The sequence below is a fragment of the Rhizobium sp. BK196 genome (assembly GCF_014193255.1).
GTDB lineage: Bacteria > Pseudomonadota > Alphaproteobacteria > Rhizobiales > Rhizobiaceae > Rhizobium.
The window spans coordinates 226,350-282,346 of the sequence record NZ_JACHZB010000008.1; the positions used below are offsets into that span (position 1 = coordinate 226,350).

Below are 55,997 nucleotides of genomic sequence, written 5' to 3' on the forward strand. Positions count from 1 at the left end.
GCCCCATCCGGGCCGTCGAGCCGCCAGACATCATTGTTATGAGCCGGCAGACAGCGATGCTGTTTCAACTCCTCGATATGCTTGGGCATGCCATGGGCGGCGACATAATCAGGCGAGGCACAGAGCACGCGACGCACGGGCGCCAGCCGGCGCGCGACAAGGCTGGAATCGGTCAGCTCTGCGATCCGGATGGCAAGATCGAAGCCGCCGCCGACGATATCGCTGAATTCGTCGGTCAGTACCAAGTTAATGGTGAGCTCCGGATGTGCTTCCATGAAGACCTTCAGATGCGGCGCGATATGCATGCGGCCGAAAGAGGTGGGAGCGGAGATTTTCAGCGTGCCATGCATCTGCGTCGAACGCCCGGAAATGTAGAACTCTGCCTCCTCCAGCCCCGCCAGAATACCGAGGACGCGATCGTAGAAACCCTGGCCGGCTTCAGTCAGCGAAATCTGTCGCGTCGTGCGCTGCAGAAGCCGCGTGCCGAGCCGGTCCTCCAGTCGCTTGATGCGCTTGGAAACGACAGCAGGGGAAAAGCCGAGCGCGCGGCCGGCGAGCGACATGCTGCCGGTCGAAACGACCTTGGCAAAAATTTCCAAATCACCCAGATTGGTCATAAGGTTTTGTAACTTTTTCCCTTTTGGCATAAGTGCTTAACATTTGCGCCGGTTTCGGGAAAGTGCTAAGCCCGAAGAACCGGTGACAGGGAGGAAGTGCCATCGGTCTCCGTCATGTTGGCCGAGGGAGAACGCTATGTCCGACGCTATTTCGTTTCTCGCTCCACGCCCCGACGTTCTGGCGCGCCGCAAGGAAATTGTTGCCGATCTCGTCGATCTCCTGCCGCCGGAATGCCTGATTCACGAAGCGCGCGAACTCGTGCCCTTCGAGACGGATGCCTTCGTTTCCTACCGCCGCCTGCCGCTCGCCGTCGCCCTGCCGCGCTCGACGGCGGAAGTGGCGGCTGTCATGAAATACTGTCATCGCTATGGCATTCCGGTCGTTCCTCGCGGTGCCGGCACTTCGCTTTCGGGCGGTGCGATCCCGCAGGAAGACGCCGTCGTGCTCGGCTTGTCGAAGATGAACCGTCTTCTCGACATCGACTTTGCCAATCGCTGCGCGGTCGTTCAGGCCGGCGTGACCAATCTCAACATTTCGGAAGCCGTCTCCGCGGACGGTTTCTTCTATGCACCCGATCCGAGCTCGCAGCTTGCCTGCACCATCGGCGGCAATATCGGCATGAATTCCGGTGGTGCGCATTGTCTGAAATATGGTGTCACGACCAACAACCTGCTCGGCGTCAAGATGGTGCTGACCGACGGCACGGTGATCGAGCTCGGCGGCAAGGCTCTGGATGCGGCGGGTTACGATCTGCTGGGCCTTGTCTGCGGTCATGAGGGCCAGCTCGGCATCGTCACCGAAGCGACGGTACGTCTCATCGCAAAACCGGAGGGTGCCCGGCCGGTGCTTTTCGGTTTCGAAAGCTCCGAAGAGGCCGGCCGCTGTGTGGCCGACGTCATCGCAGCCGGCATCATTCCCGTCGCCATCGAATTCATGGACAAGCCGGCGATCGAAATTTGCGAAGCCTTCGCTCATGCCGGCTACCCGCTCGATGTCGGCGCGCTCTTGATCGTCGAGGTCGAGGGATCGGAGGCGGAAATGGACGACATGCTGAAAAGTATCGTCGAGATCGCCCGCACCCATGGCGTCAAGACGGTGCGCGAATGCCAGTCGGCAACCGAGGCGGCGCTGATCTGGAAAGGGCGCAAGTCCGCCTTCGGTGCCACCGGCCGTATTGCCGATTACATCTGCATGGATGGTACCGTGCCGCTGAGCCAGCTTTCGTATGTGCTGCAGCGGACGTCCGAGATCGTCGCCGGTTACGGGCTGCGCGTCGCCAATGTCTTCCATGCCGGCGACGGCAACATGCATCCGCTGATCCTCTTCAATGCCAATGACCCCGAGGATGCTGCCAAGGCCGAAGCGGCCGGCAACGATATCCTGAAGCTCTGCGTTGATGCCGGCGGCTGCCTGACCGGCGAGCACGGCGTCGGCATCGAGAAACGCGATCTGATGCGCCATCAATATTCCGAGGCCGATCTTGCCCAGCAGATGGCAGCGCGCGCCGCCTTCGATCCGCAATGGCTGCTGAATCCTTCCAAGGTCTTCCCGCTCAAGGGGCGTCCTGCCGCATGATCGATCTGGTGCCTGCAAGCGAAGAAGAAGCCGCGGCGATCGTCCGCGCACATGCGCAAGAGGGTCGTGCGCTCGCCATCAGTGGCGGCGATACGCGCTCGGGTTTCGGCAATGCGGTTGAAGCGGAGGATCGCCTGCGCTCGACTGGCCTGTCCGGTATCGTCGCCTATAATCCCGGTGAGATGGTCATGACCGCGAAAGCGGGTACACCGCTTGCCGAGGTCGAGGCGGCCCTTGCCGAAAATGGTCAGATGCTGGCCTTCGAGCCGATGGACCATCGCGCTCTGATGGGCACATCGGGCGAGCCCACGATCGGCGGCGTGTTTGCCGCCAATGTCTCCGGTCCGCGCCGTTTCGTGGCGGGCGCGGCGCGCGACAGTCTGCTCGGCATCCGTTTCATCAATGGCCACGGCGAAATCATCAAGGCCGGCGGCCGGGTGATGAAGAATGTCACCGGTCTCGACCTGGTGAAGCTGCTTTCCGGCTCGCATGGCACACTAGGTTTCCTGAGCGAGGTGACCTTCCGGGTGCCGCCGCGCGCCAAGACCGAAGAGACCGTCATTATCTCTGGTCTCAATGACGCCGAGGCGGCAAATGCGATGGCGGCAGCCATGGCGCTGCCGGTGGAGGTTTCGGGCGCCGCGCATCTGCCCTTGACCGTGACCTGGAAATTCCTCGGCGGCAAGCTGCCGGAGGGAGAGGCGACCGTGCTGCGCGTCGAAGGTCTGCCCGGTTCGGTGAACTCGCGCGCCGCAAAGCTTATGTCGGCGATGGCGCCTTTCGGCCAGGCTACGAGGCTTGATCAGGCTGCGAGCCGGCAGCTTTGGCAAGAGATTCGCGACGTGGCGCCCTATGCCGACGGAACCGCGCGACCAGTTTGGCGTGTCTCCGTGGCACCGGCCATCGGCCATCAACTCGTTGCGGCCTTGCGGCTCGAAGCCGGTGTCGATGCTTCCTATGATTGGCAGGGCGGTCTTGTCTGGATGCGTATGGAAGCCGATCCGGAAGCCAGTCTCGTCCGGCGCTTCGTCAAGGCTCTCGGCGGTGGTCATGCGACGCTGATCCGCGCACCCTCCAAGGCCAGAGCGGCAATATCAGCCTTCCATCCAGAGGAGGAAGCGGTGGCGATGCTCTCGCGCCGCGTGAAGGAAAAGTTCGATCCGGCAGGGATATTCAATCCGGGCAAGATGGCGAGACATTGAAATGCAGACCAACTTCACGCTCGCCCAGCTTGCCGACCCGCATGTAGCAGAATCCGAGCAGATCCTGCGCAAATGCGTTCACTGTGGCTTCTGCACCGCCACCTGTCCGACTTATGTGACCCTAGGCAACGAACTCGACAGCCCGCGCGGGCGCATCTATCTCATCAAGGACATGCTGGAAAACGGCCGCGCGGCGGATACGCAAGTCGTCACTCATATCGATCGCTGTCTCTCCTGCCTTGCCTGCACGACGACATGCCCTTCGGGTGTCGACTACATGCATCTCGTCGACCATGCCCGGGTCCATATCGAAAGAACCTACAAGCGGCCGTTCGTGAACCGGACGACGCGCGCCATCCTGGCCGCGGTGCTGCCCTATCCCGGCCGTTTTCGCGCAGCACTTGCGCTTGCCCGCATCGGCCGTCCCTTTGCCGGCCTGATGCGCGGGCCGGCGTTGAAGCCGTTCGCGGCTATGCTGGCGCTCGCGCCGCGCAATATTCCGACGCCGTCGTCTTTTGCCCGCCCTGGCCGGCATGAACCGCAGGGCGAGCGCCGCGGCCGTGTTGCGATCCTCACCGGCTGCGCGCAGCCGGTCCTTGATCCCGCCATCAACGCCGCGACCATCAGGTTGCTGACACGATTGGGTGTGGAGGTGGTCGTTCCCGAGGGCGAGGCCTGCTGCGGCGCTCTCGTCCACCATATGGGGCGCGAAGAGCAGGCTCTCGCCTCGGCCCGAGCCAATGTCGATGTCTGGACCCGCGAGATCGAGGCTGGCGGCCTCGACGCGATCATCATCACCGCCTCCGGCTGCGGCACGACGATCAAGGACTACGGCCACATGCTGCGCCTTGACCCGGCCTATGCCGGCAAGGCGGCACGTGTGTCGGCTCTTGCCAAGGACATCACCGAATATCTTGTCGGACTCGATCTGCCCGCTCACACGCCGAAAGGTATCACGGTTGCTTATCATTCAGCCTGTTCCATGCAGCATGGCCAGAAGATCACCACGGCGCCGAAGCACCTGCTCAAGGTGGCAGGTTTTACCGTTCGCGATCCGGTCGAGGGCCATCTTTGCTGCGGCTCGGCTGGCACCTACAACATCATGCAGCCGGATATTTCTGCAACCTTGAAGGCCCGCAAGGTAAAGAACATCGAGGCGACCAAGGCCGATATCATCGCCACCGGCAATATCGGCTGTATTACCCAGATCGGGTCTGGTACCGCCACGCCGATCCTGCATACCGTCGAACTTCTGGATTGGGCCTATGGCGGTGCTGTGCCTGAAAAATTAAGGGATTTGCCGCTAGCTTGAGACCACCGATTCATTGACTGGTCTCGGGGTCGACCTCAGGAGTTTTGGCTATGTGGCGTGGATTGATGGTGCTTGCCGTATTGCTCGGCGCGGCTGGTGCGGCGCGCGCCGATGCCAGGTATTTCTGTTCTGCAGACGACAAGGACGTGCGGTTCACGCTCGAAAGCGCTTTTCAAGACGGCGGTGGCCACCAGCTGATCCATTTCCGTGGCGCGCTGATGCTCAAGGACGCCAATAAATCCAAGAGCTTCAGCAAGCGCATTCTCGAATCGAAGGATCTGACGAACCGCTGGTCGCGCAATGGCGATCTGCGCCTGGAAGTGTTCACGATCGAAGGCGCTGATGCCGAACACGAGTCCCTGGATCTTGCGGTGATCGCCGGCAAGCACGATGAGACTGCGGCGAATTTCGGCGGCACTTATGCCTTGCGCATCGAAGGCAGCACAAGCTTCTTCGTCGTCGAAGGCAAAGTGAGCTGCGGCACCAAATAGTCCCGCAGCCTGCACCCAAAATCACCAGTGGTAGGAAATACCGACGTTGACGGCGTTGGTGACGATGTTTGTCTTCAGGCGATCGCCGCTGTCGATCGGAACGTCGACGCGCGAATAGGTGCCCTTGTATTCCACGAAGGTCGACCAATTGTCGGTGACGCGGAAGTCGACGCCCGCCTGTGCCTGGAAGGTTACGCCGCCGAATTCGTAGTCGAAGGTCGTGCCCTGGGGACGGGTGACTTCGACATGCGGAATATTCACGCCGACACCGGCGCCGAGATAGGGGGTCCAGCGGCGAGCCGGGTCCTTGAATCGGTAGAGGCCGTTGACCGTCACCAGATTCAGGCCGTCGGTGAATTCGAAATGCGTCCATCCCGGCGAACGCGCCATGGTATCGTCGTCGGCATAGACCTTGTCATGGGTATAGTCGAGAGACACGCCCCAGTTCGGAAGGTTGAAGTCGCCCAGCCACCAGGTGACTCGGCCGCCGTAATAGGGCGGGCTGCCGAAGGATTTGCCTTCCCAGCCGGCGCTGAAGGACGTGCCGTCGGAAACATCGACGTGGCTATGCGGCGCCGTCTGGTAGCCGCCGTAAATAGAAAATTCCAGATCTTCAGCCGAAGCCGTGCCAGCCACCGACGCAAGTGCGGAAAACGCAATGCTCGCCAGAAGCACGGTGGAAAGACGCGATGCATATGCCATTGAATGTCCTCGATGTACCGAAAGGCTATCAGTTCAATTCTTGGCAGAGTTCTGTGTCACAGTCTTAAAAAAGAAAAAGGCGCACCTGCTGCGCCTTTATTTTTCATGGGTAGTGTTGCCTAACCGCCAAACATAGTGCGCAGGATATCAATTCCCTTGTCCTGGAAGGCGACATTGCCTTGCTTATTGCCGGGACCGACGACGACGACCTTGGTGCCGACAGAGACTCGGTTGTAAAGATGCGATACGTCGTCATTCATCATTCGGATGCAACCGGAGGACATGTTGAGGCCGATTGTCCAGGGCTGGTTCGTGCCGTGAATGCGGAAGATGGTGTCGCGGCCGCCCTTGTAGAGATACATGGCGCGCGCACCGAGCGGATTGTCCGGGCCGCCGGGCTGAACGGCGGGAAGGTTGTGACCCTCGCGGGCCTCGCGGGCGCGCATCTCGGCCGGCGGCGTCCAGCTCGGCCATTCGGCCATGCGGCCGACCGTCACCACACCCGACCAGCCGAAACCGTCACGACCGACGCCGATGCCGTAGCGCGTGGCGCGGTTATTGCCTTCGACGAGGTAGAGAAACTTGTTGTTGGTGTCGACGATAACAGTGCCGGGCTTTTCGCTGGTGGCAAGACGGACGACACGCTTGCGGAACTGTGGCTTGATCTCGCGGGTCTGCTTGACGCCGCGCACTGCGTCCGTTGCGGTCATCACCGGTTCCGCGCTGACGGCCACAACCGTACAGGACAGCGCAACGGCAGCCGCCGCTGCGAGCCTAAAAAACTGCTTCATTTTCGATACCCTCTCCTTCAGGACCGCGTAGAGGCTAGTCAAATCGGTTTGAATTTCAAGTCGGAGAGGTGAGGGAGACGGTTTTTCTAGGCAGCGGACGGCTGTCCTCGCTGTCCGCTGGCCGTTATTCGGCTTTTACATCACGATCACGCGGGTGCCGACATTGACGCGATCGTAAAGGTCGACCACGTCCTCGTTGCGCATGCGGATACAGCCGGAGGAGACGGCGCTGCCGATCGTCCAGGGCGCATTCGTGCCGTGAATGCGATAAAGGGTGGAACCGAGATACATGGCGCGGGCGCCGAGCGGATTTTCCGGGCCGCCATCCATGCGGGCGGGAAGATAATGGCCCTTGGCGGCTTCGCGGCTCACCATTTCCGAGGGTGGGGTCCAGTCCGGCCACTCCGACTTGCGGGTAATCTTGTGGGCGCCCGCCCATTCGAAGCCGGGCTTGCCGACACCCACGCCATAGCGGCGGGCCTTGCCGCCATCCATCACGAGATAGAGGAAGCGATTATTGGTATCGATGACGATCGTGCCGGGCCTTTCCTTGCTATCGTAATCGACGAGCTGCGGCAGGAACTGTGGCTCGACCTGCCCGCGTACCACGGGAATGCCGGGGCGGACGGCTGAGACCGTCTGCAGTGCCCGCTGCGGCGCGCTCTGAATATACGTCCGGCGCTGCTGGAAAAGGCCGCGCTGCTGGTAGACGACCGGCCGCTGGTAGACGACGGGACGAACCCTGCCGCCGCCGAGCTGGTTGATCCAGGGGGCGGTGAGGTCGGGGCTCAGCACCACGGGTGGACGGGAAGCGTAGCGGTCGTCTGCAATGGCGGCCGTGGAAAGAATACCGAGCATGGCTGCGGCAAGAACAAGGGGTTTCATCATCGGACGAACTCTCTACAAATGACCGAAAATGGGCTGGCGGAATTATCCGCCTCCGGTCATGCTGCCACTGCGTCCGCCAGCGAATGGTAAATGTCGATTCATTAAAAGACGAACGGCCGGATAAACTTTTCGTCAGGGTTACCGTTCGGTTTGGAAAGAAGGTTTGCAAATGGTAAAGCCGGATTCGCAGCCGCAAAACGAGATAAAAACATGAGCGAAACCGGCATCATCATCGGCGAGGACGGCAGAAGCCGCTGCCACTGGCATGCGAATCTCCCTGACTATCTGCGCTACCACGACGAGGAATGGGGCAGGCCTGTGACTGACGACATCAGGCTCTTCGAGAAGATCTGCCTCGAAGGGTTTCAGTCCGGCCTTTCCTGGTTGACGATCCTGCGCAAGCGCGAGAATTTCCGCGCCGCCTTCGCCGGGTTCGATTTCGAAAAAGTGGCGCGCTTCGGCGACGAGGATATCGCTCGCTGCCTTGCCGATGCCGGGATCATCCGACATCGCGGCAAGATCGTCTCGACGATCAACAATGCCCGGCGCGCGATCGATCTGCGCAGCGAATTCGGCTCGCTAGCGCGCTATTTCTGGAGCTATGAACCTCGCCCCGAGGATCGGCCGGATATCGTCGACCGGGAGCATATCGTCGCCAACCCGACGACCGCTACGTCAGTCACGATTTCCAAGGATTTGAAGAAGCGCGGCTGGACCTTTGTCGGACCGACCACAGTTTATGCCTTCATGCAGGCTATGGGTCTCGTCAACGATCATCTCGAAGGCTGCTTCTGCCGCGCCGAAGTGGAGGCGATGCGCGCAACATTGGTGCGTCCATGAAATCGGCTCTCACAGTTGCCGCAGCTCTTTTGCTCTCCGCCCCCGCTGCCCTTGCGCAGACGCCGCAGCTTGATCCCGGCGAGAAGCTCGAAAAGCTGCAATTTCCGGCCGTGACCATGCAGCTGAAAGGCTGGACCAAGTTCGGCAACAGCCATGTCTATATGCTGCCGGTGCGACCCGGCCAGCACGTGAAGATCAGTTTCGAAACGAAGAGCAAATTCGCTTTTCTCGCGATCTTCGACCTGTCGAAGCCCGATGATGAGGCTTTTTTCGGCACCGACGAGGACGGCACGAGCTACGAGACGACGGTCAAGGAAAACGCCACCTGGCTGCTGCGTCCCTATTATTCCAAGGTCTCTCCCCGTCGCGGGCTGGGTGCCCCCTATAGTATCCTGATCGAACCGCTTGCCGCAGCACCCCAGCCGACGCAACCGACACCTCCCCAGCAGGAGCAGCCGTCGCTCTTTCCGAAGCGGAAATAAGCCAGCAACTCCAGCAAAGGTGGTGCAGCCGTTTTGCGTTCGGAATTGCGCGAGAACAATGAGCTTAATGTAACCCGTCGATCAGCCCGCGAAGCTCGCCGAGATGGACGATCTTGCGGAAGCGCGGCGCATCCTTCGGCTCCTCGACGCGCTCCAGGACCCAGGTCAGTTCATGCGGCACGAAGACGCCGTAGCTGCCGGCGGCAATGGCCGGCACGATATCGGACTTCAGCGAATTGCCGACCATCATCGCCCGCTCCGGCCCGTCCCCAACCTTGGAGAAGATGCGCCGATAGGTGACCGCCGTCTTGTCCGAAACGATCTCGACAGCATCGAAGAAGTCGCCAAGCCCGGATTGGGCGAGCTTGCGCTCCTGATCGAAAAGGTCACCCTTGGTGATCAGCACCAGCAGATATTTTCCGGCGAGCGTTTCCAGGGTATCGCGCACATGCGGCAGGGTCTCGACCGGATGGGTTAGGAGGTCGCGTCCGGTGTCGAGGATCTTGGCAATCACGCTCGACGGCACCTTTCCTTCGGTGATTTCGATCGCCGTCTCGATCATCGACAGCGTGAAGCCTTTGATGCCGAAACCGTAATGGGCAAGGTTGCGTTTCTCCGCCTCGAGAAGCCGTTCGGAAATCTTTGCTCCATCGGCGAAATCGGCAAGAAGCCTGGTAAAATGCTCTTCCGTCAGCCGATAATAATGTTCGTTCTGCCAGAGCGTGTCGTCGGCATCGAAGCCGATCGTCGTCAATGGTCGGGCGGTCATATGCGCACCTCTTAAAATGTGGCGGGCAATCTATTCCTGGCCTGTGTCGAGACAAGGGCGTTGCCGCTGCTCTGCACGGAATCGGGTTCCGTTGAAAAACGCTGCTCGCGACCTACATGAAATTTGCCTCACCTTGCAGCCAGCTCCGGCTGTGCCTGTTACGCGCAGGCCAATAATCAAAAATAGAGTTCAGCAGTCCGCAAGCCCCTATTGCGGCAGACACAAGGGAATTTCTTGACATGCGTTACAATCAACTCGGAAATACCGGACTTTTCGTCTCTGAAATCTGCCTTGGCACCATGACTTTCGGTGAAGCCAAGGAAGGTACCCCCTGGGGCGCCATCGCCGATGTCGACCAGAAGGCGGCCGATGAAATCGTCCAGCGCTCGCTGGATGCCGGCGTCAACTTCATCGATACCGCGGACGTGTATTCCTTCGGTGAATCCGAGCGGCTGCTCGGCCAGGCACTGAAGAACCTCGGTGTTCCGCGCAAGGATGTCGTCATCGCCACCAAGGTCTATGGCGTCATGGGCGACAAGCCGAACGATCGTGGCGCCTCGCGCGGCCACATCATGGATTCCGTCGAAGCGAGCCTGAAGCGCCTTCAGACGGATCATATCGATCTCTACCAGATCCATGCCACCGATCCGGTTACCCCGATCGACGAGACGTTGCGCGCGCTGGACGATCTCGTGTCCCGCGGGCTGGTGCGTTACGTCGGCGTATCCAACTGGCAGGCATGGCGCATCGCCAAGGCGCTCGGCATTTCCGAACGCAAGGATTACGGGCGTTTTGAGACCGTCCAGGCCTATTATTCGATAGCGGGCCGCGACCTCGAACGGGATATCGTTCCGTTGCTGCAGGAAGAAAAGCTTGGTCTCATGGTCTGGTCGCCGCTTGCCGGCGGCCTGCTCTCGGGCAAATATGGTCCGGGCGCACCCGGCAATGGCGAGGGACGCCGCGCCAATTTCGATTTCCCGCCTGTCGACAAGGACCGGGCCTGGGCCTGTGTCGCCGTCATGCGCGAAATCGCTGAAAGGCATGGCGTGAGCGTCGCTACCGTTGCGCTTGCCTATATCCTTGCCAAGCCCTTCGTGACGACCGTGATCATCGGCGCCAAGCGTGTCGACCAGCTCGACCAGAACCTCGCGGCCGTCAAGCTGAAGCTCGATGCCGAGGAGATCAAGAAACTTGATGAGGTCAGCGCTCTCGCTCCGGAATACCCGGGCTGGATGCTTGCCCGTCAGGCTGCCGGCCGCCGCCCGGTCGATTTCGAGCCCAAGGCTTAACAAAACAGGTTGGAACAAAAGGGCCGCCGTTTCCGATGGCGGCCCTGCATTCCTCACCGCTTATTTGGCGTGCTTCTTCAGCCAGGCATTCATTTCGGCGATTTCTGCCTCCTGTGCCTTGATGACGCTTTCGGCAAGCTTGCGGATCTTGGGATCCTTTCCGTATTCCAGCTCGATCTTCGCCATGTCGATCGCGCCCTGATGGTGCGGGATCATGCTGCGGACGAAATCCACATCGGTATCGCCGCTCAGTTTGATCATCATATCCTTGTGCATCCTGTCATTGGCCTCTGTGAAGGCCTGGCTGGACGGATGGCCGCCCATGTGCTTGGACATGTCCATCGTCGACATATCCTCGGCAAAGGCCGGCGCTGCAAAGGCGACGAGTGCCGAAAGGGTGATAATTTTCAGAGACATGAGTATCCTTCCTCTGTCTGAAATCGGTTCCGATGGCAGCGAGCAGCTGCCGTTCTGCGAAGTGCTGATCAGATGAAGCGGGGAGGCGGCGCCTGCGGTGTGGGCCTGTTGTCCCTCAATGCCCGGTCGGGCGCCGGAGCCGGATATGCGAAAACCGCCTTGCCGCCATCGGCAATGAAATAGGCCGGCGGTACCACCATGCAGGCGGCGCAGAGCGGCATATGGGCGGCACCCATGGCGCAGGGATCTTTGGCGGAATTGTTTTTGGCAGCCGTGCCGCTATTCGCCACCACGTGGAGATGCGCCGCGCTGGCTTCAGCCTGAACTGCCATATTCATCGACGCGCAGGTCGGACAGCCGGCCCATGCGGACATCGTGCTGTAGACCAGCCAGCCGAAGAACATCGTCATGAGGGCGAAAGCGCGCATGGGAAAAACATAGGTGGGTGCAGGCCAAAAGCCAAGGACCTCACCAGGAGGCAATAACCTTGTGCAGGATTTGGTAGTCACGGCTCTCCTCACCGAATGGCGCGACGGGCCAGTCCCAGCGGGCTTTCACCTCACGTGGCTTAACGCCGTGCAGCAGGTCGGCTTCCTCATGTACCTTGCCGGTACGATCAATGACGGTGTAGGAGATATCGGTTACGAGACAGGTCCGGCAGGGCAGGTCTGCCAGCCCCTGAATATGCGCCGCGATCAGGCGCTCCACTGTATCCGCCGGCATTCCGGCAGAGGCTTCGGCTTCGTATCGCCGTTTAACGCCCCGGCCGATCTGCGAGAGCAGGTTGGCGGACACGACGAAGTCGAGGTAGGGAACGCTTCTCAGGAAGCCGAGCGGCTCCGGCTCTCGCCTTGCCGCCAGGTCGTCATAGCCGGACAGATCGCGTTCGATCAGCCGCACGTTCCGATAGCGCTTGCCCTTCAGCCTCACGCGCACGGACGCCAGATGCACGAGGTCGACGAGAACCACCGTATCGAAGCTCTCGGCCAGTTGCTCGATCGGCACGTCCCGGAGCAATCCGGAGCCGAGCACGACAGCGGTCCGCCGCTGCGTGAGTCCTGATATCGCGGTGGAAATGGCCTCCTTGCTGTTGGCCTCATGGGCTGCCCAATCCCGGCTGCAGCGGCCAGCGCGCGACCAGAGATTGACTGAAGAGCGCGCGAAGCGGCGGTGGGCGCTGCCCGTAAGCGCTGCTGTGGCGAGATATTGAAGCGCTTCCGCGATCATGACGATATCCTGATGACAGGTTCTTTCCGCATCGTTCAATCGATTCTGGTCGCCATATCAAGACCCTTGCCCTTGCCGCTAACCGCCCAATCCGCTAGGAAACCGCCACTGTCACATATGTGGAAATCCCCCGAAATGAACGACAAGCAGAAGAAACCGCAAAAGCTCAAGGCCCGCCTTCCGCGCGGCTTTGTTGACCGCTCCGCAGCCGATCTCCGCGCCGTCAATGAAATGACTGCGAAGATCCGCGAGGTCTATGAGCATTATGGTTTCGATCCGGTCGAAACGCCGCTGCTTGAATATACTGACGCGCTCGGCAAGTTCCTGCCGGACAGCGACCGCCCAAACGAGGGCGTCTTTTCGCTGCAGGATGACGACGAGCAGTGGATGTCGCTGCGTTACGACCTGACGGCGCCGCTCGCCCGCCATGTCGCGGAAAGTTTCAACGAGATCCAGCTTCCCTACCGCACCTATCGCGCCGGCTATGTTTTCCGCAACGAGAAGCCGGGTCCAGGCCGTTTCCGCCAGTTCATGCAGTTCGATGCCGATACGGTCGGCGCACCGGGCGTTCAGGCTGATGCCGAAATGTGCATGATGATGTCGGATACGCTGGAAGCCCTCGGCATCAAGCGCGGCGACTATGTCATCCGCGTCAACAATCGCAAGGTTCTGGATGGCGTGCTGGAAGCGATCGGCCTCGGCGGTGATGACAAGGCCGGCCAGCGTCTCAACGTGCTGCGCGCAATCGACAAGCTCGACAAGTTCGGCCCGGAAGGTGTGGCCCTGCTGCTTGGCCCTGGCCGCAAGGATGAATCAGGCGATTTCACCAAGGGCGCCGGTCTCGACCAGAGCCAGATCGAGAAAGTTCTCTTCTTCGTCGGCATCAAGGACTATGCAGAAAGTGCTGCCCAGCTCGCCGAACTGGTCGCCGGAACCGAGAAGGGCGTCGAAGGCGTCGAGGAGCTGAATTTCATCGGCGCGCTCGTCACCAGCGCCGGCTATCAGGCCGATCGCATCAAGATCGATCCCTCCGTCGTCCGCGGCCTCGAATATTATACCGGCCCGGTCTACGAGGCCGAGCTGTTATTCGATGTCACCAACGAAAAGGGCGAGAAGGTCGTCTTCGGCTCTGTCGGTGGCGGCGGCCGTTATGACGGTCTCGTTTCCCGCTTCATGGGCCAGCCGGTTCCGGCGACCGGTTTCTCCATCGGCGTCTCGCGCCTGATGACGGCGCTGAAGAACCTCGGCAAGCTTGGCCAGCAGGACATTATCGAGCCGGTGCTGGTCACCGTCATGGACGGCGATGTCGGGGCCATGGGCCGCTACCAGCGTTTCACGCAGGAGCTTCGCGCAGCCGGCATCCGCGCCGAAATGTTTCAGGGCAACTGGAAGAAGTTCGGCAACCAGCTGAAATATGCCGATCGCCGCGGCTGCCCGATCGCCATCATCCAGGGCGGCGACGAGCGCGCCCAGGGTGTCGTGCAGATCAAGGATCTCATCGAGGGCAAGCGCCTGTCGGGCGAGATCGAGGACAACACGACCTGGCGCGAGGCGCGTGTCGCCCAGGAAACCGTCGCGGAAGCCGATCTCGTCGCCAAGGTGAAGAAAATCCTCGTCGCCCAGGCGGAGGATCGGAAGAGGGCTGCCAGCGGCTTCGTTGTTCCATATGATCCCGCTCAAACCGGTGACATCGATGACGAAGTTTGAGAGGAATCTCCCCTTCTCCCCCCGGGGAGAAGGTGGCCCGAAGGGTTGGATGAGGGGGCCGCTCGGTAAAAGCTGTCCTTCGCTCGCCGCTCAAGACATTCGTCGGTTACACTCCTCATCCCCCTCATCTGCCCTGTCGGGCATCTTCTCCCCGCTGGGGAGAAGCGGGAAGTCAAGCCCATGCCTCTGATCAACCTCCCTGATTTCTCCGGCGAACTGCTCGACGAATTCTCCGCCCGCAAGGCGGAGCGCATCGACACGCCGGTCATCCAGCCGGCCGAACCCTTTCTGGATATTGCCGGTGAAGATCTTCGCCGGCGCATCTTCATGACGGAAAACGAAACCGGCGCCAGCCTCTGCCTGCGGCCGGAATTCACTATTCCCGTGTGTCTCCGCCATATCGAGAGCGCGACGGGCACGCCGAAGCGTTACTCCTACCTCGGCGAAGTTTTCCGCCAGCGGCGCGATGGCAGCAACGAATTCTATCAGGCCGGCATCGAAGATCTCGGCGATATCAATATCGCGAGCGCCGATGCCCGCGCGATCGGCGATGCGGTCGGCATACTCTCACGCCTGCTGCCCGGTCGGCATCTGTCGGTCACGATCGGCGATCAGGCGGTGTTCGAAGCCGTTGTGCAGGCGCTCGGCCTGCCGCTCGGCTGGCAGAAGCGGTTGATCCACGCCTTCGGCAACATGATCCAGCTGGAGAGCCTGCTGGCGAGCCTCGTCAGCCCGCAATTCGTCACCGGCCTCGACGACAAGGTCGCTGGTCTTGTTGGCCAGGACGACGAGGCGGCGCTGATTGCCTATATCCACGAGACGATGCAGGCGACCGGCTATTCCACCAATGCCAGCCGCTCGCCGCAGGAGATTGCCCGTCGCCTCAAGGAGAAGCTCGTCCTCTCCGAGACCCGCTTGGATGACGCCGCTTTCCACGTGCTGGAGCAGTTCCTGTCGCTCAACGTGCCGCTCGTCAATGCTTCCGCGGCACTGTCGCATTTTGCCGACGCAGCCGGTCTGAAGCTCGGCAATGCGCTGGCGCGCTTTGACGGCCGCGTGGCGGCGCTCTCCAATGCCGGTGTTGATCTCTCGCTTATCGAGTACCGGGCTGCCTTCGGTCGCCCGCTCGATTATTACACCGGTCTCGTTTTCGAGGCGATGGTGGAAGGCTCCTCGGCGGTTCTCGCCGGCGGCGGCCGTTTCGACAAGCTGATGACCTTCCTCGGAGCGAAGGACCGAATTCCCGCCGTCGGCTTCTCCCTCTGGCTCGACCGGATCGAAACCGAAAGGGCCGCGGCATGACGATCACTATTGCGCTTCCCTCCAAGGGCCGCATGAAGGACGATTGCTCAGCCATCTTCGAGCGCGCCGGTCTGAAGATTTACGCCGTCGGCAATGACCGCTCCTATCGCGGCCGCGTCGAGGGCTGGGACGATGTGGAGATCGCCTTCCTCTCGGCCTCGGAGATTTCCCGCGAGCTCGGCAACGGTTCTATCGATTTCGGCGTTACCGGCGAGGACCTCGTGCGCGAGGGACTGGCGGAAGCCGACAAGCGCGTCGAATTCTGCGCCCGGCTCGGTTTCGGACATGCGGACGTCGTCGTTGCGGTGCCGGAAATCTGGCTGGATGTCGATACGATGGCCGATCTGGTGGATGTCGCTGCCGATTTCCGCGCCCGTCACGGCCGTCGCCTGGCTATCGCCACGAAATACTGGCGCTTGACCCAGCAGTTCTTCTCCAGTCAGCACGGCATCCAGCTTTACCGCATCGTCGAGAGCCTCGGCGCTACCGAAGGCGCGCCGGCATCCGGCTCAGCCGACATCATCGTCGATATAACCTCGACAGGATCGACGCTGCGGGCCAATCATCTCAAGGTGCTCTCGGATGGCGTCATCCTGCGCTCGGAAGCTTGCCTCGTGCGTGCCCGCAAGGATGCCCACGCCGATACGCCCACGGTGAGGGCGATCGTCGAGGCTGTCCGCTCGGTTCTCTGAATCCTATTACTGAACATGCAAAACCCGCCGTCGGAAGACGGCGGGTTTTGCATGTTTGGGAGGAAATGGAATTAACGGGCAGCGACGGCCTGCAGACCGCGGCGTGCGTCGATCGAATAGGCACCGGCACCGACGGTGGCGAGCAGGATATAAGCGCCGGCCAGTGTGATGTTCTTCATGACCATGATCTGGTTGAGGATATTCACGAGTTCCGTGCCACTTGCGTAGGGCAGATGGAAGACAACGCCCGTGAAGACACAGAAGCCGGCGAGCAGCCAGCCGACAATGCGGACCTGGAAGCCCGTGAGAACAGCAAGGCCGGCCAGCAGTTCGAAGAGGCCTGCGACATAGGCCAGAAGGGTTGCTGCCGGCAGGCCGGCACCGGCGATCATGCCTGCAGTACCGGCAGCGTCGGTTATCTTGCCGAAGCCGGCAAGGATGAACATGAAGGACAGAAGAATGCGGGCGAGAAGGATGAGGGCGTTATTCGTATTCGACATGGACGTTGCTCCGTTGAATAGCTTTTGAGGTCTTGATGCCCCGGCACCGTGTTGGACCTCGGATACCCTCTATTTCGCCTTTTTCTGACGTTGGGGAAAGATAAACGTCAGCGGACAGTTTGTTCACTAATATGAAACGATGGGGTGGGTTGCCTTGCAGGGCAGGCGTCTTCTATGGTCGCCGCCTCACCCAAGGAGAACTTTGATGGCCGACCTTTCCGCATTTCCGATCACCAGCCGCTGGCCGGCGAAAAATCCTGATATAATCCAGCTTTATTCCCTGCAGACGCCGAATGGCGTGAAGATATCGGTGGCGCTGGAGGAGCTCGCTCTGCCGTATGAAGCCCATTATGTCTCCTTCGCGAACACAGATCAGAAGACCGCTGAATTCGTCTCGCTGAACCCGAACGGGAGAATCCCGGCAATTATCGATCCCACCGGTCCTGACGGAAAACCGATCGGCCTTTTTGAGTCAGGCGCCATTCTGCTCTATCTGGCGGAAAAGACCGGTAAGCTGATCCCGGCTGATGCCGCCGGCCGCTACGAAACCATCCAGTGGGTCTTTTTCCAGATGGCCGGCATCGGCCCGATGTTCGGCCAGTTCGGCCACTTCCATAAATTTGCCGCCGACAAGGTCGCCAACAATTCCTATCCGGTGGAGCGCTACCGCGACGAGGCCAAGCGTCTATTGAGCGTGCTGGAAAGCCGGCTGCAGGGCCGCCAATGGATCATGGGCGACGAATACACGATCGCCGACATCACCACCTTTCCGTGGATCCGCGGCGCCGATATCTTCTATGGTGGCCGCGAAGTGCTTGATTATGCGAAGTTCCCCGCCGTCATGGACTGGCTGCAGCGCTGCATCGCCCGTCCGGCGAGCGAGAAGGGCCTTAACATCCCGGTCAAACCGGCCTGAGCTTTGGATTGAAATGGAAAGGCCGGTCGCGAGACCGGCCTTTTTCTTATGCCCGCGCGCAAGTTACTGCCGGCTGGCGATCTGGCTGGCGCCTTCCAGCTTGAAGCGCGGGAAGACGAAAACGCCGACCATGCTGCCGCTGTACTTTTCTTCGAGCCCGTTGGATTCGCCCATGCAGAAGAGCGGCTGGCGAAAGCCGTTCGGCATGATGATGGTCGTCGAGAAACAGAAAGATGAAGAAAGCGTCGCAGCCTGCTCGAAGAGCTGCAGAACGTGGTTGCGGTCCTTGGCGTCGTAACAGCGCACCAGGCTCAACAGGCCGCATTCCTGCGCCGCGAGACCGTGCAGCATTGCGCTCCACTCTCTGAGCTTTATCATGCCCGTGGAAAAGTCTCCGATCCAGCTTTCAGAGACCGAGAACTGCGCCAACATGTCGTGATTGTGATTGTTGTAGTCCAGCGAACCGGGCAGCAAGGGTGCGGCAGCATTGGCTTTGGCGATCTTAAACAAGGCGTTCCCCAGTTCGGGTGCGGCTCCCCTGCCGCACACTCGGCAAACACAAAGAAACAGGATCACGCAGCACCAGGCGTCATGCCCGTGCCTTCATCTTGCGGAAACAGTTGCTCGGCTGCGCCTTTGACGGCCGCCGCTCCAATATTTCCCCGCAAGATTTCATCTCGTATGTTCGCGGAGACCTTCGAAAGCCCGAATGGTCACGCGTGGCCTTTGGCGTATCCGGTCTCGTCTGAGGCGAAAATTCTTCCGGGGCGAACGTCAATTGCAGCGCGGATTTATAGGAGCTTTTGCGCAAACGGCAACGGCTTTTTCCGCGTCGTTAGGCTGACGTTATGATTGGATTTTGTACCGATTGCGCGTCATCCGCTAATTTGGTGGTCAAATGTCACATTTATGCATTGTGGAAACGGTTTCACACATACCATAGCATGTGGTTTTCGTAGCTTAGGTAGATCTGAGACCGAATTTCCTTGGTGGGGAAAATGCGCGGCGCGCAAGCCTCGCGAAAGCTTCGGGCTAAGAACGACGACTTCCGTGGCCAGCTTAAGGGTTTAAGCCATAGGTATTTTCGAATCGACTGAATAAAAAAGGGCGGCCCGAAGACCGCCCTTTTCATTCCGGAGACCGGAATGGATATCAGTGATGGCTTACGCCTATCACATCATGTCCATACCGCCCATGCCGCCCATGCCACCAGGCATTGCCGGAGCGTCCTTCTTCGGCAGCTCGGCGATCATGGCTTCCGTGGTGATCAGCAGCGAAGCCACCGAAGCCGCGTTCTGCAGAGCCGTACGGACGACCTTGACCGGGTCGACGATGCCGAGCTGGATCAGGTCGCCATATTCGCCGGTCTGGGCGTTGTAGCCGTAGTTGTCTTCGTTCTTGTCGAGGATCTTGCCGACAACGATCGAAGCTTCGTCACCTGCGTTTTCAGCGATCTGGCGAACCAGAGCCTGGAGAGCGCGGCGAACGATGTTGATACCAGCTTCCTGATCGTCGTTTTCGCCCTTGGCCTTGATCTTCGTGGAAGAACGCAGCAGAGCGACGCCGCCGCCCGGTACGATACCTTCCTGAACAGCAGCGCGCGTCGCGTTGAGGGCGTCGTCGATGCGGTCCTTCTTTTCCTTCACTTCGACTTCCGTCGAACCGCCGACGCGGATGACGGCAACGCCGCCAGCGAGCTTGGCAAGACGTTCCTGCAGCTTTTCGCGATCGTAGTCGGAGGTGGTTTCTTCGATCTGGGCCTTGATCTGGGCAACACGGCCTTCGATGTCGGACTTAGCGCCGGCGCCGTCGACGATCGTGGTGTTTTCCTTGGAGATCGAGACCTTCTTGGTGCGGCCGAGCATGTCGAGCGTGACGCTCTCAAGCTTGATGCCGAGGTCTTCGGAGATGACAGTGCCGCCCGTCAGGATAGCGATGTCTTCCAGCATGGCCTTGCGACGATCGCCGAAGCCCGGAGCCTTGACAGCAGCAATCTTCAGGCCGCCGCGCAGCTTGTTGACGACGAGCGTAGCAAGAGCTTCGCCTTCGACGTCTTCAGCGATGATGAGGAGCGGCTTGCCGGTCTGAACGACAGCTTCGAGAACCGGGAGCATGGACTGCAGGTTCGAGAGCTTCTTTTCGTGCAGGAGGATGAAGGCGTCTTCGAGGTCAGCAACCATCTTTTCCGGGTTGGTGACGAAGTACGGGCTCAGGTAGCCGCGGTCGAACTGCATGCCTTCGACGACTTCGAGTTCGGTTTCAGCGGTCTTGGCTTCTTCGACGGTGATGACGCCTTCGTTGCCGACCTTCTGCATAGCTTCAGCAATGTCGAGACCGATCTGCTTTTCGCCGTTTGCGGAGATCGTGCCGACCTGGGCAACTTCTTCCGACGTGTTGATCTTCTTGGCCTTGGCCTGGAGATCCTTGACGACTTCGGCAACAGCGAGGTCGATACCGCGCTTCAGGTCCATCGGGTTCATGCCGGCAGCAACTGCCTTTGCGCCTTCGCGAACGATGGCCTGTGCGAGAACCGTGGCGGTCGTGGTGCCGTCACCGGCGACGTCGTTGGTCTTCGAAGCAACTTCGCGGACCATCTGGGCGCCCATGTTTTCGAACTTGTCTTCGAGTTCGATTTCCTTGGCGACCGAAACACCGTCCTTGGTGATGCGCGGCGCGCCGAAGGACTTGTCGATAACGACGTTACGGCCCTTCGGACCGAGCGTGACCTTCACTGCATCGGCGAGGATGTCGACGCCGCGCAGCATCTTTTCGCGCGCGCCGCGGCCGAACTTTACTTCTTTAGCTGCCATTTTGAGAACTCCTGAAAAGGGGTGTCAACGATATCAAATGAAAGACAACCGGCTGATTAGCCGATGATGCCCATGATGTCGGCTTCCTTCATGATGAGAAGGTCTTCGCCGTTGATCTTGACTTCGGTGCCAGACCACTTGCCGAACAGGACGCGGTCGCCAGCCTTGACGTCGAGTGCTACGACCTTGCCGGACTCGTCACGAGCGCCGGAGCCGACAGCGACGATTTCGCCTTCCTGCGGCTTTTCCTTAGCGGTATCCGGGATGATGATGCCGCCCTTGGTCTTCTCTTCGGATTCAACGCGGCGAACGACGACGCGATCGTGAAGCGGGCGGAAATTGGTGCTTGCCATTGTCTAATCCCTCGATCAAATGACATTCGCGAGCCGGGGTGGCCCACAAGGATGATGTTAGCACTCAACTCCTGTGAGTGCTAGCGCCGTGCATTTAGGGATGGCTCCGAAAGGAGTCAAGAAGAGCCTTCACGGATTTTTGCGCCGGAATTGTGGAAGCGGGCGGGATTCCTCAATATGGTTACCGAGCCGGGGCCACGTCCGGCTTTTCCCACAAGCCTTGGCGGGACCGCGCAGGTTTAATCCCGCCATGTTTGCATCCTCCGTCATCCTCTCCGGACTGAGAAAATGCCTTGCCATTGAAGTCCGCCTTTGCAATGTCACCGGTGACCGAAAGCGAAGCAGGAAAGCGGAATGGCAAAGCGGATTGCAAACTTCTCCGAGATCACCGATCGATATGATGTGCTGCTCTGCGATGTCTGGGGCGTCGTGCATAACGGCATTGATCCCTTTCCGAAAGCCGGCGAGGCGCTGCAGGCCGCCCGTGCCGCCGGCCTGACCGTCGTTCTCATCACCAATTCACCGCGCGTGTCCTGGCAGGTCGTTGAGCAGTTGCGCCAGATCGGCGTGCCCGACGGCGCCTATGACCGCATCGTCACCTCCGGCGATGTCACCCGGGCGCTGATTGCCCAAGGTCCGCGCGAGGTTTTCCTGCTCGGCCCGGAGCGCGACAATCCGATCCTTGAAGGCCTTGATATCGAGCGCGCCGCCGCCGGCGAGGCGACCTCCGTCGTCTGCACCGGCTTCTTCGACGACGAGACGCAGACGCCGGAGGATTACACCGACATGCTGCTGGACTTCAAAGCCCGCAACGTGCCGATGATCTGCGCCAATCCCGATCTCGTCGTCGAGCGCGGCCACCGCATCATTCCGTGCGCCGGCGCCATGGCCGCCTATTATGAGCAGCTCGGCGGCTCCACCCGCATCGCCGGCAAGCCGCACCGGCCAATCTATGAGGCGACACTTGCGTCGGCCCGTGAGGTTCGCGGCGACTTCCCGATTGACCGTGTGCTGGCGATTGGGGACGGCATGCCGACGGATGTCCGCGGCGCCTTGAATTATGGCCTCGACCTTCTCTACATCAGCGGTGGTATCCACGCGAAGGAATATACGTTGAACGGCGAGACCGACGAGGCGATCCTCCACGCCTATCTCGAACGGGAAAGAGCCGCACCCAAGTGGTGGATGCCGCGCCTCGCATAAGAGAAAACCGATGACCGTGTTCCACCGCAATGAAACCCGCGATCCGTTGCCCAAACATCTGAAGGGCGGCGTCGTCGCCATCGGCAATTTCGACGGCGTCCATCGCGGCCACCAGTCGGTGTTGAACCGGGCGCTCGATATTGCAAGAGAGCGCGGCATTCCCGCCCTTGTGCTGACTTTCGAGCCGCATCCGCGCACCGTCTTCAAGCCGGATACGCCGGTCTTCCGCCTGACGCCAGCGCCCTTCAAGGCGCAGATACTGGAAGCAATGGGCTTTAATGCGGTCATTGAATATCCCTTCGACTACGATTTTTCGCAGCGTTCAGCGGAGGATTTCATCCATTCCATCCTGAAGGACTGGCTCGCGGCATCAGAGGTTGTGACCGGCTTCGACTTTCATTTCGGCCGCGGCCGTGAGGGCGGACCTGCCTTTCTGATGGATGCTGGCAACAGATACGGCTTCGGCGTCACGCTGATCGATGCTTTCCGCGACGAAAACACGGACGTTGTTTCTTCAAGCCATATCCGGGCGCTTTTGAAGGAAGGCGATGTCTCCTTGGTCGCTGCCATGCTCGGCTATCATTATACGGTGCAGTCGAAGGTCATCGATGGCGAGAAGCTTGGCCGCCAGCTCGGCTTTCCGACCGCCAATATGCAGTTGCCGCCGGAGGCGGAACTTGCAGCCGGCATTTACGCCGTTCGTTTCCGCCTCGAAAACGGCAGGCTCTATGATGCGGTGGCAAGCTATGGCCGGCGCCCGACCGTGACTGAAAACGGCGTGCCCTTGCTCGAAACTTATCTTTTCGATTTCAGCGGCGATCTCTACGGCCAGACCTGCTCGGTCTCCTTCTTCGGTTATCTTCGCCCCGAACTGAAATTCGATGGGCTCGATCCGCTCGTCGCGCAGATCAAGCGCGACGAGGAGGAGGCGAGGGCGCTTCTGTCAGGTGTGAGACCGCTCGGCGAGCTCGACCGGAAGCTCTGTTTCGACTGAGCAATTCCAGCAAAAGCGCTTGAGCGTTTTGCGTCCGGAATGCGTAAAAACGAAGACCCGCTCAGGCAGCGCCAAGTACGGGCTGTGCCTTCTGCCGCGGCAGCGGCGGGAAGGCGAGCGCGATCGCCGCCGCACCGAGCCCGACCAGAGCGGAGCCGATGAACAGCCACGAATAATTGGCATAGGTATCGTAGATCCAGCCGCCGATCAGCGGACCGAACGCCATGCCGATGCTCGACAGCATCGTTGCCGCCCCGAACACCGTGCCGATGATGCGCGGGCCGAAATATTCACGTGCCAGCACGGCATAGAGTGGCATCACGCCGCCATAGGCGCTGCCGAAGATGACGGCGAGCGCATAGAACTCCCCGAGTTTGCTGACAGCAAGGTAGGTGGCAAGGGCCGCAGCCTGCACCAGCAGAGCTGCGATGATGACCGGTTTCACGCCGATCCGGTCCGCCAGCGTGCCATAGAGCAGGCGCCCGCCGAGACCGGCGAGACCCTCGACACTGTAGATACTGACGGCAGCCATAGGTGCAACGCCGCAAAGTGTTGCGTAGCTCACCATATGGAAGATCGGTCCGGAATGGGCGGCACAGCAGGCGAAGAAGGTCAGCCCGAGCACGATGAACTGCGGCGAGCGGAAAACCTTCCACAAATTGGGGGCACTGCCATCGCCCGACACGACGGCCTCATGCGTATCCTGCGGTGGCGACGGCCGGCGGCGCACGAGAAGGGCGGCCGGGATCATCAGGACGAGCGCACCGATGCCGATGATCATCATTGCGGGGCGCCATTCATAAGCGGTGATCAGCCAGCGCGCGAAGGGCGAAATCGTCATCGGAGCAACACCCATGCCCGCCGAAACCAAGGAGACGGCAAGGCCGCGGTTCTCGTCGAACCACTCCGTCGTCGCGGCGATCATCGGCGCGAAAAAGGCACTGGCTGAAAGCCCGACGAGCACGCCGTAGGTCAGCTGGAACTGCAGAAGCGTTTCCGCGCGGCTGGCAAGCATCAGCGCCAGCCCGAGGATGACGGAGCCGATCAGCACCACCGGGCGCGGCCCGTATCGGTCGCTGGCAGCACCCCAGAAAAAGCCGCCTATGCCCATGACGATGAAATTCAGCGTCATGGCGCTGGCGATGCCGGCATGCGACCAGCCGGTCGCGGTTGCTATCGGTTGCTGGAAAATGGCGAGGGAAAACATGGCGCCGAGAGCGACGCACGTCATCAGTGCGCCGGCCGCGACGATTACCCAACGATAGGAACTGCTCATATCCTTATCACTCCTTGCGGACGGATTTAACCGGGCATGATGATTTCTCATGCCTGCGAGTAAAGACGTTCGGGTAATCCGCATTTCGACAGGAGCTTTGACTTTTGTATCGAGAGCAACAAAATCGCCACCACGCATAGTTCCTGCACTTTGCAGATCCGTTGCGACCTGAAACTGTTGCAGCCAGTCAGCTTCGGAGTGACCTCCGTCACCGTCAATCTGATGGCGCCGGCAGCCGCCAGAGCCTGACGGTCGCAGGTGACGAGCCGCAGATGCCCGTCTGCGGCTTTGCGTGAAGCCGGGAGGCTGAAATCCCTCTTCCTTTTCCGCTGAAAAACGCCTATGAACCGGCCCGATGAGTAAATTCCGGCTGGCGCATTCGATACGAATTATCGGCCCGGTCTTCCGCGCGCGCTGAGCGGCCGGAAGGTCCGGGTTTTTGCGCTTGAACTGAGCAAGCGCTTTCCGTCACCATAGATTTGATGTCCGCGCGCCCCGTCCGGGCCGCCAGAAACGATTGTCACACATGACCGACACAGCCGAAAAGATCGATTACTCGAAGACCCTCTATCTGCCCGAGACGGACTTCCCCATGCGCGCCGGCCTGCCGCAGAAGGAGCCGGAACTCGTCGCCCGTTGGCAGAAGATGGACCTCTACAAGAAGCTGCGTGCATCCGCCGCCGGCCGCGAAAAATTTGTCCTGCACGACGGCCCGCCCTATGCCAACGGCAACATCCACATCGGCCACGCGCTGAACAAGATCCTCAAGGACGTCATCACTCGCTCCTTCCAGATGCGCGGTTATGACGCCAACTATGTTCCCGGGTGGGACTGCCACGGCCTGCCGATCGAATGGAAGATCGAGGAAGAGAACTATCGTGCCAAGGGCAAGGCCAAGCCTGACCTGACCGAGCCGTCGGCGATGATCGAGTTTCGCCGCGAGTGCCGCGCCTATGCCGAAAAGTGGATCGCGATCCAGGGCGGCGAGTTCCAGCGCCTCGGCATTGTCGGCGATTTCGAAAACCCATATCTGACGATGAACTTCCATGCTGAAAGCCGCATCGCCGGCGAACTCTTGAAGATCGCCAGGAGCGGCCAGCTCTACCGCGGCTCCAAGCCGATCATGTGGTCGGTCGTTGAGCGCACGGCGCTGGCGGAAGCCGAAGTCGAGTATCATGACTATGAAAGCGACACGATCTGGGTGAAATTCCCGGTCGCTTCAGGTTCGGCTGCCCTCAAGGATGCATTTGTCGTCATCTGGACCACCACGCCCTGGACGATCCCTGGTAACCGGGCGATCGCCTATTCCTCGCGTGTTGCGTACGGCCTCTATGAAGTCACGGCTGCCGAGAACGATTTTGGTCCGCGCCCGGGCGAAAAGCTGATCTTTGCCGATAAGCTTGCCGAGGAATCCTTCGCCAAGGCTAAGCTGCAGTACAAGCGCCTCACCAACGTCACGGCTGCCGATCTCGCTGGCGTCACCTGCGCCCATCCGCTCAAGGGTGTCGGCGGCGGCTACGAATTTGCCGTACCGCTGCTGGATGGCGACCATGTCACCGATGATGCCGGCACCGGTTTTGTGCACACTGCGCCGAGCCACGGCCGCGAAGACTTTGATGTATGGATGGCGCATGGCCGCGAGATCGAGGCACGCCACATCGAGACCAAGATCCCGTTCCCGGTTGATGACGGCGGCTTCTATACCGCCGACGCCCCCGGCTTCGAAGGTGCCCGCGTCATAGACGACAACGGCAAGAAGGGCGATGCCAACGACCGCGTCATCAAAGCGCTGATCGAGGCCAACGCACTCTTCGCCCGCGGCCGCCTGAAGCACCAGTATCCGCATTCCTGGCGTTCCAAGAAGCCGGTCATCTTCCGCAACACCCCCCAGTGGTTCGTCTATATGGATAAGACCCTGGCGGACGGAACCACACTGCGCACCCGTGCCTTGAACGCGATCGACGACACTCGCTTCGTGCCCGCCGCCGGCCAGAACCGCCTGCGCGCCATGATCGAGCAGCGCCCGGATTGGGTGCTGTCCCGGCAGCGCGCCTGGGGCGTGCCGATCTGCGTCTTCGTCGACGAGCATGGCGAGGTGCTGCAGGACGATGCTGTCAACCAGCGCATCCTCGACGCGTTCGATGCCGAAGGCGCCGATGCCTGGTTTGCCGAAGGCGCCAAGGAACGGTTCCTCGGCAACGAGCATGACCCGGCCAAGTGGTCGCAGGTCATGGATATCCTCGACGTCTGGTTCGACTCGGGCTCCACGCACACCTTCACGCTGGAAGACCGCCCCGACCTGAAATGGCCGGCCGATCTCTACCTCGAAGGCTCCGACCAGCATCGCGGCTGGTTCCATTCCTCGCTCTTGGAGTCGGCGGCGACGCGCGGCCGTGCGCCCTACAACGCCGTCCTCACCCATGGCTTCACCATGGATGAGAAAGGCGAGAAGATGTCGAAGTCGAAGGGCAACGTCACTTCGCCGCAGGAAGTGATGAAGGATGCGGGCGCCGACATCTTGCGTCTCTGGGTCATGACCTCTGACTATGCGGACGATCTGCGCGTCGGCAAGACGATCATCCAGACCAATGTCGATGCCTATCGCAAGCTCCGCAACACCATCCGCTGGATGCTCGGCACGCTGGCGCATGACAAGGGCGAAGTCATCGCGCTCTCGGATCTGCCGGAGCTGGAGCAGCTGATGCTGCACCGTCTCTCCGAACTCGACCAACTCGTGCGTGAGAACTATGACGCTTTCGACTTCAAGAAGATCGCCCGCGCGCTCATCGATTTCGCCAATGTAGAACTCTCGGCCTTCTACTTCGACGTCCGCAAGGATGCGCTCTACTGCGATGCGCCCTCAAGCCTTCGCCGTCGTTCGGCGCTTTATGTCATCCGCATGATCTTCGATTGCATGGTGACCTGGCTTGCACCGATGCTGCCCTTCACGACCGAAGAGGCATGGCTGTCGCGCAACCCGTCGGCGGTGTCCGTGCATCTGGAGCAGTTCGCCCCGGTCGCCAAGGAATGGCGCAACGAGGCGCTTGCCGAAAAGTGGAAGAAGATCCGCGCGATCCGCAGTGTCGTGACAGGTGCCCTCGAAATTGAGCGTAAGGACAAGCGCATCGGTTCGTCGCTGGAAGCAGCTCCCGTTGTCCATGTCGCCGATGCGGAACTGCGCAAGGCGCTTGAAGGACAGGATTTCAGCGAAGTCTGCATCACCTCCGGCATCACCATCGAGGCGGACGCCGGCCCGGCTGATGCTTTCCGTCTGCCGGAAGTCGCTGACGTCGCTGTCGTTCCAAAGCTTGCCGAAGGCGTAAAATGTGCCCGTTCCTGGCGCATCACCACCGATGTCGGGTCGGATCCGGAATATCCCGATGTTTCGGCGCGTGACGCTGCCGCTCTGCGCGAACTCGGCATCCGTACCTGAAGATATTTGCCGGGTGAATTGCCTTTATGGCGTTCATCCGGTAAAAGCTGCCTGAAAATGGCCGGATTTTTGCTTCAGGGGGACGATTGTCCGGTGGACGATACTAATACCGGCGTGCGGGAAGGGTTTTCATGTTAGCGACGCATTGGTTCCGTTTGGGCGCCTGCCTGTCTCTTGTCATGGCGGGAAGCTCCATGATGTCAGGCTGCGCCAGCAGTCCGACTTACGGCACCGACAAGACCGCCATGGAACAGCTTGCCGACGACCTCGGCCAGTCCGTTTCGCTGACCGGTCCCGGTCCCAAGAACACCGGTGTAAAGTACACGCCGCGCCCGACGCTTGTCATGCCCGCTAAGGACCAGAAGGAAACCCTAGTCCCGCCGCAGGAGAATGTTGCCAACAAGGACAATCCGCAGTGGGTTGAATCGCCGGAAGAGGCTCGCGCCCGTCTCGTCAAGGAAGCTGACGAGAACTCGGACAATCCGAGCTATCGCTCGCCGCTCGCCAGCTCTGCCATCGAAGGCGGTCGCCAGACGAGCGAAGCCCAGACCAAGGCCTATCGCGAAGCCCGTGCGCTGCAGAAGGGCGCCTATATCGACCAGCGTCGCTATATTTCCGATCCGCCGACCGAATATCGCGCCGTGGACGATCCGGCAAAGCTCGATGACCTCGGCACGCCGGAGCAGAAGAAGGCCAAGCAGCGCAAGAAGGATGCTGCGGTCGCCAATAGCGGCACCAAGTGGTGGCAGATCCTTCAGTAAGAGCAATTCAGCAAAACTGAACAGCGGTTTTGCGTCCGGAATTGCGTGAAAGCAAAACGGAAATGCTCTAGCGGCGCGACGCGTTAAACCAGCGGTGCGTCAGCGTGATGTGCAGAAGCTGGCACGCGAGAAAGACGCCGCCCATCCAGGCAATATCGGTATTGCGCACTTGGTTGCTCTGCACGAGCGCGGCCAAAACGCCGGCAGCCAGCACCGGAATTAAGGCGAAAGCGATCGCCCGCGGTGCTGTCCAGCTCACCTCTCGCTTCAGCGACCATTGCATCGGCAGCTTCGCCACGCCCGGCGCAACCGTGCGGTTGGCGTAAACGGCAAGCACACCCATAACGGTGACGATTCCGATGGCAAGGATCATGGCGCGTCTCTTCTTTCGGAAAAGAATGCCCGCAACATATCCGCCGCTTCGGTCTCGTTGAAGCCAGAATAAACCTCCGGCGCATGGTGACAGGTCGGCTGGGCATAGAAGCGGACTCCATTGTCGACTGCTCCGCCTTTCGGGTCCTCCGCACCATAATAGAGCCTGCGGATACGGGCGAAGGAAATGGCAGCCGCGCACATGGTGCAAGGCTCCAGCGTGACATAGAGATCGGCGCCGACAAGACGTTCCTGGCCAAGCTTCTCGCAGGCCATGCGGATGGCGGCGATCTCGGCATGGGCGGTGACGTCGTTGAGTTCCCGCGTGCGATTTCCGGAGGCGGCGACTGCCGCGCCATCGACGACGACGACGGCGCCGATCGGCACTTCACCGCGTTTCGCAGCAGCGCGCGCTTCCTCGATCGCCATCTCCATAAATCGATTTGTCTTCACGTTCGCAAGAATTTCCACTTAACCGCAGGTGCATGACCTGATAGACAGGCCGAAAAGGCAGGCAAACAACAAATGACATCCAAAGACAAGCCAAAACGCCCAGGCGAAAGGCCCTCCGCGCGCGACGCACGGCCCAGAAGCGGTTCCAAGGCCGGTATCGACAAGCCATCGAAGGGCGCTGCTGCTGAAGTGGCAGCCAGCGAAGCGGATGGCGACGCCAAGGCCGAGCGCATTTCCAAGGTAATGGCGCGCGCCGGCGTCGCCTCGCGTCGCGATATCGAACGCATGATTATGGACGGCCGCGTCACGCTGAACGGCAAGCTCCTGGACACGCCCGTGGTCAACGTCACGCTCGAAGACAAGATCGAGGTCGACGGCGTGCCGATCCGCGGCATCGAGCGCACGCGTCTCTGGCTCTACCACAAGCCGCCGGGCCTGGTGACGACGAATTCAGATCCCGAAGGACGCCCGACCGTCTTCGACAATCTGCCGGAAGAGCTGCCCCGCGTCATGTCGATCGGCCGTCTCGACATCAATACAGAAGGCCTGCTGCTGCTCACCAATGACGGCGGTCTGGCTCGTGCGCTCGAGCTTCCGACAACCGGCTGGCTGCGCCGCTATCGCGTGCGCGCCCATGGTGACATAGATCAAGACGCGCTCGACAAGCTGAAGGATGGAATTGCCGTCGACGGCGTTCTCTACGGCTCGATCGACGCGACGCTCGACCGCACGCAGGGATCCAACGTCTGGATCACCATGGGTTTGCGCGAAGGCAAGAACCGCGAAATCAAGAACGTTCTCGGTGCGCTAGGTCTTGAGGTCAACCGCCTGATCCGCATCTCCTACGGTCCTTTCCAGCTCGGCGAACTGCCCGAGGGCGAGGTGATCGAGGTTCGCGGCCGCACGCTGCGCGACCAGCTCGGCCCCCGTCTCATCGAGGATGCCAAGGCGAATTTCGATGCGCCGATCTATAACGCTCCGGCCGTTGCCGCCGATGAGCCCGAAGAGCCGGCGCCTGTGCGGCGTGAACGTCCGCGTCGCGACGAGGACAAGCGCGAACGGGCGCTGAGCCGCCTCGATACCAAGCGCGGCGACCGTCGGGATGATCGCCGAGACGATCGAAAGGACGACCGTCGTAGCGAAGACGACAGGCCGAAGCGCCCGACGCTCGGCAGCCGCCGCAATGCCAATGTCTGGATGGCACCCGGTGCTCGTCCGCTTGGTGAGAAGGCAGCGGCCAAGGCTGCCAAGAATGCCCAGACTGCGCGCCGTCGCGGCGAAACCACCCCGGTGAAGGAACAGCGCTTCGAGCCTGCAGCCAATCGGTTGCGCCCGCAGATCAATCGCGTCCATGAAGAGGACGGCGAATGGATCCGCTCGAGTGAGACGCCTGCCAAGCGCGATGAGGATGAAGGTTTCGGCCGTAAGCGCTCCTTTGGTGATAAGTCGCGTGGCGAACGTCGCCCGCGTACGGGTGGAGAGGAGCGCCCGCGTTCCTTTCGCGACCGGCCACGAGAAGAGGGTGGCGAACGTTCTTCGCGTCCAGCCAGAAGCTTTGGCGGCGAAGGCCGGTCCGAGCGTCCTCGTGGCGACAAGCCCTTTAGCGGCAAGCCGCGTGGCGAGCACCGTCCACGCACGGAGGGTGGAGAGGAGCGTCCGCGTTCCTTCCGCGACCGGCCACGAGAAGAAGGTGGCGAACGTTCTCTGCGTACGGCCAGAAGCTTCGGGGGCGAGGGCCGATCGGAGCGTCCGCGCGGCGACAAGCCTTTCGCCGACAAATCCCGTGCGGCAAAGAATTTTTCCGGCAAGCCGAAGGGTGATCGGCCGGGTGGTGGTGGCAAGCCTTCCGGCGGGCCGTCCAGAGGTGGTGCGAAAGGCAAGGGAATGACACGCGGTGCGGATCGTCGGCGGTGAGTTTCGCGGACGGCCGCTTGCCGTACCAAAATCCAACGACATCCGGCCGACTGCCGACCGGACGCGTGAGAGCCTTTTCAACATTCTGAGCCATGCCTATCCGGAATGCGTCGATGGCACCCGGATACTCGATCTTTTCGCCGGTACAGGCGCCGTCGGCCTCGAGGCCGTCTCGCGCGGCTGTCGCCATGCGCTGTTCGTTGAAAACAGCGTGGAGGGCAGGGCGCTCCTCTGGGAAAACATCGATGCGCTCGGCCTGCATGGCAGGACGCGTATCCTGCGCCGTGATGCAACCGATCTCGGCAGCGTCGGCAATCTCGAGCCTTTCGACATGCTCTTTGCCGATCCGCCCTATGGCAGAGGATTGGGAGAGAAGGCGCTTGCGGCGGCTGCTGACGGCGGCTGGCTCAAGCCTGGCGCGATTACCGTTCTGGAAGAACGCGCCGATGTTGCCGTTTCGGTTCATCCTTCCTATGTTTTCCTCGAAAGTCGAATATTCGGCGACACCAGAGTACATTTTTTCCGGTATCAGCCGCAGTAGCCGGCACGTAGGAGCAGATCGTGCCGCAGGCGGAAATCATCAGTCCGAAATCGCCTGCCATCAGCGACCTTCCGACGGTCGCCGTCGCCTTCGGCGGCGGCGGTGCTCGCGGCCTCTCGCATATCCACATCATCGAAACGCTGGATGAACTCGGCATCCGCCCGATCGCGGTATCGGGTTCCTCCATCGGTGCCATCATGGGCTCCGGCATGGCCGCCGGCATGTCGGGGGCGGAAATCCGTGAACATGCGCTGGCGACAGTGGGCAACAAGGCCGCCGTCGTCAGCCGTATCTGGGGTCTGCGGCCGACAACGGTGCGTGACGCCGTGGCCAAGGGTATCCGCATCGGCCAATTCAATCTCGAACGCATCCTGAAAGCTTTCCTGCCATCGGAGCTTCCCCAGCGTTTCGAGGATCTGCTTGTGCCGATGAAGGTGATCACGACGGATTATTACGGCCAGAGTGAAGTCATCGTCGAACACGGCCAGCTTTTTCCGGCACTCGCCGCATCATCTGCCATTCCTGCAGTCTTCATGCCGGTGAGACTGCATGGGCGGGTCATGATTGACGGCGGCATCGCCAATCCCGTGCCTTACGAATGTTTAATGGATCTTGCTGATATCGTCATCGGCATCGATGTCGTCGGTGCACCTGAGGGCGACGGAACCCACATCCCGAACCGCATGGAAAGCATCTTCGGCTCGGGCCAGCTGATGATGCAGGCGGCGATTTCCCTGAAGCTGAAGCTCCTGCGTCCGCATATCTTCCTGCGCCCAATCGTCGGCCGCACCGGTGTCATGGATTTCCTAAAGGCTCGTGACGTGCTTGCCATGTCCGTCGGCGTCAAGGACGAGCTGAAATATGCGCTCGACCGGGAAATTGAGGCGCGGCTGAAGCGTTAATTTTTGAGAAGCTGGTGGACGTTTAGGCATCTGCCGTCGCGTCAGACCTGCTGACCAGCGGATCGTCGTCGAAGGGATCCGGCACCCGCTTGGGCTTGACCAGCGGCTCCGGATGGATCGGTTTCGAAAACAGCAAGTCCTGTCCCGCCTGCAGGCCCTCCGAAACCTGCAGCACCAGCCGCGCTTCGTCGCGCTTGCGAATGTCCTCGCCGATCTCGTAGGCATCGACTTCGGCGACACCGAGAGCCTCCAGGGTGCGCCGGCCGAAGAGCAGACCGGATTCCAGAGTTTCGCGCAGCTCGTAATCGACGCCCTTGTTGCGCAGTTCGATAGAGTGAATGCGGTCATAGGAGCGCACGAAGAGCGTCGTCTGCGGATAGTCGGCCTGGATCAACTCGACCACCTTGTCGGTGATCTCTTTCTTCTGGGTGCAGACGAGCACGATCTTGGCCCGGTCGATGCCGGCTGAACGCAGCACGTCCTTGCGGGTGCCGTCGCCGAAATAGATGCGGAAGCCGAAAGAGGATGCCTGCCGGATGCGGTCTGCGGAAAAATCGATGACGGTCACGCTCCGGCCGCCGGCGAGCAGGATCTGCGCGGCGATCTGGCCAAAACGCGAGAAACCAACCATGAGCACATCCGCACCCGCACCCTCGAAATCCTCGTTGAGTTCTTCATGCTCCTCTCCCGTCAGCATCCGTTTGGAAAGGGCGGCACCCAGAGGCGTCAGCGCCATGGAAAGGGTGACGATCGCAACGAGCAGCGAAGCTGTACTGCTGGGCATCAGCCCCGCGACGGCAGCCGTGGTGAAGAGGACGAAGCCGAATTCACCCCCTTGCGGCAGCAGGAAGGCGATGCGTACGGCATCATTATGTGAGGAGCGCGCCGCGCGGCAGAGTACATAGATGATGAGCGCTTTCACGGCCATGATGATAGGCACGGCGATGATGATGAAGAGCACGTTGTCGAGCAGCACCTGAAGCTGCAGGGACAGCCCTACAGCAATGAAGAAGATAGCGAGAAGCACGCCGCGGAAAGGTTCGATATCGGCTTCAAGCTCATGCCTGTAGGAGGATTCCGCCAGCATGACACCGGACAGGAAAGCGCCCATCGCCATCGAGAGCCCGGCAAACTGCATCAGGCTTGCTGATCCCATCACGACGAAGAGTGCGGCCGCGATCATCGCCTCGCGTGCGCCTGTGCGCGCAATGATCTGGAAGAGTGGGGTCAGCAGGTATCGGCCCATGATGATCATCGCACCAACCGCCGCGACGGAGACGCCGAAATCAACAAGCGGATTGCCGCTGCCCTTGTCGCCGTCGAGGATGGTGACGACAGCCAGAAGCGGGACAATCGCCAGATCCTGAAACAGCAGCACGGAGAAGGAGCGCTGCCCGTAGCGGGTATTGACGTCGCCGTCGCCTTCGAGGATCTGCATGGCGAACGCCGTCGAAGAAAGCGCCAGCCCGAAGCCGGCGACGATGCTGCCGCGCCATTCGAGCACGCCGGAAAACCAGGCAAGTGCTGTCAGCGCCAGGCCCGTCACCACCACCTGTGCCGTACCGAGACCGAAGATATCGCGCCGCATCTGCCAGAGGCGGGTGGGCTTCAATTCAAGCCCGATGATGAAAAGCAGGAAGACCACACCGAGTTCGGCAACATCGAGGATCTGCTCGCCATCGGTAATGCCGTGGAAGATCGGCCCGATGACGATGCCGGCAGCCAGATAGCCGAGAACCGTGCCGAGCCCGAGCTTCTTGAAGATCGGCGCGGCGACGACCGCGCCGCCGAGCAGCAGGATCGTTTCGGTGAAAAGCGCGTTTGGTGCGGACATGCTTCATTTCTTTCGGGTGGCGGGGCAAGCGGGCAGCCAGGAAAAGAATCGGCATCCACGGCCTTGATGCTTTCAGGAGTGCACAATAAATGGAACGGGAAGGAAAGGCCAAATCATGTCCTCTGAAATCGATTCCTCGACACTTCTTTCCCGTGCAAGTCAACTGATCGATCTGGCGAAAAAGGCAGGCGCCGATGCCGCCGATGCCGTCGTCGTCCGTTCGCGCTCTCAATCGGTCAGCGTTCGCCTGGGCAAGGTCGAAGGCACCGAGTCCTCGGAGAGCGACGACTTTTCACTCCGTGTCTTTGTCGGCAAGCGGGTGGCAACCGTTTCCGCCAATCCGGGTTTTGACCTCACGGCGCTGGCTGAACGCGCCGTCGCCATGGCCAAGGTCTCGCCGGAAGATCCCTTCGCCTGCCTCGCCGATGAGAACAGGCTCGCAAAGACCTATCCCGATCTGCAGTTGCTCGATACGACCGAAGTCAGCGCCGACCAGCTGCGGGAAGCAGCCCTTGCTGCAGAAGCTGCAGCCCTTGCCGTGAAAGGGGTCACCAATTCCTCAGGCGCGGGCGCCTCTGCCGGACTGGGCGGGTTGGTGCTTGCCACCTCGCATGGTTTCGAAGGCAGCTACATGGCGTCGCGCTTCGGCAACTCCGTCAGCGTCATTGCCGGCGAAGGCACCGGCATGGAACGCGACTATGATTTCGACAGCCGTCTCTACTATGCCGAGCTCGACAATCCCGCCGAAATCGGCCGCCGGGCCGGCGAGCGCGCCATCAAGCGCGTCAATCCCCGTCAGGTGCCGACCGGCAAGGGTATCACCGTCATATTCGATCCGCGTGTTGCTCGCGGTTTTGTCGGCCATATTGCCGGTGCCATCAATGGTGCGTCGGTTGCCCGCAAGACGAGCTTCCTGCGTGACAAGATGGGTCAGCAGGTACTGAAAACGGGCCTGTCAATCACCGACGATCCCCTGATCGTGCGCGGCCCGTCCTCCCGTCCCTTCGATGGTGAGGGCGTCTCCGGCGAGCGGCTGGTCATGATCGAGGATGGCGTGCTCAAACACTGGTTCCTGTCGACTTCCACCGCAAACGAGATCGGCGGTCTGGAAACCAATGGCCGAGGCGTGCGCGGCGGCACCTCGGTCACACCCGCCTCGACCAACCTGGCGCTGGAGCCGGGCGACATCTCGCCGGAAGAGCTGATCCGCAGCGTCGGCAACGGCTTCTACGTGACCGAGTTGATCGGCCAGGGGGTCAACATGATAACAGGCGAATACAGCCGAGGCGCGACTGGTTTCTGGATCGAAAACGGCGAACTGACCTTCCCAGTGTCTGAGGTGACGATCGCCTCGAACCTCAAGGACATGTTCATGCGGCTGACGCTCGCCAACGACATAGACCGCAAATTCGGTGTGGCGGCTCCGACCTTCGCCATTGAAGGTATGACACTTGCCGGCCGCTGACGAACGGATGACGCGATGAGCGACACGGACAAGCGCTGGCAGAGCGATCTCGCGCTGATCGCCGATGCTGCGAAACAGGCGGGCGCCGTCGCACTTGGTTTCTTCAACAACTCGCCGGAAGTCTGGTGGAAGAACGAGGAGCGCTCGCCTGTCAGTGCCGCCGATTTCGCCGCCAATGAAAAGCTTGAAACCATCCTGCGCAGGGCACGACCGAACTACGGCTGGCTGTCCGAAGAGACCGACGACGATGCCGGTCGCCTGGAACACGAGACGCTGTTCATCGTCGATCCGATCGATGGCACACGGGCATTCTTGGCCGGCAAGGATCTCTGGTGCGTCAGTGTCGGCATCGTCCATCGTGGCCGCCCGGTTGCCGGCGTACTTTATGCACCGGCGCTCGATGAACTCTACGAAGCGGTCGAAGGCGGCTCCGCGCTGAAAAACGGCGAGCCGATTTCCGTCTCCACGCGCGGCGAAGCCGATCTCAGCCAGCTTGCGGTCAGCGAGGAACTGTTCAAGCTTCTGCCTGCGGAGGTTCGCGAACGCAGCGAGCGTGTCAAATATATCCCCTCACTCGCCTACCGTATCGCCATGGTAGCCGATGGCCGGCTGGACACGACGTTTGTCGGACGGAATGCCCACGACTGGGATATTGCGGCAGCCGATCTTATTCTCGAGCGCGCCGGTGGCGGTCTTGTCGATCTTTCGGGGCATCCGACAACCTATAATAGAGAGAAAGTCAGCCACGAGGCGCTCTGCGCGTCGCCGGTTCCGCGTCTCCGCGAATATCTGGACTTGTTCACTCAGCTAAGAGATGGTTGACGTTTCCGTCAAAATCCCTCAGATGAGGGGCCGGAGGAGAATAGGCAGAAAGAGAATAAAAATGACGGACTCCGGCGGTAAAAAGCAGCTCCTGCACCTCGTCTTCGGTGGCGAACTCGAAAACCTCGATGGCATCCAGTTTCGTGATCTGAAGGATCTCGATATTGTCGGTATTTTCCCCGACTATGCCACGGCACTGACGGCCTGGAAAGCCAAGGCGCAGCAGACGGTCGACAATGCGCATATGCGCTATTTCATCGTCCACATGCATCGTTTGCTCGATCCGCAGGATACGATCGGGAGCAAGTGACCCGCGCAGCAAATCGGCTTGTCCTCCGCTGTCCACAGCGGGGGGCCTTCGCGCATCGGTTCTCGCCCTCGTTCGACGCATTCTGAACAAATTGATCGGTCATGGCGGCCGCAACGATAATTAGGGAATTGGATTGATGTCGGTCTGCATGGATCGGAGGTCTGCCGAATGAGCTCCCGGATGGCGCGGATCGGTCTGAACGCGTACCGTCTGGCGGGAACTGTGGCGTCGCCGGTCGTCGGCCTCTACATCACCTACCGCACGGCCAAGGGCAAGGAAGATCGTGCCCGCCGGTTGGAGCGCTTTGGCTATGCGAGCGCCAATCGGCCGCAAGGTCCCCTCGTCTGGTTTCATGCCGCAAGTGTCGGCGAAACCAACGCTGTCATTCCCCTGATCCGTGAAATTCGCCGCCGCGACATCCATGTCATACTGACGACAGGCACCATCACCTCCGCGAGGCTTGCCGCTGAACGTCTCGGCAATGATGCGATCCATCAATATGTGCCGCTCGACCTGAAGCCCGCCGTTGGCCGCTTCCTCGATTACTGGCAGCCGGATTGCGCCATCATCGCCGAATCCGAGATCTGGCCCGCGACGGTGCTTGAACTCGGCCATCGCCGCATTCCGCAGATCCTCGTCAATGCCCGCATGTCGGACCGCTCTTTCGCCCGCTGGCGCCGGCGCCCGTCGCTGGCCGAGGCGCTCTTCGAAAACTTGGCGCTCGTCATCGCCCAGTCTGATTTGGATGCCGAGCGTTTCCGTGATCTCGGCGCCGTGCCGGTCATCACGTCAGGCAACCTGAAGGTCGATACCGACGCACCGCCCTACGACGGCGCTGTCTTCGCCCGATACAAAAAGCAGATCGGCGACCGCAAGACATGGGCAGCGATCTCCACTTTCGACGGCGAGGAAAATGCCGCCGGCATCGTCCATCGGGCGCTGCGTGATCGCGACAGACAGCTGACAATTATTGTGCCGCGCCATCCCGAGCGCGCCGACGAGATCGAGGCGGTCCTCGTCAAGCAGGGGTTGAAAGTCGCCCGCCGTACACGGGACGATGTCCTGACCCCCGATATCGATATCTTCCTGGGTGATACGATCGGCGAAATGGGCCTTTATCTGCGCCTGACGGAAGTGGCCTTCGTCGGCCGCTCGCTCTTTGCCGAAGGCGGCCAGAACCCGCTCGAGCCGGCCATGCTCGGCTGCGCCATCCTGTCGGGCGGCAATGTGCAGAATTTCCGCGAGGCCTATCAGAAACTCGCCCGCAGCGGCAGCGCCCGCATGGTGCGCGACACCGAGATGCTGGCGAAGGGCGTGCATTATCTTCTGACCAATGACGAGGCGCGCGGCAAGATGATCCAGGCCGGCATCGCCACCGTGCATGAAATGCGCGGCGCGCTGAGCGCCACGTTGAAGGGGCTGGAACCCTATATCAATCCGCTGACGGTGAAGGCGCGTTTGCTGCCGAAGGCCGTGGCGCAGGCCTGAGGAGCGGTCATGTCGGCAGAAGCGAAGATCAGGGGCATCCTCTTCGACAAAGACGGTACGCTGCTCGATTATGATGAAAGCTGGCTGCCGGTAAACCGAGAGCTTGCCCGGATCGCCGCCGAAGGCGACGCAGCACTTGCCGATCATCTGCTTGCCGCATGCGGCATGGACCCCGTTACGGGCCATATCGTTCCCGACAGCCTGCTTGCTGCCGGCAATACTCACCAGATCGCCCAGGGCCTCGTTGCCGCCGGCTCGAAACTCGATGCAATCGAGCTGACGATCAAGCTTGACAATCTCTTTGCCAACGCCGCCGAATTTTCGGTGCCGGTAACCGATCTCGCGGCCTTCTTCGGGCGCCTGCACAAGCGCGGATTCAAGCTCGGCATCGCCTCCAGCGACAATGAGCGCTCGATCCGCCAAACGGCCCAGCGCTTTGGCATTTCCGGCTATGTCGACTACATCGCCGGTTATGATAGCGGCTTCGGCAGCAAGCCTGAACCCGGCATGGTGCTCGGCTTCTGTGCTGCGACGGGCCTGCAGCCGGAAGAGATCGCCATGGTCGGCGACAACAATCACGATCTCCATATGGGCAGGAATGCAAAAACCGGCCTGACGATCGCAGTTCTGACCGGCACCGGCTCGCGTGAATCGCTCTCCGCCTCCGCCGATCATGTTTTCGATGACATCACCCACATCGAAGCGCTGCTGCCGGATTTGCAACTGGCCTAACGCGCAAGGACTTGCATTTTCACGCGTTTTGGCTTCTCAATCCGCCCCGGTCGATTTTGTGGGACCTCGCCTGGGGGTGAGGGCAAGGGAAACGGGACGGCATCATGATATCCGAAGCGCCGCCGTTCTGGTGGAGGCGGGCAGGTTGGCAGGCATGGGCTCTGTCGCCCCTTTCTTTCCTTTATGGTCGTGTGGCGGGCTATCGCATGGTCCATGCGCGCCGCGCCTCGGTTCCGATCCCCGTCATCTGCGTCGGTAATTTCACAGTGGGGGGTGCGGGCAAGACGCCGACGGCAATTGCGATTGCCCGTGCAGCCAAAGCCAAGGGTCTGAAGCCAGGTTTCTTAAGCCGCGGTCACGGCGGCTCGCTGGATGTCACCACCGTCGTCGATCCCGCCCATCACCGCGCAGTCGCCGTGGGCGACGAGCCGCTGTTGCTGGCGCAGGAAGCCCTGACAGTGATCTCCCGCAAGCGTGTCGATGGTGCAGTGAGGCTCGTCGAAGAAGGTGCCGATGTCATCATCATGGACGATGGTTTCCAGAGTGCGCGGCTCGCCATCGACTACGCGCTTCTGGTGATTGATGCGACGCGCGGTCTCGGCAACGGTCATATTGTCCCGGGTGGCCCGGTGCGCGCGCCGGTCAGACTGCAGTTGCGCCAGGCGACCGCGCTTCTGAAGGTCGGAGATGGCAATGCGGCTGACCGTATCGTCCGCATCGCGGCGCGCGCTGCCAAGCCTTATTTTACTGCCGCCCTGAAAGTGTCCGGCGAGAATTCTTTCGACGGCCTCAAAGTACTCGCCTTTGCCGGTATTGCCGATCCGGAAAAATTCTTCCGCACGGTTCGTTCGCTTGGAGCGAACATCGAGGTGGCGACGGCTTTTGGCGATCACGAGCATTTAAGCGAGGAAGAGATCGACGGTCTTCTCGCGGCTGCAGACCAGCAGAACCTGACGATCGTCACGACGTCGAAGGATTTCGTACGTCTCGCCGGCCATCACGGCAAGGCGGAGAAGCTTGCGGTCCGCTGCCGTGTCGTCGAGGTGGAGATGGCATTCACTGATCCGCTTGCACCCAGGCTCATCATCGATCGAGCCTTCGATGCCTGCCGTGAGCGTCGGCTCAGGGAAGCGAAAAAGAAACCTTAACGCTGGCTCGGCAGAACGCCGGCGCGCCGGTCGGCTTCGAGTGCCGAAGCGACATCGGCATAGGGTTCCTGCCGCGCTACGCTCCAGTAGCGAAGCTCATCGAGCGGGACCTGTTTGCCCGTCATTGCGCAGACGACATAGGAGCCGGGCGACAGAATTTGGAAATCGCCGTCGAGATAGCGGATCTTCGCCTCGCGGTTTCCGTGTCCTTCGAACAAATTCATGCGTTCCATCCCCGCGGTCTGTCATCCGTCTGCCATACTCCCCGGCAAGTTGTTTTGCCAGCTTTTTCAGCTCCGGCCGAACAGACGCTCGATATCGGCAAGCTTCAGTTCGATATAGGTCGGACGTCCATGATTGCATTGGCCGGAGCCCGGGGTCACTTCCATTTGACGCAAAAGCGCATTCATTTCTTCCGGCCGCAGCCGTCGTCCTGATCGCACCGAACCATGGCAGGCCATGGTTGCTGCCACATATTCGAGCTTGGCCGAAAGGCCGGAGGCTGTGTCCCATTCGGCGATCTCGTCGGCAAGCTGGCGGACGAGGCCTTGCGCGTCGACCTCGCCGAGCAAGGCCGGCGTTTCGCGCACAGCAATGGCGCCCGGCCCGAAACGTTCGATCGCAAGACCGAGTTCGGAAAACTCGGCCGCATGCACCATCAGACGGTCGCAATCCTCTTCGGGAATGTCGACGATCTCGGGGATCAGCAGCACCTGTGAGGCCAGCCGCTTGGAATGCAACGCCTTGCGCATCGCCTCGAAGACCAGCCGCTCATGAGCGGCGTGCTGATCGACGATGACAATGCCGTTGTCTGTCTGCGCGATGATGTAGTTTTCATGGATCTGCGCCCTCGCGGCCCCGAGCGGATAGCGCGCCACCGGTTCGGCTAAAGTGGCCGTGGCCTGCGCTTCGGGTGCAGGTTCGAAAACCTGCTCCGAGCGCGCCGTCGGATGGACGAGCCCGTCGAAGGAGGCTTGCGGTCTTTCATCGAAACCGGCCGTCGACTGGTACGGCCGGGAGGGAGAAGTTGCCGCCGACCATGGTGCCTGCGGCCGCTGTGGTGTCGCCTGAAAGCCAGGGCGGAAAGCGCGCAGCATGTCGCTTGCGCCAGTCGTTGCCGCCCGGCTGCCATCACGCGCGAGAGCTTCTCGGATTGCGCCGACAATCAGCCCCCTAACCAGTCCCGGATCGCGGAAGCGGACGTCGGATTTCGCCGGATGTACGTTGACATCAACGAGCGCAGGATCGAGCGTGATGGACAGGACAGCGACGGGATAACGGCCGGAGGGAATCGTTTCGGCATAGGCGCCGCGGATCGCCGAGAGGATGAGTTTGTCCTGTACGGGACGGCCGTTGACGAAGGCATATTGATGAGCCGAATTGCCCCGGTTGAAGGTCGGCACGCCGGCAAAACCGGTCAGTTGCACCTCTTCACGTTCGGCGTCCAGGGCGATGGCATTGTCGCGAAATTCCTTGCCGAGCACCTGCGCCATGCGCGCCAGATGATCCTCGCCGGTTGCCGGAAATTCCAGCGTCGAGCGATCAGGGCCGGACAGCACGAAACGCACGCCCGGAAAGGCAATCGCCATACGCTTGACGATCTCGGTGATTGCAGCCGCTTCCGCCTTCTCCGTCTTCAGGAATTTCAGCCGTGCCGGCGTCGCGAAGAATAGGTCGCGCACCTCGACGATCGTTCCCGGATTCGCGGCTGCAGGGCGCAGATGCACGATCTTGCCGCCGGCAACAGAGATCTCGTTGCCTGCTGCGCTGTCACGCCTGCGGCTTGCGATGCTGAGCCGCGCCACCGAACCGATCGATGGCAATGCTTCGCCCCGGAAGCCGAGCGTGCGGATATCGTCAAGCGTCTCCGATATCTTCGAGGTGCAGTGGCGCTTGACTGCAAGTTCAAGATCGGCGGCATCCATGCCGGACCCGTTGTCGCTGACGCGTAGCAGCGCTTTGCCGCCGCCGGCGGTTGCGATTTCGATACGGGTCGCGCCCGCGTCGAGCGCGTTTTCGATCAGCTCTTTTGCAGTACTCGCCGGTCGTTCGATGACTTCGCCGGCGGCGATCTGGTTGATGAGCGTTTCCGAGAGCTGTCTGATGGCCATGCGCCTATTTTTGGGGGATTCGCGGCCATGAGGAAAGGCTTTTCGTCGGGCTTGAAACAGATGTCGAGGCTTGTCCCCCAAATTTGGGGGGCATTACTGTTAAGCGGCTCTTAAGACAAAAACGGCATTTTATTCATATACCTCCGGAACCGCGAAAATCGGACAGATGTGGGATGTGAAGGAATGAGTGCCGGCTTCGAAAAGGCGGACACATCATCTGTGAGTGACGCACCGCCGCCTGAGGCCGACCTTCAGACGGCGCTTTTCGACGCTGTGTGCGACAGTCTTTCTGCCGCGTTCGTCATCTATGACCGCAACGATCTTCTTATCTTTGCCAGCCGCCAGGTCATAGAATTCTTTCCGCTACCTGAGGCTGTGCTTCGGCCGGGCGCCCGGCTTCGCGACTTCCTGGGTGCGATCTACGATACCGGCATTCGCGAGAAGACTCTCGGGCGCCAGCCGGGTTCGCTCAGCCGCGAGGATTGGTTGTCCCAGCGCATCGCCTCCCACTGGCGTGAACGTTTCGAATCCTTCGAGCGCCACGGCTCCGACCGCTGGGTTCGCTTTTTGAAGCGCCGCCTGCCGAACGGCTATGGCGTGACCGTCATCTCGGATATTTCCGAGGCGCGTAAGCGCGAGGAACAGTGGCGCTATGATCTGGAGCGCGTACAACTCACCGAGGATATTCTCGACCATCTGCCGTTCCCGCTCTTCGTCAAGGATCGCAACCTTGCCTATGTCGCCGTCAACAAGGCCTTCTGCGAGAAGTACCAGACGACGGCGGACGAGGTTCTCGGCCGCAAGAGTGGTGATCTGTTTTCGCCCGACATTGCCAAGCGCTTCGAGGAAAGCGATCGCCACGTGCTTGAAACCGGTGAAATGTCGGTCTCCCGCCAGCGCCAGATCGCCCGCGATGGCACCGAACGCGACATCGTCAGCCGCAAGCACAGGATCGGCAAACCGGGGCGCTATTTCCTCGTCTCCACCATGCAGGACCTGCCGCGCGACGGAGGCGATCTCGACGAGTTCAGCCAGGCCTCTGAGATCACCACTTCCAGCAACCAGACCTACCGCCGCGCCTATGTGCCGGTGCCGAACGCATCGCAGCGTCGCGAGCCGGCGGCGATGGAGGCGATCGTTCCGGAAAATTTCTCCGGCCGAAAGATTGTCGTCGTCACTTCGGATCTCGCCGCCGAAACTGCCGCGTTGCGCACGCTTGCCAAATACGGCTTCGAATCCTGCTCGGTCCGCGGCGAGGATGAGGAGGAACGTTTCCTCGAGATTGCCAGTTCCTCCGGCATCTCGCTCGATCTTCTGATCATCGATAATCAGATGGGCATGCGCTGCCTGGAACTCGCCGAACAATATGGTATCCCTGCCCTCGTCATGGATGGCTTCCAGATTGCCAATGAGTTGACCTTCCAGATCGCCCGCCACTTCAACCGCAGCGGATGCGGCGGCGGCACCGAAGGCGACTGGGAAATTACCACAACTGAAGAAACTGCAAGCCTTCAGGTTCTCGTTGCCGAGGACAACGAAATCAACCAGATCGTCTTCACACAGATCCTCGAAGGTCTCGGTTACCGCCATCGGATCGCAGCGACTGGTGAAGAGGTCGTTCGTCTCTGGGCCGAACATCGGCCGCAGATTGTATTGATGGATATTTCGCTTCCGGTTTTCAACGGCTTTGAAGCCTCACGCCTCATTCGCCAGATGGAAGAGGGACAGGGTGCCCGGACCCCGATCATCGGCGTACTGACACAGGCTTTCGAGCGCGATCGTGCGGAATGCGCCAAGGCCGGCATGGATGATGTCGTCATGAAGCCGGTCAGCCCAGACATGCTGGAAACGACATTTCAGAAGCACCTGGTGGATGAGCCGATGAAGGCTCAATCTCTATAAAGGACGGTGCCCCCCAGATCTTGGGAGTGCTTCAGGTTGTAGTCCCCTCGATTTACTATCGAATTGTTAAGATTTGGCCGTCATTCTTCGCCGGTGCGGAGGAAAAATCTTGGGTTTGGAGTGATGGTTTCGCCGGAAATACCATTCATGACTGTGAGTCAGAACGAGCTCCAGGCGATGGCCTATACCGATCCGCTGACCGGATTGGGAAACCGCAATCGTCTGCGCGACAAGGTGATGCAGATTTCAGCCGAGCGGGCCAGCGACCCGGCGCCCTTCACCATCGGTATCGCCAATCTCGACAGTTTCAAACCCATCAACGATCTTTTCGGCTCCGCTGCCGGTGATGAAATCCTGTGTCAGGTCGCCCATCGCCTGAAAGCCTGCATTCCAGATGGTGCATTGGTGACCCGTCATGACGGCGACGAGTTTGCTTTAGTCCTGCCGCTGATATTCGAGCGCGCCAGCGCCGAGAAGTTCGGCCAGATGATCCGTGAGGTCCTGTCGGCTCCGTACGATCTCGGCGACCGCAACGTGCGTCTCTCCGCCTCGTTCGGCTTTGCGATCCATCCCTTTGCCGGCGAGGACTGCGACGAGCTTTTGAAGAGCGCCGAAACCGCGCTCTATCGTTCCAAGCGCCGCGGCCGCGGGCAGATCACCGTCTATTCGCGCGAGATCGCGCAGGAGATGAAACGGGCGACCCAGCTCGAACAGGCGCTTCGAAACGCCATCATTTCCGACGCGATCGACGTGCATTTCCAGCCGATCGTCTCGCTCGCCAATAATCAGGTAGTGGGCTTCGAAGCACTTGCCCGCTGGAGCGATCCCGATCTCGGCTTCGTCTCGCCCGGCGTCTTCGTGCCGCTTGCCGAAGAGCGCGGCTTTATCGATGCGCTGTCGGAGGCGTTGCTGCGCAAGGCTGCGGAAGCGGCGCTCTCCTGGCCGCGCGAACTCTTCTTGTCCTTCAACCTGTCTTCGGCCCAACTCATGGATCCGGGTACGAGCAATTCCATCCTTTCGATCCTTGGCCGCGTCGGCTTCGACCCGCATCGGCTTGAGCTTGAGATCACCGAGACGGCTGTCATGAGTTCCGCCGAAACGGCGCACCGGATCCTGGCCGATCTGCGAGCGGCGGGGGTGCGCATCTCGTTGGATGATTTCGGCACCGGCCAGTCGAGCCTCGGGCGCCTGCGCGATTTCATCTTCGACAAGATCAAGATCGACCGTGCCTTCGTCTCACGCATTAATTCCGACCGCGCCTCCGAACACATCATCAAGGCGATCCTTGCCATGTGCGAAGGCCTCGAACTGGAGGTCGTGGCCGAAGGCATTGAAGATTATTCGGAAGCGGTCAAATTGCGCATGCTTGGCTGCGGCATGGGGCAGGGCTATCACTTCGGTCGGCCGGCCGATGGCATCGCCACGCTGCGCTTCCTGCACGAGAACTATTACTGCGATACAAGCGCAGCGGAACGCGCCAGCGCATAATGCATGCAGCTCAAACTGTGCAGCGATTTCGCGATTACGACTTGCGCAACAAGGCAAAAAGCGATGGCGCCCCATGGGACGCCATCGCCGACGCTCTACTCTCCGTACGGATTACTTGTTGGTCGTCGAGCCTGTCGCCGTATTGTCCGTCGGCAAAGCCGTACCGGTTGCTGCTGGAGCCCTTTCAGCCGACTGCATAGCCAGCGTCTTGAATTCCGGAGCAGCCTTCAGCGATTCCGCGGTTTCCGTGGTCGTGAGCTTGACGGTGCCGTCCTGCGTGTTCTGGGCGACGGTGATCTTCTGCATCGGAACGGCGACGTTCTTTTCGCCAATGCCTAGGAAGCCGCCGACACCAATGATAGCCGCTACGAGACCGCCATCCTTCTTCATGATGAGGTCGTTGACTTCGCCGATGCTCTCATTGTTGCCGTTATAGACCGACTGGCCGATATAGGTGTTAGCGCTGATCTGGTCCGGGGCCTGCTGTGTAAGATAGCTATCGCTAGCTGCCTGAGCCGTATCGGTGGTCGGTGCCGGTGCAGGAGCCTGTGCGGCATCACCTGCAGGAGCCATCGGCTTGACCGGTGCGGGGGATGCAGGATCGGCGGGTGCAGACTGGGTGGGGGCAGCAGGATTCGCAGGTTGCTGAGCTGTCTGCGAAAATGCCGTCGGTGCGAAAGCCGTGGCAAACAGTGCGCCAGCGGCAACAGTCGTCAGGAGTTTGCGTGTCATTTCGTACCTACCTTCGTTCCTTGAGTGATCCCTGGCCTGGCAGCGCCTATTTTCAGGCATTCCTGTCGTGCCGGTTCAAGAATGAAATGGCCGATTTGCTTATTGGTTCCGGACGAAGACACGGAAAATTTTACGGTTTTCACGGAACCTTGATCGAAAAGCGACCCGAAATGCAAAAAGGCGCCCTGCAACGGAGCGCCTTTGTACATGCGGGTTTCGACGCTCAGATCACATAGGCAGGATCGAAAACACCCTTTACGGTGATGCCGAGTTCAAGCAGCGCGCCTGCGCTCGGCTGAGCGGAGCGGGCATCCTCGTCCAGCCCTTCCCAGGCCGTCGTCACCACCAGCCGGTCGGCATTGGCTCCAATAAAGGCCGGGCAGGAAGGCTGTGCGGCCGGCACCTTGTAGCGGGCGATGCGCAGGCCGTCCGGGCTGTAGCGGTCGACGACCCCGGCGCCCCAGCGGGCATTCCAGATATAACCATCGGCATCGCAGACCGAACCGTCCAGCCCGCCGGGTTCGTCCATGCTGTCGACCATCACGATTGGTTCGCCCGAGGGAAGGCCGGTCTGCGGATCGACCATGACCCGCATCAGGCGGCTGATGCGGGTATCGGTGAAATAGCCGATCGTGCCGTCGGGCGAAAAGCAGATGGAGTTCGGAATGCTGATGCCGCCGAAGATTTTCGTCACCTTGCCGGCAGCCACGTGGTAGATCGCGCCCGCCTGCTGTTCGGCGCGCTTGCTCATGGTGCTGATCCACAACGCGCCCGAGGGATGCGTGCGCCCGTCGTTGGAGCGGTTCTCCGGCTTGTCGTTTTCCAGCGCTGCATAAAAGGTCAGGCTGCCGCTCGCGATGTCACGCACGAAAAGCCCTTCTTCGGTCGCCAGCAACTGCCGGCTGGAATCTATCCTGGCAAGCACGCTCGCCATGACAGGCAACGGATGCACTTTCTTTTCGTCCGTCGAAAGATTGAGCTCGTGAAGTTCCTTGCCGAGAATGTTGAACCACCAGACCGAATTGGAAACGGGATCGTAAGTGGGGCCCTCACCCAGAACCGAATTGGTGTTGCAAAGTGTTTTGCCCTCGAATTCATAAATATCAGTCATATGCCTATGCTCCTATGGCTGCATCATAGGCTAAGATGGTTGCCTTGGCGCGCTCGGCAACCTCTGCGGCGGTCATTCCCGGCTTGTAAATGCTGGTGCCGAGACCGAAGGCCAAAATGCCCGCTCTGGTATAATCGGAAAAGTTCTTGTCCGACACGCCGCCGACGGCCGCAATCACCAATTCCTGCGGCAGGACAGCGCGGATTGCGGTGATGCCTGACGGCCCCAGAACGCTCGCGGGGAAGAACTTGAGGCCGGTCGCACCCGCGCGCGCTGCCTGCAGCGCTTCAGTAGGCGTAAAGACCCCGGGCATGGTCACCATGCCGTAGTCGCGGGCGCGGATGATGACCTCGGCCTCGACATTCGGTGTCACCAAGAGCTTGCCGCCAGCCGCATACAGGCTGTCGACGGCTTCCGTGGTCAGTACCGTGCCGGCTCCGATCAACACATTTGCGGGCGCCATCTTGGCGGCGATCTCTATCGACTTGAAGGGCTCCGGCGAGTTGAGCGGGATCTCAATCGCCGTCAGGCCATTTTCGATCAGCGCGCCGACCACGGCTTCGGTTTCCTCGGGCTTGATGCCGCGCAGGATGGCAATCAGCGGACGCTTCATATCGGGGAAGGGGACACGGTTCATGGGAAATATCTTTCTCAGTTCGGCCAGATGGCTCAACTTGGCCAGATGGCTTGGGCAGCAGCCGAAAGCCCACCGCGGACGGCGGCATCGGCATCGATGGCGGTGAAGGAAAGGGAGAGCGTGCGGAAAGCCTGCTCGTAAAGCGCCTGCAGGCGTCCGGAAGCGACGAGGGTAATGGCCGTATCGTTTCCGGCATCCTGCAGCGCGCCGGCAATTTCAAGGCCGATCAGAGTGCCGGAGAGCTTGGCTTGAGCAGCGGCAGCCGAAATACCGTGCAGAAGCTGCCCGGAGCGGGCGGTGAAAATCATGTTCGACGCAAGTGCTGGCCGCTTGAAGGCGGCTGCAACCGCCGCTTCGAAGGCCGCTGCATCGGTCGGCTGGTCCTCGGCGCCGGCAACGGCGTGCATGAGGATCGTGTGTTTGGTGATGGCGTCGAAAAGTTCGCCGGTCATGAACGTGGAGAAACCGATGACCTTGCCGTCCCTGACATGCACCCATTTGGAATGCGTACCCGGCATGCAAACGGCCTGCAATCCCCTGCTGTCTGGCCCGAGTGCCCCGAGAAGCTGCGTTTCTTCACCGCGCATGACATCGGGCGTCTCAGCATCGCGCTGCGCGAGGCCCGGCAGAATGCGCACGTCGCGGCTTTCTCCGGGCACGGAAACCGCGCCTGATAGAATCGAGGAAAGCGAAGCCGGCACGTCGATGTAACCCGCCTCCACCCAGCCTTGCCGCGCGCCTGCCATGCCGCAGACGATAACAGGCAGGTTATCAGGCGCTTCGACGGCTGCAAGATGTTCTGCAAGAACCTGAGAAAAGCCGGTTTTGGCGGCAGTCGTCATGCCTTCGCCGCTGCGGCGCTCGGCAAGAACGGAGCCACCGGCATCGATAAGCCAGAGCCGGAAGCTGCTGGTGCCCCAGTCCACCGCGACATAAGCGGGATTTGCCATTAGAGAACGCCTCCATCGACGATAAGGGACTGCGCGGTCATGCCGGCCGCGCAGTCGGATGCAAGAAACAGAGCCGGACCGACGATCGCGTCCGGCTTCAATGGGGTCTTCAGGCATTGCTCCTGCACGGAGCGGGCAATGCTTTCCTCCGTCAGCCATAGCTTCATCTGCCGCTCGGTCACCACCATGCCCGGCAGAATGCAGTTGACGCGGATATTCTCGGGACCAAGCCTTCCGGCCATGCTCTTTGTCAGGCCGACGACTGCCGCCTTGGCGGCGGCATAGGCAGGAAAGACGCCCATGTTCAGCTTGAAAGCAATCGACGACATGTTGATGATCGCTCCGCCGCCGGCTGACCGCATCGAAGGGGCAACCGCCTGCGAGGTGAAGAAGACATGGCGCAGGTTGATTGCCTGATTGTTGTCCCAATAATCCTCGGTCACGTCGTCGAATTCGTGCCGGTCGTCCCAGGCGGCATTGTTGATGAGCACCCGGATCGGCCCGGACCTTTCGACAACCTCGCTCACAGTCCGCCTGATGGCGTCGATATCGCGGAGGTCCGTGTGGTGGAAGCTGACCGGATACGCAGTCTCTCCGGAAAGCCGTCCTGCCAGTTCCCGGCTTTCTGCCTCGGCGATGTCGAGGAAGGAAACCTTTGCACCCTGCCTTGCGAAACCCTCGACGAGGGCAGCGCCGATGCCCGAACCGCCGCCGGTCACCAGCACCGTGCGATCCCTGAATTCGGGGAATTGTGCGGTCACAGCACTCATCGTCTTTCCTCCCGCATATGATTATTCCATTATTTGGAACTTTATTTGACTATATGGAATTATTCGATTAGCCTGCCTTTTGTGTCAAGAGTGGGAAAGGCGATGAACTCCAGCGGCGACAGCATGGCGCAGGCGGATGACGAGAGCCTGTTGCGTGAAACCGGCGCTTCGCGTGATACTAGCACATCGCGTGATACTGGCACGCTCGGCAAGCTGGTGATGCTGCTTGATCTCGTCACTCATGCCGACGTTCCCTTGCGCTTTACCGATATTCTCGCTTTAGCCAACCAGCCGCGCGGCACCCTGCACCGGCAGCTCGGCCATCTGGTGGCGGAAGGACTCCTCGAACTTGACGCCGAAGGCCGTTACGCGCCAGGCCTCCGGCTCCTCGATTTCGCCTCGAGAAGTTGGGCGCGCAACGAATTCCGCCTGATTGCCGCTCCGCATCTGGCCTCTCTTCATCGAGAGACGGGTGAGACCGTCCATCTCGGCGTGCTGCGCGGCTCCTCCATCATTTATCTCGACAAGGTCGAAGGACACCAGCCGGTGCGCATGTATTCACAGATCGGCAATGCCTCACCCTGCTATTGCACCGGTGTCGGCAAGGCCGCACTCTCGGTGCTGTCGCCCGTTAAACTCAATGAGCTGCTCTCCGCCCTGCATTTCAACCGCTTCACCCCAGCGACGCATGTGAAAGCAGAAAGCCTGCTGGCGGAGATTGGCGAGATTGCCACGGCCGGCCATGCTTTCGATCGCGAGGAGCACGAGGCTGGTATTTGCTGTGTCGCCGCCCCCATCTGGTCGGACGATCGTTCCTTCATCGGCGGGGTCTCCGTCACCGGTCCCGCTTACCGGCTGTCGATGGAACTTCTTCAGGAATGGACCATTCCTGTCCAGGTGACGGCCCGGAAAATCATGGACGAAATGCGCGTCCGTCTCGGGCCAAGGCGTTGAAGCCGATTTGACCGTCTCAACCGCTGGACGTGGTATACATAGCATGCTTATAATGAGTGCATTATTGAGATTTGACGGCGAATCACGCCAACTGGGGTCGTCCGCGAAATCATCGACAATTCACCGGCCGAACGCGCTGCACGCCGAGGCTGAATACTATTGATCTGACGGGCGTCGTGTAACCCACCCTGTACTGACCGTTTTTCCACGCAGGCTGCCAGCGGTTTACCAAAGCCCGGTTCGAAGGCGAAAAAATCTGATGGCAAGCTTACCGCAAACTTCGGTGGAAGACGCCTACGTCCACGAGGTCGCCGGTCTAAAGACGCAGTTCGACATTTTCCGCTTCATGAAGCGGGTGACGGAGGCCTATCGCAGCCGGGCATTCATGGTTTTGAACCTGCCGCCGGTTACCTCCTTCGATCTTCAGGGCAACACGATCATTACCAGCTGGCCCGCTGAACTCCTGTCCATCTACGATCAGGAAGGACTGATGGTGAACAGTCCGGTCCTGCGGCGGCTGCGCACGTCGACTTTGCCTTTCTTCTACGATACGTCGCGCACCAACTGGCCGCGCGACGACGGCAAGACAGGTGTCGTTGCAGCCCTTTTCGAACGCTTCAAGATGATGCGCTGCGCCTATTTTCCGACCCATGAGCCGTCGGGGACGCGCGGTGCAGTCTCCTTTGCCGGTGATCGCGAGCCCTTCACTCCGGCGGAGATGCGGGAACTCAGCTACATCGCGATCCATGTCTTCGATCGGCTGGCCGAAATCCGTAATCTCGATACGCGCATGACCGATACATTGACGGACCGTGAGATCGATTGCCTCAATTGGACTGCCGCTGGCAAGACCAGTGCGGAAATCGCGGAAATCCTCGATCTCTCCGAACACACGGTCAATCACTACCTGAACCGCGCAACAAAGAAGCTGGATACAGTCAATCGCACGCAGGCCGTCGCCAAGGCACTGCGCATTGGCCTCATCAAGTAAGGCCCCGATTTCAGCAGGCCTGCGGCCTAAAATTACGTCAGTTGCTGCTTGGCTGCTCAATATCTGAGCGTCGATTGCTTGATGGGCCGCTAGAACTGACGATTGCCATCCTTTTTCAGCGATTTTCGCAGTTGGCACGCTTCCTGCTTCGTTATCGACAGAGGTCCAGAGGGGACTTTGAAAACAGCGCCAGATCTATGGCGCGACCGACACGCCGCCGTCTGATATCGCTGCCGCTTTTCTCCCGGCGTTCCGATATCGGCGGCGGTTGTTGCGTTTGCCACGCCTTTTGCCCTGTTCCGAGACCGGACGATTTCTTTCTACTTTTCTAGCCTTTTTTGCTTCCTCTACGTTGCTCCGAATTGCGCCAATTCTCGACGGAGAGAAATGTGCTGCCTTCCTTTGACGCGAGGTGTGCCTGCTGCCCGATTTTATTTGGCGAACCTGCCGGCCTCCACTATTTACTGATGACGAAAAGCAGTGAGGGTGGAATGACCGAGGTCACCAAGGAACAGGTACTGGAAACGCTGAAGACCGTGCGAGGCCCGGATCTGGAGCACAACATCGTCGAACTCGGCATGGTTTCCGATGTCTTCATTTCCGATGGCAAGGTCTATTTCTCCATCACAGTGCCGGCCGAACGCGCCAAGGAGCTGGAGCCGTTGCGGCTCGCTGCCGAGCGCGTCATCAAGGAGATGCCGGGCGTCAAAGGCGCGCTTGTGGCACTGACGGCAGACAAGAAGGCCGCCGCCAATGCGCCCGCAACGCGCCCCGGCCCACAGGCTGACCACAGCCGTCACGGCCACTCCCATGCCCCGCAGCTGCCGCCTCGCACCGCCAGGATCGGCGTTCCCGGTATTGGCGCCATCATCGCCGTCGCGTCGGGCAAGGGGGGCGTCGGCAAGTCGACGACTGCGGTCAACCTGGCACTCGGTCTGCAGGCAAATGGTCTTCGCGTCGGTATTCTCGATGCCGATATCTACGGCCCCTCCATGCCGCGCCTCTTAAAGATTTCCGGCCGCCCGACGCAGATCGACGGCCGCATCATCAATCCGATGGAGAATTACGGTCTCAAGGTCATGTCCATGGGTTTCCTCGTCGATGAGGAAACCGCGATGATCTGGCGCGGGCCTATGGTTCAGTCTGCGCTGTTGCAGATGCTGCGTGAGGTCGCCTGGGGCGAGCTCGACGTTCTCGTCGTCGACATGCCGCCCGGCACTGGCGACGCCCAGCTCACCATGGCTCAACAAGTGCCGCTCGCCGGCGCCGTCATCGTCTCCACGCCGCAGGATCTGGCGCTGATCGATGCCCGCAAGGGCCTCAACATGTTCCGCAAGGTCGAAGTGCCGGTTCTCGGCATCGTCGAGAACATGAGCTATTTCGTCGCGCCCGATACCGGCACGCGCTACGACATCTTCGGCCACGGCGGCGCGCGCAAGGAAGCCGAGCGCATCGGTGTGCCCTTCCTTGGCGAAGTGCCGCTGACCATGAACATCCGCGAGACTTCGGATGCCGGGACGCCGCTCGTCGCCTCCGATCCAAATGGCATCGTCGCCGGAATCTACCGTGCCATTGCTGCCAAGGTCTGGGAACAGGTCGGCGAAAGGCCACAGCGCGCTGCACCTGCAATCGTCTTCGAGTAGGGCGAATCACGCGCCGCTCACCACGAATTGTGGAGGAAATGAGATGAAAAGGCGCAGTTCGGGTAAGATGTCTTGATTATTTTCCGGCTTTGCTTCATATGCGCGCCGGCGTCATGATGGCGCGTCTGCAAATGCTCTGTGATGCCGCCTGTCGATGAAGGTTCCGCCCTCTCTGCATATTCGGAGTTGACTTGTCGATCGAAGGATTGGTGACTGCGATGCAGTGGAGCAACCCGGCCGGTAAGGCCGACATGGCCGGAGTTTTATGAACCTGCTTTATCCGCTTCCGTTACGATCGATGACGAGTGTGCCCTGGCTTGACTGCACTCGCGGGGGCGTGGAAGGGCTTTCGATGAAAAGGGCTAAGACGGTTGGGCGCGGGAGATGCGGGCTGTGATCACCGCATATTGTTCCAACTGCAAGTCGGTCGAGATCCGTGATCTTGCCAATCCTCCTGAGTTTCCGGCGGATGTGGTATGGGTCGACATGGTCGAACCGACTCGCGAGGAGGAGCTGCATGTCGAAAAGATCCTTGGCATCGAAGTGCCAACCCGTGACGATCTCAGGGCAATTGAGCCGTCAGCTCGCCTCTATGTCGAAAATAACGCAGTATACATGACCGCTTCGCTGATATGGAAAGCGGAAACGGAAGCGCCGACCCTGACGGATGTCGCCTTCATCCTCGCCGGCGACAAGCTGGTGACCATCCGCTATGCCCATCCGAAATCCTTCGCACTCTTCATCGCCGCTCTGCACCGCATACCGGAACAGTGGCGCAGCGGCGCCGCTTTGCTCGCCAAGCTCCTGGAAACGATCGTCGATCGGACCGCCGAGGTTCTGGAGATGTCGATCTCCCGCCTGGACATCCTCTCTGTGCATGTGTTCGGTGACCGTGCCAAGAAGGTGCGCAAGCCATCGAACTATCTGGAAGAGAAGCTGAAGGACATTGCCGGCCATCATCGCATGATCAGCAAACTGCGCGACAGTCTCGGTTCGCTCTCGCGCCTTCTCACTTTCTTCTATACGATTCCGGTCGTGCAGCACGATCAGGAAACCAAAGAGCTCTGCCGAACGATCTCGCGCGACATCCAGTCCCTTTCGGAACATGCGTCCTTCGTCGCCGGCAACATCACCTTCCTGCTCGACGCTTCGCTCGGCCTCATCAACATCGAGCAGAATGCCATCATCAAGATTTTTTCGATTGCTTCGGTCGTGTTCTTGCCGCCGACGCTGGTCGCCTCCATTTATGGCATGAATTTCGAATTCATGCCGGAGTTGCACCTGACCGCGGGTTATCCCTATTCGCTCGGTCTCATGGTGATCTCCGCCGTCATTCCCTTCTTCTTTTTCCGCTGGAAAGGCTGGCTCTGAGGAGCCTGTGATTGCTTCATGTCTGAAGAAAGCCATTCTCACGAACGTCACCTTGGGCCGCGCAAGCTCTTCTATCTTGCGTTGGGTTCGGTAGGTGTCGTTTATGGAGATATCGGCACGAGCCCGCTTTATGCGTTCCGCGAAGCGCTGAAGCCGGTTGCCCATGACGGTCTCACCCGTTTCGAGGTCATTAGCCTGATTTCCCTGATGATCTGGGCGCTGACCATCATCGTCACCATCAAATACGTGCTTTTCCTGCTGCGCGCCGACAACGACGGCGAAGGCGGCACGCTGTCGCTGCTGGCCCTCCTGATGAAGACCGCCAACGGCCACACTGCGCTCTTGATGCTGCTCGGGCTGATGGGGGCAGCGCTCTTCCTGGGAGATGCCATGATCACCCCGGCGCTCTCGGTTCTCTCAGCCGTCGAAGGCCTGAAGCTCGTCACGCCGCAGCTATCGGATTATATCGTACCCATATCGGTGGCGATCCTGGCATTGCTCTTTGTCGTGCAGTCGCATGGAACGGGCGCGGTCGCCCGCTTCTTCGGTCCTATCACGGCGCTCTGGTTCCTCGTCATGGCCGCCGCCGGCATTGTGCACATTTCGGATGATTACGGCATCCTCGCCGCCTTCAACCCCTATTATGCCGTCAGCTTCCTGCTGCACGAGGGCTTCTACGGCGTAGTCGTTCTCGGCGCCGTCTTCCTGACCGTCACCGGCGCGGAAGCTCTCTATGCGGATCTCGGCCATTTCGGTCGGCGTCCGATCCAGTGGGCGTGGTTTGTGCTGGTTTTCCCGTCGCTGAC

The 55,997-nt window shown here is 60.5% G+C and carries 54 protein-coding genes (2 of these 54 cut by a window edge); 31 read left to right on the forward strand and 23 right to left on the reverse strand.

Annotation, left to right across the window (positions count from 1 at the left end; genetic code table 11):
- Positions 1-617 carry the 5' portion of a LysR family transcriptional regulator gene (locus FHT78_RS24010; protein ID WP_183749072.1) on the reverse strand. Its footprint begins 280 nt before the window's first position, so only the first 617 of its 897 coding nucleotides appear in the window; it begins with the start codon at positions 615-617; the stop codon falls past the left edge of the window.
- A gap of 136 nt (positions 618-753) precedes the next feature.
- Between FHT78_RS24010 and FHT78_RS24015 the strand changes: the two genes are divergently transcribed.
- Genes FHT78_RS24015 through FHT78_RS24030 form a run of 4 tightly spaced genes read left to right on the forward strand, consistent with a single transcriptional unit; the run spans position 754 to position 5,198 of the window.
- Positions 754-2,193, forward strand: a complete 1,440-nt coding sequence (locus tag FHT78_RS24015) for an FAD-linked oxidase C-terminal domain-containing protein (RefSeq protein WP_183749073.1) — start codon at positions 754-756, stop codon at positions 2,191-2,193.
- Positions 2,190-3,395 carry an FAD-binding protein gene (locus FHT78_RS24020; protein ID WP_183749074.1) on the forward strand — a complete coding sequence of 402 codons (1,206 nt, stop codon included), beginning with the start codon at positions 2,190-2,192 and terminating at the stop codon, positions 3,393-3,395. Before FHT78_RS24015 ends, FHT78_RS24020 begins: the two co-directional genes overlap by 4 nt.
- Position 3,396: 1 nt before the next feature.
- Positions 3,397-4,707, forward strand: coding sequence for a glycolate oxidase subunit GlcF (glcF, locus tag FHT78_RS24025; protein WP_183749075.1), 1,311 nt, complete (start codon positions 3,397-3,399; stop codon positions 4,705-4,707).
- A 50-nt stretch (positions 4,708-4,757) separates the two neighbouring features.
- Positions 4,758-5,198 carry a hypothetical protein gene (locus FHT78_RS24030; protein ID WP_183749076.1) on the forward strand — a complete coding sequence of 147 codons (441 nt, stop codon included), beginning with the start codon at positions 4,758-4,760 and terminating at the stop codon, positions 5,196-5,198.
- A 21-nt stretch (positions 5,199-5,219) separates the two neighbouring features.
- Here FHT78_RS24030 and FHT78_RS24035 read toward each other — a convergent pair whose 3' ends face one another.
- From FHT78_RS24035 to FHT78_RS24045, 3 genes are all read right to left on the reverse strand, one after another.
- A complete protein-coding gene (locus FHT78_RS24035) occupies positions 5,220-5,900 on the reverse strand; it encodes an outer membrane beta-barrel protein (RefSeq protein ID WP_183749077.1) in 681 nt (226 codons plus the stop codon).
- A gap of 119 nt (positions 5,901-6,019) precedes the next feature.
- The gene (locus FHT78_RS24040; protein WP_183749078.1) at positions 6,020-6,691 is read right to left on the reverse strand and encodes a L,D-transpeptidase; all 672 of its coding nucleotides are present in this window, start codon (positions 6,689-6,691) and stop codon (positions 6,020-6,022) included.
- Positions 6,692-6,826: 135 nt separating this feature from the next.
- Complete coding sequence (locus FHT78_RS24045; RefSeq protein WP_183749079.1) at positions 6,827-7,579, reverse strand: L,D-transpeptidase; 753 nt, start codon at positions 7,577-7,579, stop codon at positions 6,827-6,829.
- Positions 7,580-7,789: 210 nt separating this feature from the next.
- Between FHT78_RS24045 and FHT78_RS24050 the strand changes: the two genes are divergently transcribed.
- Both FHT78_RS24050 and FHT78_RS24055 read left to right on the forward strand, forming a co-directional pair.
- Positions 7,790-8,419 carry a DNA-3-methyladenine glycosylase I gene (locus FHT78_RS24050; protein ID WP_183749080.1) on the forward strand — a complete coding sequence of 210 codons (630 nt, stop codon included), beginning with the start codon at positions 7,790-7,792 and terminating at the stop codon, positions 8,417-8,419.
- A complete protein-coding gene (locus FHT78_RS24055; protein ID WP_183749081.1) occupies positions 8,416-8,901 on the forward strand; it encodes a hypothetical protein in 486 nt (161 codons plus the stop codon). The genes FHT78_RS24050 and FHT78_RS24055 overlap by 4 nt, the downstream gene beginning before the upstream one ends.
- 64 nt (positions 8,902-8,965) lie before the next feature.
- Here the strand turns inward: FHT78_RS24055 and FHT78_RS24060 are convergent, their stop codons facing one another.
- A complete protein-coding gene (locus FHT78_RS24060; RefSeq protein ID WP_183749082.1) occupies positions 8,966-9,670 on the reverse strand; it encodes an HAD family hydrolase in 705 nt (234 codons plus the stop codon).
- Between the two features lie 239 nt (positions 9,671-9,909).
- On the opposite strand from FHT78_RS24060, the gene FHT78_RS24065 reads away from it, so the two are divergent.
- Positions 9,910-10,959 carry an aldo/keto reductase gene (locus FHT78_RS24065; protein ID WP_183749083.1) on the forward strand — a complete coding sequence of 350 codons (1,050 nt, stop codon included), beginning with the start codon at positions 9,910-9,912 and terminating at the stop codon, positions 10,957-10,959.
- A 60-nt stretch (positions 10,960-11,019) separates the two neighbouring features.
- Here FHT78_RS24065 and FHT78_RS24070 read toward each other — a convergent pair whose 3' ends face one another.
- The 3 genes from FHT78_RS24070 to FHT78_RS24080 all read right to left on the reverse strand — a co-directional run bounded on the left by FHT78_RS24070 (position 11,020) and on the right by FHT78_RS24080 (position 12,603).
- On the reverse strand, positions 11,020-11,376 hold the full coding sequence (locus tag FHT78_RS24070; protein WP_183749084.1) for a DUF305 domain-containing protein: 357 nt from the start codon (positions 11,374-11,376) through the stop codon (positions 11,020-11,022).
- 68 nt (positions 11,377-11,444) lie between these two features.
- On the reverse strand, positions 11,445-11,804 hold the full coding sequence (locus FHT78_RS24075) for a hypothetical protein (protein WP_183749085.1): 360 nt from the start codon (positions 11,802-11,804) through the stop codon (positions 11,445-11,447).
- Positions 11,805-11,844: 40 nt separating this feature from the next.
- Positions 11,845-12,603 (reverse strand): hypothetical protein, encoded by a 759-nt coding sequence (locus FHT78_RS24080; protein ID WP_183749086.1) that lies wholly within the window; start codon positions 12,601-12,603, stop codon positions 11,845-11,847.
- 135 nt (positions 12,604-12,738) lie between these two features.
- On the opposite strand from FHT78_RS24080, the gene hisS reads away from it, so the two are divergent.
- The 3 genes from hisS to hisG all read left to right on the forward strand — a co-directional run bounded on the left by hisS (position 12,739) and on the right by hisG (position 16,304).
- Positions 12,739-14,310, forward strand: coding sequence for a histidine--tRNA ligase (gene hisS, locus FHT78_RS24085; RefSeq protein WP_183749087.1), 1,572 nt, complete (start codon positions 12,739-12,741; stop codon positions 14,308-14,310).
- Positions 14,311-14,490: 180 nt separating this feature from the next.
- Positions 14,491-15,612, forward strand: coding sequence for an ATP phosphoribosyltransferase regulatory subunit (locus FHT78_RS24090; RefSeq protein WP_183749088.1), 1,122 nt, complete (start codon positions 14,491-14,493; stop codon positions 15,610-15,612).
- A complete protein-coding gene (gene hisG / locus FHT78_RS24095; RefSeq protein ID WP_183749089.1) occupies positions 15,609-16,304 on the forward strand; it encodes an ATP phosphoribosyltransferase in 696 nt (231 codons plus the stop codon). The genes FHT78_RS24090 and hisG overlap by 4 nt, the downstream gene beginning before the upstream one ends.
- Before the next feature lie 71 nt (positions 16,305-16,375).
- Here hisG and FHT78_RS24100 read toward each other — a convergent pair whose 3' ends face one another.
- The gene (locus FHT78_RS24100) at positions 16,376-16,804 is read right to left on the reverse strand and encodes a DoxX family protein (protein ID WP_183749090.1); all 429 of its coding nucleotides are present in this window, start codon (positions 16,802-16,804) and stop codon (positions 16,376-16,378) included.
- Between the two features lie 205 nt (positions 16,805-17,009).
- Here FHT78_RS24100 and FHT78_RS24105 point away from each other — a divergent pair, with 205 nt between their 5' ends.
- Complete coding sequence (locus FHT78_RS24105; protein ID WP_183749091.1) at positions 17,010-17,720, forward strand: glutathione binding-like protein; 711 nt, start codon at positions 17,010-17,012, stop codon at positions 17,718-17,720.
- A 63-nt stretch (positions 17,721-17,783) separates the two neighbouring features.
- On the opposite strand, the gene FHT78_RS24110 is transcribed toward FHT78_RS24105, so the two are convergent.
- The 3 genes from FHT78_RS24110 to groES all read right to left on the reverse strand — a co-directional run bounded on the left by FHT78_RS24110 (position 17,784) and on the right by groES (position 20,883).
- Positions 17,784-18,230 carry a hypothetical protein gene (locus FHT78_RS24110; RefSeq protein WP_183749092.1) on the reverse strand — a complete coding sequence of 149 codons (447 nt, stop codon included), beginning with the start codon at positions 18,228-18,230 and terminating at the stop codon, positions 17,784-17,786.
- A 662-nt stretch (positions 18,231-18,892) separates the two neighbouring features.
- Complete coding sequence (groL, locus tag FHT78_RS24115; RefSeq protein ID WP_183749093.1) at positions 18,893-20,530, reverse strand: chaperonin GroEL; 1,638 nt, start codon at positions 20,528-20,530, stop codon at positions 18,893-18,895.
- Between the two features lie 56 nt (positions 20,531-20,586).
- Positions 20,587-20,883 (reverse strand): co-chaperone GroES, encoded by a 297-nt coding sequence (gene groES / locus FHT78_RS24120; RefSeq protein WP_004675403.1) that lies wholly within the window; start codon positions 20,881-20,883, stop codon positions 20,587-20,589.
- Positions 20,884-21,237: 354 nt separating this feature from the next.
- Here groES and FHT78_RS24125 point away from each other — a divergent pair, with 354 nt between their 5' ends.
- Together FHT78_RS24125 and FHT78_RS24130 are read left to right on the forward strand one after the other, a co-directional pair.
- Positions 21,238-22,086 carry a TIGR01459 family HAD-type hydrolase gene (locus FHT78_RS24125; protein ID WP_183749094.1) on the forward strand — a complete coding sequence of 283 codons (849 nt, stop codon included), beginning with the start codon at positions 21,238-21,240 and terminating at the stop codon, positions 22,084-22,086.
- A 10-nt stretch (positions 22,087-22,096) separates the two neighbouring features.
- Positions 22,097-23,080: a bifunctional riboflavin kinase/FAD synthetase gene (locus FHT78_RS24130; RefSeq protein ID WP_183749095.1), complete on the forward strand. Its 984-nt coding sequence runs from the start codon at positions 22,097-22,099 to the stop codon at positions 23,078-23,080.
- Between the two features lie 61 nt (positions 23,081-23,141).
- Here FHT78_RS24130 and FHT78_RS24135 read toward each other — a convergent pair whose 3' ends face one another.
- A complete protein-coding gene (locus FHT78_RS24135; protein WP_183749096.1) occupies positions 23,142-24,356 on the reverse strand; it encodes an MFS transporter in 1,215 nt (404 codons plus the stop codon).
- A 526-nt stretch (positions 24,357-24,882) separates the two neighbouring features.
- On the opposite strand from FHT78_RS24135, the gene ileS reads away from it, so the two are divergent.
- Entirely contained in the window at positions 24,883-27,789 is a 2,907-nt protein-coding gene (ileS, locus tag FHT78_RS24140) for an isoleucine--tRNA ligase (protein WP_183749097.1), read from the forward strand.
- Between the two features lie 131 nt (positions 27,790-27,920).
- A complete protein-coding gene (locus FHT78_RS24145) occupies positions 27,921-28,550 on the forward strand; it encodes a hypothetical protein (RefSeq protein ID WP_183749098.1) in 630 nt (209 codons plus the stop codon).
- Positions 28,551-28,617: 67 nt separating this feature from the next.
- Here the strand turns inward: FHT78_RS24145 and FHT78_RS24150 are convergent, their stop codons facing one another.
- Both FHT78_RS24150 and FHT78_RS24155 read right to left on the reverse strand, forming a co-directional pair.
- The gene (locus FHT78_RS24150; protein WP_183749099.1) at positions 28,618-28,923 is read right to left on the reverse strand and encodes a hypothetical protein; all 306 of its coding nucleotides are present in this window, start codon (positions 28,921-28,923) and stop codon (positions 28,618-28,620) included.
- Entirely contained in the window at positions 28,920-29,357 is a 438-nt protein-coding gene (locus FHT78_RS24155; RefSeq protein ID WP_183749156.1) for a nucleoside deaminase, read from the reverse strand. Before FHT78_RS24155 ends, FHT78_RS24150 begins: the two co-directional genes overlap by 4 nt.
- A 90-nt stretch (positions 29,358-29,447) precedes the next feature.
- Between FHT78_RS24155 and FHT78_RS24160 the strand changes: the two genes are divergently transcribed.
- From FHT78_RS24160 to FHT78_RS24170, 3 genes are read left to right on the forward strand one after another with little or no spacing between them, the layout of a single operon-like run.
- The gene (locus FHT78_RS24160; protein ID WP_183749100.1) at positions 29,448-31,289 is read left to right on the forward strand and encodes a pseudouridine synthase; all 1,842 of its coding nucleotides are present in this window, start codon (positions 29,448-29,450) and stop codon (positions 31,287-31,289) included.
- Entirely contained in the window at positions 31,270-31,830 is a 561-nt protein-coding gene (gene rsmD, locus FHT78_RS24165; RefSeq protein WP_183749101.1) for a 16S rRNA (guanine(966)-N(2))-methyltransferase RsmD, read from the forward strand. The genes FHT78_RS24160 and rsmD overlap by 20 nt, the downstream gene beginning before the upstream one ends.
- Before the next feature lie 20 nt (positions 31,831-31,850).
- Positions 31,851-32,732, forward strand: coding sequence for a patatin-like phospholipase family protein (locus FHT78_RS24170; RefSeq protein WP_183749102.1), 882 nt, complete (start codon positions 31,851-31,853; stop codon positions 32,730-32,732).
- A 22-nt stretch (positions 32,733-32,754) separates the two neighbouring features.
- Here the strand turns inward: FHT78_RS24170 and FHT78_RS24175 are convergent, their stop codons facing one another.
- Positions 32,755-34,566, reverse strand: coding sequence for a monovalent cation:proton antiporter-2 (CPA2) family protein (locus FHT78_RS24175; protein ID WP_183749103.1), 1,812 nt, complete (start codon positions 34,564-34,566; stop codon positions 32,755-32,757).
- Positions 34,567-34,681: 115 nt separating this feature from the next.
- Between FHT78_RS24175 and FHT78_RS24180 the strand changes: the two genes are divergently transcribed.
- The 6 genes from FHT78_RS24180 to lpxK all read left to right on the forward strand — a co-directional run bounded on the left by FHT78_RS24180 (position 34,682) and on the right by lpxK (position 40,531).
- Positions 34,682-36,031 (forward strand): TldD/PmbA family protein, encoded by a 1,350-nt coding sequence (locus FHT78_RS24180; protein WP_183749104.1) that lies wholly within the window; start codon positions 34,682-34,684, stop codon positions 36,029-36,031.
- 15 nt (positions 36,032-36,046) lie between these two features.
- Positions 36,047-36,853: a 3'(2'),5'-bisphosphate nucleotidase CysQ gene (locus FHT78_RS24185; RefSeq protein ID WP_183749105.1), complete on the forward strand. Its 807-nt coding sequence runs from the start codon at positions 36,047-36,049 to the stop codon at positions 36,851-36,853.
- 61 nt (positions 36,854-36,914) lie between these two features.
- Entirely contained in the window at positions 36,915-37,163 is a 249-nt protein-coding gene (locus tag FHT78_RS24190; protein ID WP_183749106.1) for a DUF4170 domain-containing protein, read from the forward strand.
- 168 nt (positions 37,164-37,331) lie between these two features.
- Positions 37,332-38,651, forward strand: a complete 1,320-nt coding sequence (waaA, locus tag FHT78_RS24195; RefSeq protein WP_183749107.1) for a lipid IV(A) 3-deoxy-D-manno-octulosonic acid transferase — start codon at positions 37,332-37,334, stop codon at positions 38,649-38,651.
- Between the two features lie 9 nt (positions 38,652-38,660).
- Positions 38,661-39,383 carry an HAD family hydrolase gene (locus FHT78_RS24200; protein WP_183749108.1) on the forward strand — a complete coding sequence of 241 codons (723 nt, stop codon included), beginning with the start codon at positions 38,661-38,663 and terminating at the stop codon, positions 39,381-39,383.
- A gap of 104 nt (positions 39,384-39,487) precedes the next feature.
- Complete coding sequence (gene lpxK, locus FHT78_RS24205) at positions 39,488-40,531, forward strand: tetraacyldisaccharide 4'-kinase (RefSeq protein ID WP_183749109.1); 1,044 nt, start codon at positions 39,488-39,490, stop codon at positions 40,529-40,531.
- Here lpxK and FHT78_RS24210 read toward each other — a convergent pair.
- Positions 40,528-40,755, reverse strand: a complete 228-nt coding sequence (locus FHT78_RS24210; RefSeq protein ID WP_183749110.1) for a DUF2093 domain-containing protein — start codon at positions 40,753-40,755, stop codon at positions 40,528-40,530. The genes lpxK and FHT78_RS24210 overlap by 4 nt on opposite strands.
- 66 nt (positions 40,756-40,821) lie before the next feature.
- A complete protein-coding gene (gene mutL / locus FHT78_RS24215) occupies positions 40,822-42,642 on the reverse strand; it encodes a DNA mismatch repair endonuclease MutL (RefSeq protein ID WP_183749111.1) in 1,821 nt (606 codons plus the stop codon).
- 183 nt (positions 42,643-42,825) lie between these two features.
- Here mutL and FHT78_RS24220 point away from each other — a divergent pair, with 183 nt between their 5' ends.
- Both FHT78_RS24220 and FHT78_RS24225 read left to right on the forward strand, forming a co-directional pair.
- Complete coding sequence (locus FHT78_RS24220; protein ID WP_183749112.1) at positions 42,826-44,544, forward strand: response regulator; 1,719 nt, start codon at positions 42,826-42,828, stop codon at positions 44,542-44,544.
- 120 nt (positions 44,545-44,664) lie between these two features.
- Entirely contained in the window at positions 44,665-46,032 is a 1,368-nt protein-coding gene (locus FHT78_RS24225) for an EAL domain-containing protein (protein WP_183749113.1), read from the forward strand.
- 111 nt (positions 46,033-46,143) lie between these two features.
- Here FHT78_RS24225 and FHT78_RS24230 read toward each other — a convergent pair whose 3' ends face one another.
- The 5 genes from FHT78_RS24230 to FHT78_RS24250 all read right to left on the reverse strand — a co-directional run bounded on the left by FHT78_RS24230 (position 46,144) and on the right by FHT78_RS24250 (position 50,232).
- Positions 46,144-46,764, reverse strand: a complete 621-nt coding sequence (locus tag FHT78_RS24230) for a PRC-barrel domain-containing protein (protein ID WP_183749114.1) — start codon at positions 46,762-46,764, stop codon at positions 46,144-46,146.
- 223 nt (positions 46,765-46,987) lie between these two features.
- Positions 46,988-47,875, reverse strand: a complete 888-nt coding sequence (locus FHT78_RS24235; protein WP_183749115.1) for an SMP-30/gluconolactonase/LRE family protein — start codon at positions 47,873-47,875, stop codon at positions 46,988-46,990.
- A 4-nt stretch (positions 47,876-47,879) separates the two neighbouring features.
- Complete coding sequence (locus FHT78_RS24240) at positions 47,880-48,512, reverse strand: 2-dehydro-3-deoxy-6-phosphogalactonate aldolase (RefSeq protein ID WP_183749116.1); 633 nt, start codon at positions 48,510-48,512, stop codon at positions 47,880-47,882.
- A 32-nt stretch (positions 48,513-48,544) separates the two neighbouring features.
- Complete coding sequence (locus FHT78_RS24245) at positions 48,545-49,462, reverse strand: 2-dehydro-3-deoxygalactonokinase (RefSeq protein ID WP_183749117.1); 918 nt, start codon at positions 49,460-49,462, stop codon at positions 48,545-48,547.
- Positions 49,462-50,232: an SDR family oxidoreductase gene (locus FHT78_RS24250; protein ID WP_183749118.1), complete on the reverse strand. Its 771-nt coding sequence runs from the start codon at positions 50,230-50,232 to the stop codon at positions 49,462-49,464. Before FHT78_RS24250 ends, FHT78_RS24245 begins: the two co-directional genes overlap by 1 nt.
- A 102-nt stretch (positions 50,233-50,334) precedes the next feature.
- Between FHT78_RS24250 and FHT78_RS24255 the strand changes: the two genes are divergently transcribed.
- The 5 genes from FHT78_RS24255 to FHT78_RS24275 form a co-directional block, all read left to right on the forward strand.
- Positions 50,335-51,186 carry an IclR family transcriptional regulator gene (locus FHT78_RS24255; RefSeq protein ID WP_183749119.1) on the forward strand — a complete coding sequence of 284 codons (852 nt, stop codon included), beginning with the start codon at positions 50,335-50,337 and terminating at the stop codon, positions 51,184-51,186.
- A gap of 259 nt (positions 51,187-51,445) precedes the next feature.
- Complete coding sequence (locus FHT78_RS24260) at positions 51,446-52,177, forward strand: autoinducer binding domain-containing protein (RefSeq protein WP_183749120.1); 732 nt, start codon at positions 51,446-51,448, stop codon at positions 52,175-52,177.
- Positions 52,178-52,668: 491 nt separating this feature from the next.
- Positions 52,669-53,820: an Mrp/NBP35 family ATP-binding protein gene (locus tag FHT78_RS24265; protein WP_183749121.1), complete on the forward strand. Its 1,152-nt coding sequence runs from the start codon at positions 52,669-52,671 to the stop codon at positions 53,818-53,820.
- A gap of 393 nt (positions 53,821-54,213) precedes the next feature.
- Positions 54,214-55,191 carry a magnesium transporter CorA family protein gene (locus tag FHT78_RS24270; RefSeq protein WP_183749122.1) on the forward strand — a complete coding sequence of 326 codons (978 nt, stop codon included), beginning with the start codon at positions 54,214-54,216 and terminating at the stop codon, positions 55,189-55,191.
- Positions 55,192-55,209: 18 nt separating this feature from the next.
- A protein-coding gene (locus FHT78_RS24275; protein WP_183749123.1) for a potassium transporter Kup crosses the window boundary here: on the forward strand, positions 55,210-55,997 show its 5' end (the start). 1,111 nt of this gene lie beyond the right edge of the window; only the first 788 of its 1,899 coding nucleotides appear in the window; it begins with the start codon at positions 55,210-55,212; the stop codon falls past the right edge of the window.

Bases quoted from the DNA above. Each gene is read 5' to 3' on its own strand.
- FHT78_RS24150 (WP_183749099.1), bottom strand. From the start codon at position 28,923: ATGATCCTTGCCATCGGAATCGTCACCGTTATGGGTGTGCTTGCCGTT.
- FHT78_RS24180 (WP_183749104.1), top strand. From the start codon at position 34,682: ATGTCCTCTGAAATCGATTCCTCGACACTTCTTTCCCGTGCAAGTCAA.
- FHT78_RS24190 (WP_183749106.1), top strand. From the start codon at position 36,915: ATGACGGACTCCGGCGGTAAAAAGCAGCTCCTGCACCTCGTCTTCGGT.
- FHT78_RS24090 (WP_183749088.1), top strand. From the start codon at position 14,491: ATGCCTCTGATCAACCTCCCTGATTTCTCCGGCGAACTGCTCGACGAA.
- FHT78_RS24050 (WP_183749080.1), top strand. From the start codon at position 7,790: ATGAGCGAAACCGGCATCATCATCGGCGAGGACGGCAGAAGCCGCTGC.
- FHT78_RS24070 (WP_183749084.1), bottom strand. From the start codon at position 11,376: ATGTCTCTGAAAATTATCACCCTTTCGGCACTCGTCGCCTTTGCAGCG.
- FHT78_RS24210 (WP_183749110.1), bottom strand. From the start codon at position 40,755: ATGAATTTGTTCGAAGGACACGGAAACCGCGAGGCGAAGATCCGCTAT.
- lpxK (WP_183749109.1), top strand. From the start codon at position 39,488: ATGATATCCGAAGCGCCGCCGTTCTGGTGGAGGCGGGCAGGTTGGCAG.
- FHT78_RS24105 (WP_183749091.1), top strand. From the start codon at position 17,010: ATGGCCGACCTTTCCGCATTTCCGATCACCAGCCGCTGGCCGGCGAAA.
- FHT78_RS24160 (WP_183749100.1), top strand. From the start codon at position 29,448: ATGACATCCAAAGACAAGCCAAAACGCCCAGGCGAAAGGCCCTCCGCG.
- FHT78_RS24145 (WP_183749098.1), top strand. From the start codon at position 27,921: ATGTTAGCGACGCATTGGTTCCGTTTGGGCGCCTGCCTGTCTCTTGTC.
- FHT78_RS24055 (WP_183749081.1), top strand. From the start codon at position 8,416: ATGAAATCGGCTCTCACAGTTGCCGCAGCTCTTTTGCTCTCCGCCCCC.
- FHT78_RS24240 (WP_183749116.1), bottom strand. From the start codon at position 48,512: ATGAACCGTGTCCCCTTCCCCGATATGAAGCGTCCGCTGATTGCCATC.
- FHT78_RS24040 (WP_183749078.1), bottom strand. From the start codon at position 6,691: ATGAAGCAGTTTTTTAGGCTCGCAGCGGCGGCTGCCGTTGCGCTGTCC.
- FHT78_RS24035 (WP_183749077.1), bottom strand. From the start codon at position 5,900: ATGGCATATGCATCGCGTCTTTCCACCGTGCTTCTGGCGAGCATTGCG.
- FHT78_RS24100 (WP_183749090.1), bottom strand. From the start codon at position 16,804: ATGTCGAATACGAATAACGCCCTCATCCTTCTCGCCCGCATTCTTCTG.
- FHT78_RS24255 (WP_183749119.1), top strand. From the start codon at position 50,335: ATGAACTCCAGCGGCGACAGCATGGCGCAGGCGGATGACGAGAGCCTG.
- FHT78_RS24125 (WP_183749094.1), top strand. From the start codon at position 21,238: ATGGCAAAGCGGATTGCAAACTTCTCCGAGATCACCGATCGATATGAT.
- FHT78_RS24265 (WP_183749121.1), top strand. From the start codon at position 52,669: ATGACCGAGGTCACCAAGGAACAGGTACTGGAAACGCTGAAGACCGTG.
- FHT78_RS24175 (WP_183749103.1), bottom strand. From the start codon at position 34,566: ATGTCCGCACCAAACGCGCTTTTCACCGAAACGATCCTGCTGCTCGGC.
- groES (WP_004675403.1), bottom strand. From the start codon at position 20,883: ATGGCAAGCACCAATTTCCGCCCGCTTCACGATCGCGTCGTCGTTCGC.
- FHT78_RS24135 (WP_183749096.1), bottom strand. From the start codon at position 24,356: ATGAGCAGTTCCTATCGTTGGGTAATCGTCGCGGCCGGCGCACTGATG.
- FHT78_RS24080 (WP_183749086.1), bottom strand. From the start codon at position 12,603: ATGATCGCGGAAGCGCTTCAATATCTCGCCACAGCAGCGCTTACGGGC.
- FHT78_RS24185 (WP_183749105.1), top strand. From the start codon at position 36,047: ATGAGCGACACGGACAAGCGCTGGCAGAGCGATCTCGCGCTGATCGCC.
- glcF (WP_183749075.1), top strand. From the start codon at position 3,397: ATGCAGACCAACTTCACGCTCGCCCAGCTTGCCGACCCGCATGTAGCA.
- FHT78_RS24200 (WP_183749108.1), top strand. From the start codon at position 38,661: ATGTCGGCAGAAGCGAAGATCAGGGGCATCCTCTTCGACAAAGACGGT.
- FHT78_RS24030 (WP_183749076.1), top strand. From the start codon at position 4,758: ATGTGGCGTGGATTGATGGTGCTTGCCGTATTGCTCGGCGCGGCTGGT.
- hisS (WP_183749087.1), top strand. From the start codon at position 12,739: ATGAACGACAAGCAGAAGAAACCGCAAAAGCTCAAGGCCCGCCTTCCG.
- FHT78_RS24130 (WP_183749095.1), top strand. From the start codon at position 22,097: ATGACCGTGTTCCACCGCAATGAAACCCGCGATCCGTTGCCCAAACAT.
- hisG (WP_183749089.1), top strand. From the start codon at position 15,609: ATGACGATCACTATTGCGCTTCCCTCCAAGGGCCGCATGAAGGACGAT.
- FHT78_RS24020 (WP_183749074.1), top strand. From the start codon at position 2,190: ATGATCGATCTGGTGCCTGCAAGCGAAGAAGAAGCCGCGGCGATCGTC.
- FHT78_RS24250 (WP_183749118.1), bottom strand. From the start codon at position 50,232: ATGAGTGCTGTGACCGCACAATTCCCCGAATTCAGGGATCGCACGGTG.
- groL (WP_183749093.1), bottom strand. From the start codon at position 20,530: ATGGCAGCTAAAGAAGTAAAGTTCGGCCGCGGCGCGCGCGAAAAGATG.
- FHT78_RS24230 (WP_183749114.1), bottom strand. From the start codon at position 46,764: ATGACACGCAAACTCCTGACGACTGTTGCCGCTGGCGCACTGTTTGCC.
- waaA (WP_183749107.1), top strand. From the start codon at position 37,332: ATGAGCTCCCGGATGGCGCGGATCGGTCTGAACGCGTACCGTCTGGCG.
- FHT78_RS24075 (WP_183749085.1), bottom strand. From the start codon at position 11,804: ATGCGCGCTTTCGCCCTCATGACGATGTTCTTCGGCTGGCTGGTCTAC.
- FHT78_RS24235 (WP_183749115.1), bottom strand. From the start codon at position 47,875: ATGACTGATATTTATGAATTCGAGGGCAAAACACTTTGCAACACCAAT.
- FHT78_RS24260 (WP_183749120.1), top strand. From the start codon at position 51,446: ATGGCAAGCTTACCGCAAACTTCGGTGGAAGACGCCTACGTCCACGAG.
- FHT78_RS24155 (WP_183749156.1), bottom strand. From the start codon at position 29,357: ATGGAGATGGCGATCGAGGAAGCGCGCGCTGCTGCGAAACGCGGTGAA.
- FHT78_RS24060 (WP_183749082.1), bottom strand. From the start codon at position 9,670: ATGACCGCCCGACCATTGACGACGATCGGCTTCGATGCCGACGACACG.
- FHT78_RS24015 (WP_183749073.1), top strand. From the start codon at position 754: ATGTCCGACGCTATTTCGTTTCTCGCTCCACGCCCCGACGTTCTGGCG.
- FHT78_RS24045 (WP_183749079.1), bottom strand. From the start codon at position 7,579: ATGATGAAACCCCTTGTTCTTGCCGCAGCCATGCTCGGTATTCTTTCC.
- ileS (WP_183749097.1), top strand. From the start codon at position 24,883: ATGACCGACACAGCCGAAAAGATCGATTACTCGAAGACCCTCTATCTG.
- FHT78_RS24245 (WP_183749117.1), bottom strand. From the start codon at position 49,462: ATGGCAAATCCCGCTTATGTCGCGGTGGACTGGGGCACCAGCAGCTTC.
- mutL (WP_183749111.1), bottom strand. From the start codon at position 42,642: ATGGCCATCAGACAGCTCTCGGAAACGCTCATCAACCAGATCGCCGCC.
- FHT78_RS24065 (WP_183749083.1), top strand. From the start codon at position 9,910: ATGCGTTACAATCAACTCGGAAATACCGGACTTTTCGTCTCTGAAATC.
- FHT78_RS24220 (WP_183749112.1), top strand. From the start codon at position 42,826: ATGAGTGCCGGCTTCGAAAAGGCGGACACATCATCTGTGAGTGACGCA.